53 protein-coding genes and 4 tRNA genes (1 of these 57 running past the window's edge) are annotated in these 54825 nt (G+C 71.9%); 34 read left to right on the forward strand and 23 right to left on the reverse strand.

Features of this window, described 5'->3' with window-relative positions; translation table 11 throughout:
• From ACFYV1_RS21475 to ACFYV1_RS21495, 5 genes are all read left to right on the forward strand, one after another.
• A protein-coding gene (locus ACFYV1_RS21475; RefSeq protein ID WP_389397302.1) for an acetyl/propionyl/methylcrotonyl-CoA carboxylase subunit alpha crosses the window boundary here: on the forward strand, positions 1-917 show its 3' portion. The gene continues 1069 nt to the left of window position 1, outside the view; 917 of the gene's 1986 nt are visible here — the last part of the coding sequence; its start codon lies beyond the left edge, outside the window; it ends in the stop codon at positions 915-917.
• The gene (locus ACFYV1_RS21480; RefSeq protein WP_389397112.1) at positions 914-1858 is read left to right on the forward strand and encodes a hydroxymethylglutaryl-CoA lyase; all 945 of its coding nucleotides are present in this window, start codon (positions 914-916) and stop codon (positions 1856-1858) included. The genes ACFYV1_RS21475 and ACFYV1_RS21480 overlap by 4 nt, the downstream gene beginning before the upstream one ends.
• Before the next feature lie 7 nt (positions 1859-1865).
• Positions 1866-3026, forward strand: coding sequence for an acyl-CoA dehydrogenase family protein (locus ACFYV1_RS21485; RefSeq protein ID WP_389397113.1), 1161 nt, complete (start codon positions 1866-1868; stop codon positions 3024-3026).
• A gap of 182 nt (positions 3027-3208) precedes the next feature.
• Positions 3209-4243 carry an ABC transporter substrate-binding protein gene (locus tag ACFYV1_RS21490; RefSeq protein ID WP_389397114.1) on the forward strand — a complete coding sequence of 345 codons (1035 nt, stop codon included), beginning with the start codon at positions 3209-3211 and terminating at the stop codon, positions 4241-4243.
• Between the two features lie 2 nt (positions 4244-4245).
• Complete coding sequence (locus ACFYV1_RS21495; RefSeq protein WP_389397115.1) at positions 4246-5097, forward strand: siderophore-interacting protein; 852 nt, start codon at positions 4246-4248, stop codon at positions 5095-5097.
• A 112-nt stretch (positions 5098-5209) separates the two neighbouring features.
• Here ACFYV1_RS21495 and ACFYV1_RS21500 read toward each other — a convergent pair whose 3' ends face one another.
• Positions 5210-6829: a beta-N-acetylhexosaminidase gene (locus tag ACFYV1_RS21500; protein ID WP_389397116.1), complete on the reverse strand. Its 1620-nt coding sequence runs from the start codon at positions 6827-6829 to the stop codon at positions 5210-5212.
• Between the two features lie 125 nt (positions 6830-6954).
• On the opposite strand from ACFYV1_RS21500, the gene ACFYV1_RS21505 reads away from it, so the two are divergent.
• The 3 genes from ACFYV1_RS21505 to glmS all read left to right on the forward strand — a co-directional run bounded on the left by ACFYV1_RS21505 (position 6955) and on the right by glmS (position 10096).
• Complete coding sequence (locus tag ACFYV1_RS21505; RefSeq protein ID WP_389397117.1) at positions 6955-7872, forward strand: DUF4429 domain-containing protein; 918 nt, start codon at positions 6955-6957, stop codon at positions 7870-7872.
• A gap of 88 nt (positions 7873-7960) precedes the next feature.
• Complete coding sequence (locus tag ACFYV1_RS21510; protein WP_389397303.1) at positions 7961-8227, forward strand: hypothetical protein; 267 nt, start codon at positions 7961-7963, stop codon at positions 8225-8227.
• 51 nt (positions 8228-8278) lie between these two features.
• Positions 8279-10096 (forward strand): glutamine--fructose-6-phosphate transaminase (isomerizing), encoded by a 1818-nt coding sequence (gene glmS / locus ACFYV1_RS21515; RefSeq protein WP_389397118.1) that lies wholly within the window; start codon positions 8279-8281, stop codon positions 10094-10096.
• Between the two features lie 135 nt (positions 10097-10231).
• On the opposite strand, the gene ACFYV1_RS21520 is transcribed toward glmS, so the two are convergent.
• Positions 10232-10807, reverse strand: coding sequence for an acetate uptake transporter (locus ACFYV1_RS21520; protein ID WP_389397119.1), 576 nt, complete (start codon positions 10805-10807; stop codon positions 10232-10234).
• Positions 10808-11070: 263 nt separating this feature from the next.
• Positions 11071-11592, reverse strand: coding sequence for a universal stress protein (locus ACFYV1_RS21525; RefSeq protein WP_389397120.1), 522 nt, complete (start codon positions 11590-11592; stop codon positions 11071-11073).
• Between the two features lie 372 nt (positions 11593-11964).
• Here ACFYV1_RS21525 and ACFYV1_RS21530 point away from each other — a divergent pair, with 372 nt between their 5' ends.
• From ACFYV1_RS21530 to ACFYV1_RS21545, 4 genes are all read left to right on the forward strand, one after another.
• A complete protein-coding gene (locus ACFYV1_RS21530; RefSeq protein ID WP_389397121.1) occupies positions 11965-12402 on the forward strand; it encodes a hypothetical protein in 438 nt (145 codons plus the stop codon).
• Positions 12403-12789: 387 nt separating this feature from the next.
• Positions 12790-14001: a helix-turn-helix domain-containing protein gene (locus tag ACFYV1_RS21535; protein WP_389397122.1), complete on the forward strand. Its 1212-nt coding sequence runs from the start codon at positions 12790-12792 to the stop codon at positions 13999-14001.
• Between the two features lie 273 nt (positions 14002-14274).
• A complete protein-coding gene (gene orn, locus ACFYV1_RS21540; protein WP_389397123.1) occupies positions 14275-14877 on the forward strand; it encodes an oligoribonuclease in 603 nt (200 codons plus the stop codon).
• Between the two features lie 120 nt (positions 14878-14997).
• A tRNA-His gene (locus tag ACFYV1_RS21545) sits at positions 14998-15070 on the forward strand.
• A gap of 122 nt (positions 15071-15192) precedes the next feature.
• Here ACFYV1_RS21545 and ACFYV1_RS21550 read toward each other — a convergent pair.
• Positions 15193-16239, reverse strand: a complete 1047-nt coding sequence (locus ACFYV1_RS21550; protein WP_389397124.1) for a LacI family DNA-binding transcriptional regulator — start codon at positions 16237-16239, stop codon at positions 15193-15195.
• 454 nt (positions 16240-16693) lie between these two features.
• On the opposite strand from ACFYV1_RS21550, the gene ACFYV1_RS21555 reads away from it, so the two are divergent.
• Entirely contained in the window at positions 16694-17227 is a 534-nt protein-coding gene (locus ACFYV1_RS21555) for a hypothetical protein (RefSeq protein ID WP_389397125.1), read from the forward strand.
• A 12-nt stretch (positions 17228-17239) separates the two neighbouring features.
• On the opposite strand, the gene ACFYV1_RS21560 is transcribed toward ACFYV1_RS21555, so the two are convergent.
• Complete coding sequence (locus ACFYV1_RS21560) at positions 17240-18103, reverse strand: spermidine synthase (RefSeq protein ID WP_389397126.1); 864 nt, start codon at positions 18101-18103, stop codon at positions 17240-17242.
• Positions 18104-18209: 106 nt separating this feature from the next.
• Positions 18210-18659 (reverse strand): hypothetical protein, encoded by a 450-nt coding sequence (locus ACFYV1_RS21565; protein WP_389397127.1) that lies wholly within the window; start codon positions 18657-18659, stop codon positions 18210-18212.
• Between the two features lie 240 nt (positions 18660-18899).
• Between ACFYV1_RS21565 and ACFYV1_RS21570 the strand changes: the two genes are divergently transcribed.
• Positions 18900-20333 carry a tetratricopeptide repeat protein gene (locus ACFYV1_RS21570; protein WP_389397128.1) on the forward strand — a complete coding sequence of 478 codons (1434 nt, stop codon included), beginning with the start codon at positions 18900-18902 and terminating at the stop codon, positions 20331-20333.
• 314 nt (positions 20334-20647) lie between these two features.
• Here ACFYV1_RS21570 and ACFYV1_RS21575 read toward each other — a convergent pair whose 3' ends face one another.
• Positions 20648-21244, reverse strand: coding sequence for a histidine phosphatase family protein (locus tag ACFYV1_RS21575; protein ID WP_389397129.1), 597 nt, complete (start codon positions 21242-21244; stop codon positions 20648-20650).
• A gap of 162 nt (positions 21245-21406) precedes the next feature.
• Between ACFYV1_RS21575 and ACFYV1_RS21580 the strand changes: the two genes are divergently transcribed.
• The 7 genes from ACFYV1_RS21580 to ACFYV1_RS21610 all read left to right on the forward strand — a co-directional run bounded on the left by ACFYV1_RS21580 (position 21407) and on the right by ACFYV1_RS21610 (position 27563).
• On the forward strand, positions 21407-22285 hold the full coding sequence (locus ACFYV1_RS21580) for a phosphatase PAP2 family protein (RefSeq protein ID WP_389397130.1): 879 nt from the start codon (positions 21407-21409) through the stop codon (positions 22283-22285).
• The gene (locus ACFYV1_RS21585) at positions 22215-23360 is read left to right on the forward strand and encodes a hypothetical protein (protein WP_389397131.1); all 1146 of its coding nucleotides are present in this window, start codon (positions 22215-22217) and stop codon (positions 23358-23360) included. The genes ACFYV1_RS21580 and ACFYV1_RS21585 overlap by 71 nt, the downstream gene beginning before the upstream one ends.
• Positions 23351-24940: a hypothetical protein gene (locus tag ACFYV1_RS21590; RefSeq protein WP_389397132.1), complete on the forward strand. Its 1590-nt coding sequence runs from the start codon at positions 23351-23353 to the stop codon at positions 24938-24940. The genes ACFYV1_RS21585 and ACFYV1_RS21590 overlap by 10 nt, the downstream gene beginning before the upstream one ends.
• Positions 24937-26274 (forward strand): AAA domain-containing protein, encoded by a 1338-nt coding sequence (locus ACFYV1_RS21595; RefSeq protein ID WP_389397133.1) that lies wholly within the window; start codon positions 24937-24939, stop codon positions 26272-26274. Before ACFYV1_RS21590 ends, ACFYV1_RS21595 begins: the two co-directional genes overlap by 4 nt.
• Before the next feature lie 73 nt (positions 26275-26347).
• Entirely contained in the window at positions 26348-26689 is a 342-nt protein-coding gene (locus ACFYV1_RS21600; RefSeq protein WP_389397134.1) for a hypothetical protein, read from the forward strand.
• Between the two features lie 192 nt (positions 26690-26881).
• Positions 26882-27499: a bifunctional DNA primase/polymerase gene (locus ACFYV1_RS21605; protein WP_389397135.1), complete on the forward strand. Its 618-nt coding sequence runs from the start codon at positions 26882-26884 to the stop codon at positions 27497-27499.
• Positions 27490-27563 (forward strand) — tRNA-Lys (locus ACFYV1_RS21610). Before ACFYV1_RS21605 ends, ACFYV1_RS21610 begins: the two co-directional genes overlap by 10 nt.
• 56 nt (positions 27564-27619) lie before the next feature.
• On the opposite strand, the gene ACFYV1_RS21615 is transcribed toward ACFYV1_RS21610, so the two are convergent.
• Positions 27620-28885, reverse strand: coding sequence for a M6 family metalloprotease domain-containing protein (locus ACFYV1_RS21615; RefSeq protein WP_389397304.1), 1266 nt, complete (start codon positions 28883-28885; stop codon positions 27620-27622).
• Positions 28886-29277: 392 nt separating this feature from the next.
• On the opposite strand from ACFYV1_RS21615, the gene ACFYV1_RS21620 reads away from it, so the two are divergent.
• Positions 29278-31110 carry a putative bifunctional diguanylate cyclase/phosphodiesterase gene (locus tag ACFYV1_RS21620; protein ID WP_389397136.1) on the forward strand — a complete coding sequence of 611 codons (1833 nt, stop codon included), beginning with the start codon at positions 29278-29280 and terminating at the stop codon, positions 31108-31110.
• Between the two features lie 437 nt (positions 31111-31547).
• On the opposite strand, the gene ACFYV1_RS21625 is transcribed toward ACFYV1_RS21620, so the two are convergent.
• The 3 genes from ACFYV1_RS21625 to ACFYV1_RS21635 form a co-directional block, all read right to left on the reverse strand.
• Positions 31548-32663: an LLM class flavin-dependent oxidoreductase gene (locus ACFYV1_RS21625; RefSeq protein ID WP_389397137.1), complete on the reverse strand. Its 1116-nt coding sequence runs from the start codon at positions 32661-32663 to the stop codon at positions 31548-31550.
• Positions 32664-32767: 104 nt separating this feature from the next.
• On the reverse strand, positions 32768-33508 hold the full coding sequence (locus ACFYV1_RS21630; protein ID WP_389397138.1) for a decarboxylase: 741 nt from the start codon (positions 33506-33508) through the stop codon (positions 32768-32770).
• Positions 33505-34314: a decarboxylase gene (locus ACFYV1_RS21635; protein ID WP_389397139.1), complete on the reverse strand. Its 810-nt coding sequence runs from the start codon at positions 34312-34314 to the stop codon at positions 33505-33507. Before ACFYV1_RS21635 ends, ACFYV1_RS21630 begins: the two co-directional genes overlap by 4 nt.
• A gap of 94 nt (positions 34315-34408) precedes the next feature.
• Between ACFYV1_RS21635 and ACFYV1_RS21640 the strand changes: the two genes are divergently transcribed.
• Both ACFYV1_RS21640 and ACFYV1_RS21645 read left to right on the forward strand, forming a co-directional pair.
• Positions 34409-35371: a D-2-hydroxyacid dehydrogenase gene (locus tag ACFYV1_RS21640; protein ID WP_389397140.1), complete on the forward strand. Its 963-nt coding sequence runs from the start codon at positions 34409-34411 to the stop codon at positions 35369-35371.
• Positions 35352-36734: an amidase gene (locus tag ACFYV1_RS21645; RefSeq protein WP_389397141.1), complete on the forward strand. Its 1383-nt coding sequence runs from the start codon at positions 35352-35354 to the stop codon at positions 36732-36734. The genes ACFYV1_RS21640 and ACFYV1_RS21645 overlap by 20 nt, the downstream gene beginning before the upstream one ends.
• Before the next feature lie 112 nt (positions 36735-36846).
• Here ACFYV1_RS21645 and ACFYV1_RS21650 read toward each other — a convergent pair whose 3' ends face one another.
• Positions 36847-37347 (reverse strand): DUF3830 family protein, encoded by a 501-nt coding sequence (locus ACFYV1_RS21650; protein WP_389397142.1) that lies wholly within the window; start codon positions 37345-37347, stop codon positions 36847-36849.
• A gap of 42 nt (positions 37348-37389) precedes the next feature.
• Between ACFYV1_RS21650 and ehuB the strand changes: the two genes are divergently transcribed.
• The 6 genes from ehuB (at position 37390) to ACFYV1_RS21680 (ending at position 41541) form a co-directional block, all read left to right on the forward strand.
• Positions 37390-38271: an ectoine/hydroxyectoine ABC transporter substrate-binding protein EhuB gene (gene ehuB / locus ACFYV1_RS21655; RefSeq protein WP_389397143.1), complete on the forward strand. Its 882-nt coding sequence runs from the start codon at positions 37390-37392 to the stop codon at positions 38269-38271.
• Positions 38268-39005, forward strand: coding sequence for an ectoine/hydroxyectoine ABC transporter permease subunit EhuC (gene ehuC, locus ACFYV1_RS21660; protein WP_389397144.1), 738 nt, complete (start codon positions 38268-38270; stop codon positions 39003-39005). Before ehuB ends, ehuC begins: the two co-directional genes overlap by 4 nt.
• Positions 39005-39658 carry an ectoine/hydroxyectoine ABC transporter permease subunit EhuD gene (gene ehuD / locus ACFYV1_RS21665; protein WP_389397145.1) on the forward strand — a complete coding sequence of 218 codons (654 nt, stop codon included), beginning with the start codon at positions 39005-39007 and terminating at the stop codon, positions 39656-39658. Before ehuC ends, ehuD begins: the two co-directional genes overlap by 1 nt.
• Complete coding sequence (gene ehuA, locus ACFYV1_RS21670) at positions 39648-40427, forward strand: ectoine/hydroxyectoine ABC transporter ATP-binding protein EhuA (protein WP_389397146.1); 780 nt, start codon at positions 39648-39650, stop codon at positions 40425-40427. Before ehuD ends, ehuA begins: the two co-directional genes overlap by 11 nt.
• Before the next feature lie 166 nt (positions 40428-40593).
• The gene (locus tag ACFYV1_RS21675) at positions 40594-41352 is read left to right on the forward strand and encodes an IclR family transcriptional regulator (protein WP_389397147.1); all 759 of its coding nucleotides are present in this window, start codon (positions 40594-40596) and stop codon (positions 41350-41352) included.
• Positions 41353-41467: 115 nt separating this feature from the next.
• Positions 41468-41541: transfer RNA gene (locus ACFYV1_RS21680), tRNA-Lys, on the forward strand.
• A gap of 120 nt (positions 41542-41661) precedes the next feature.
• On the opposite strand, the gene ACFYV1_RS21685 is transcribed toward ACFYV1_RS21680, so the two are convergent.
• The 3 genes from ACFYV1_RS21685 to ACFYV1_RS21695 all read right to left on the reverse strand — a co-directional run bounded on the left by ACFYV1_RS21685 (position 41662) and on the right by ACFYV1_RS21695 (position 44992).
• The gene (locus tag ACFYV1_RS21685) at positions 41662-42249 is read right to left on the reverse strand and encodes a lytic polysaccharide monooxygenase (RefSeq protein WP_389397148.1); all 588 of its coding nucleotides are present in this window, start codon (positions 42247-42249) and stop codon (positions 41662-41664) included.
• A 120-nt stretch (positions 42250-42369) separates the two neighbouring features.
• Positions 42370-43581, reverse strand: a complete 1212-nt coding sequence (locus ACFYV1_RS21690) for an SPFH domain-containing protein (RefSeq protein ID WP_389397149.1) — start codon at positions 43579-43581, stop codon at positions 42370-42372.
• Between the two features lie 124 nt (positions 43582-43705).
• Positions 43706-44992, reverse strand: coding sequence for a peptidoglycan-binding protein (locus ACFYV1_RS21695; protein WP_389397150.1), 1287 nt, complete (start codon positions 44990-44992; stop codon positions 43706-43708).
• Between the two features lie 207 nt (positions 44993-45199).
• Between ACFYV1_RS21695 and ACFYV1_RS21700 the strand changes: the two genes are divergently transcribed.
• Positions 45200-45273, forward strand: a tRNA-Lys gene (locus ACFYV1_RS21700).
• 94 nt (positions 45274-45367) lie between these two features.
• On the opposite strand, the gene ACFYV1_RS21705 is transcribed toward ACFYV1_RS21700, so the two are convergent.
• The 5 genes from ACFYV1_RS21705 to ACFYV1_RS21725 form a co-directional block, all read right to left on the reverse strand.
• Positions 45368-46060: a class F sortase gene (locus ACFYV1_RS21705; protein WP_389397151.1), complete on the reverse strand. Its 693-nt coding sequence runs from the start codon at positions 46058-46060 to the stop codon at positions 45368-45370.
• A gap of 1 nt (position 46061) precedes the next feature.
• Positions 46062-46763, reverse strand: coding sequence for a hypothetical protein (locus ACFYV1_RS21710; RefSeq protein WP_389397152.1), 702 nt, complete (start codon positions 46761-46763; stop codon positions 46062-46064).
• 93 nt (positions 46764-46856) lie between these two features.
• Positions 46857-47636, reverse strand: coding sequence for an HAD-IIA family hydrolase (locus ACFYV1_RS21715; protein WP_389397153.1), 780 nt, complete (start codon positions 47634-47636; stop codon positions 46857-46859).
• 227 nt (positions 47637-47863) lie between these two features.
• Positions 47864-48820 carry a hypothetical protein gene (locus ACFYV1_RS21720; RefSeq protein ID WP_389397154.1) on the reverse strand — a complete coding sequence of 319 codons (957 nt, stop codon included), beginning with the start codon at positions 48818-48820 and terminating at the stop codon, positions 47864-47866.
• Positions 48821-48948: 128 nt separating this feature from the next.
• Positions 48949-50106 carry an ROK family transcriptional regulator gene (locus tag ACFYV1_RS21725; RefSeq protein WP_389397155.1) on the reverse strand — a complete coding sequence of 386 codons (1158 nt, stop codon included), beginning with the start codon at positions 50104-50106 and terminating at the stop codon, positions 48949-48951.
• Positions 50107-50162: 56 nt separating this feature from the next.
• Between ACFYV1_RS21725 and ACFYV1_RS21730 the strand changes: the two genes are divergently transcribed.
• Both ACFYV1_RS21730 and ACFYV1_RS21735 read left to right on the forward strand, forming a co-directional pair.
• Positions 50163-51254, forward strand: coding sequence for a Gfo/Idh/MocA family oxidoreductase (locus ACFYV1_RS21730; RefSeq protein ID WP_389397156.1), 1092 nt, complete (start codon positions 50163-50165; stop codon positions 51252-51254).
• Entirely contained in the window at positions 51251-51742 is a 492-nt protein-coding gene (locus tag ACFYV1_RS21735) for a heme-degrading domain-containing protein (protein WP_389397157.1), read from the forward strand. Before ACFYV1_RS21730 ends, ACFYV1_RS21735 begins: the two co-directional genes overlap by 4 nt.
• A gap of 229 nt (positions 51743-51971) precedes the next feature.
• On the opposite strand, the gene ACFYV1_RS21740 is transcribed toward ACFYV1_RS21735, so the two are convergent.
• On the reverse strand, positions 51972-52832 hold the full coding sequence (locus ACFYV1_RS21740; protein ID WP_389397158.1) for a fumarylacetoacetate hydrolase family protein: 861 nt from the start codon (positions 52830-52832) through the stop codon (positions 51972-51974).
• A 185-nt stretch (positions 52833-53017) separates the two neighbouring features.
• Here ACFYV1_RS21740 and ACFYV1_RS21745 point away from each other — a divergent pair, with 185 nt between their 5' ends.
• Positions 53018-53353 (forward strand): YnfA family protein, encoded by a 336-nt coding sequence (locus ACFYV1_RS21745; protein WP_389397159.1) that lies wholly within the window; start codon positions 53018-53020, stop codon positions 53351-53353.
• Between the two features lie 280 nt (positions 53354-53633).
• Here ACFYV1_RS21745 and ACFYV1_RS21750 read toward each other — a convergent pair whose 3' ends face one another.
• Both ACFYV1_RS21750 and ACFYV1_RS21755 read right to left on the reverse strand, forming a co-directional pair.
• Positions 53634-54365, reverse strand: coding sequence for a YidC/Oxa1 family membrane protein insertase (locus ACFYV1_RS21750; RefSeq protein WP_389397160.1), 732 nt, complete (start codon positions 54363-54365; stop codon positions 53634-53636).
• A 121-nt stretch (positions 54366-54486) separates the two neighbouring features.
• Positions 54487-54804, reverse strand: a complete 318-nt coding sequence (locus ACFYV1_RS21755; protein ID WP_389397161.1) for a DUF6412 domain-containing protein — start codon at positions 54802-54804, stop codon at positions 54487-54489.
• Positions 54805-54825 lie beyond the last annotated feature (21 nt).

Genomic DNA, 54825 nt, shown 5'->3' on the forward strand with positions numbered 1-54825 from the left:
CCTCCGGAGGCACGGTCCTGCGGCTCCAGGAGCCGCAGGGCGACGGTGTGCGCACCGACTCCGGCCTCACCGAGGGCGCGGAGGTCGGCAGCCTGTACGACCCGATGCTGTCCAAGGTCATCGCCTACGGCCCCGACCGCCCGACCGCGCTGCGCAAGCTGCGCGCCGCCCTCGCGGACACGGTGACGCTCGGCGTCCCGACGAACGCCGGGTTCCTGCGCCGGCTGCTGGCCCACCCGGCGGTGGTGTCCGGCGAGATGGACACCGGTCTGGTGGAGCGCGAGGCGGACGACCTGGTGCCGGACGGCGTACCGGACGAGGTGTACGAAGCGGCGGCGGCCGTGCGGGCGCAGGCCCTGGCGCCCGCCGCCCACGGCTGGACCGACCCGTTCTCGGTGCCGAGCGGCTGGCGGATGGGCGGCGCACCCGTGCCGCTCGCCTTCCCGTTGCGGATTCCGGGGACGGAGCCGGTCACCCATACGGTGCGCGGGCAGTCGACGCCCCGGGTGGAGGCCCACACGGTCCGCGTGGAGATGCACGGCGTCACGCACACCTTCCACCGCGCCGGCGACTGGCTCGGCCGGGACGGCGACTCCTGGCACGTCACGGACCACGACCCGGTCGAGGCGTCGCTCGGCGGAGCCGCCCACTCCGGTGCGGACACCCTGGCCGCGCCGATGCCCGGCACGGTCACCGTCGTCAAGGTCGCCGTCGGCGACGTGGTGGCGGCGGGCCAGAGCCTGCTCGTGGTCGAGGCGATGAAGATGGAGCACGTCATCTCCGCCCCGCACGCAGGGACGGTCACCGAGCTCGACGTCACCGCGGGTTCGACCGTCGCCATGGACCAGGTGCTCGCCGTCGTCACTCCCGAGGAGACGGACGAGGCCGGCGGGACCGACGAGGAGGCCCGGCGATGACCGGCACGGAAGGCCTGCCCATGACGGTCCGCGCCAAGGGTCTTCCGGCGCGCGTCCGCATCCACGAGGTCGGCCCGCGCGACGGCCTGCAGAACGAGCAGTCCACCGTGCCGACGGAGGTCAAGGCGGAGTTCATCCGCCGCCTCGCCGGCGCCGGGCTGAGCACGGTCGAGGCGACCAGCTTCGTCCACCCCAAGTGGGTGCCCCAACTGGCGGACGCGGAACAGTTGTTCCCGCTCGTCAGTGATCTCACGGGGGTACGGCTGCCGGTCCTGGTCCCCAACGACCGGGGCCTGGACCGGGCCCTGGGCCTCGGGGCCCGTGAGGTGGCCGTGTTCGCCAGTGCCACCGAATCGTTCGCCAAGGCCAACCTCAACCGCACGGTCGACGAGGCCCTCACCATGTTCGCGCCCGTCGTGACCAGGGCCGTCGAGCACGGGCTGCGGGTCCGCGGCTATCTCAGCATGTGCTTCGGCGACCCGTGGGAGGGCGCGGTCCCCGTCGAGCAGGTCGTCCGTGTCGTCCGGCGCCTCGCCGACATGGGCTGCGACGAGCTGAGCCTCGGCGACACCATCGGCGTCGCCACGCCCGGCCATGTCGCCGCCCTGCTCACCGCGCTGAACGAGGCCGGGGTGCCGAGCGGCCGGCTGGCCGTGCACTTCCACGACACCTACGGCCAGGCACTCGCCAACACCCTCGCCGCGCTGCAGCACGGAGTGAGCGTCGTCGACTCCTCCGCCGGCGGCCTCGGCGGCTGCCCGTATGCGAAGAGCGCGACCGGAAACCTCGCCACCGAGGACCTCGTGTGGATGCTTCACGGCCTCGGCATAGAAACCGGGGTCGATCTCGGCCGGCTCACCGACACGAGCGTGTGGATGGCCGAGCAGCTGGGCCGCCCCAGCCCTTCCCGTACCGTCCGTGCCCTCTCCCACAAGGAGTGACCCCCTGATGTCCCTGGACCACCGGCTGTCGGCCGAACACGAGGAACTCCGCCGCACGGTCGAGCAGTTCGCGCACGACGTGATAGCGCCGAAGATCGGCGACTTCTACGAGCGGCACGAGTTCCCTTACGAGATCGTCCGCGAGATGGGCCGTATGGGCCTGTTCGGGCTGCCGTTCCCCGAGGAGTACGGCGGCATGGGCGGCGACTATCTCGCCCTCGGCATCGCCTTGGAGGAGCTGGCCCGCGTCGACTCGTCCGTGGCGATCACCCTGGAGGCGGGTGTCTCGCTCGGCGCGATGCCGATCCACCTGTTCGGCACCGACGAGCAGAAGCAGGAGTGGCTGCCCCGGCTGTGCTCCGGAGAGATCCTCGGGGCCTTCGGCCTCACCGAGCCGGACTGCGGTTCCGACGCCGGGGGCACGAAGACCACTGCCGTGCGCGACGGCGACGAGTGGGTCATCAACGGCTCCAAGTGCTTCATCACCAACTCGGGCACCGACATCACCGGTCTGGTCACCGTCACCGCGGTGACGGGCCGCAAGGCGGACGGACGGCCGGAGATCTCCGCCATCATCGTCCCGTCGGGCACCCCCGGCTTCACGGTCGCCGCCCCCTACTCCAAGGTCGGGTGGAACGCCTCCGACACCCGCGAGCTGTCGTTCGCCGACGTCCGCGTCCCGGCCGCCAACCTGCTCGGCGAGGAGGGCCGCGGGTACGCGCAGTTCCTGCGGATCCTCGACGAGGGCCGTATCGCCATCTCGGCGCTCGCGACGGGTCTCGCGCAGGGCTGCGTGGACGAGTCCGTGAAGTACGCCGGGGAGAGGCACGCGTTCGGGAAGCCGATCGGCGCGAACCAGGCCATCCAGTTCAAGATCGCGGACATGGAGATGAAGGCCCACATGGCCCGCGTCGGCTGGCGTGACGCGGCGTCGCGACTGGTGGCGGGTGAGCCGTTCAAGAAGGAGGCGGCGATCGCCAAGCTGTACTCGTCGACGGTCGCGGTGGACAACGCCCGTGAGGCGACCCAGATCCACGGCGGATACGGCTTCATGAACGAGTACCCGGTGGCCCGGATGTGGCGGGACTCCAAGATCCTGGAGATCGGCGAGGGCACGAGCGAGGTTCAGCGGATGCTGATCGCAAGGGAGTTGGGCCTCAGCTACTGATCGGGCGGAACACACGGCGCGCGGCACCCTCCGGGGGCCGCGCGCCGTCGCGTGTGCAAGGTCACGTCCGGCCCGGACAACGCGAACGAGGGCACCCCCTGGACTTGTTCTGAGGTTAGGCTAACCTACCTTCGAAACCTGCCAGTGGCCGAAACGGCACCTGTACGAAAGCGGACACCACCATGCCCAACGCCCGAGCTTCTCATTTCACCCGCCGCGGTCTGCTCTCCGCCGGCGGCGCCCTCGGGCTCGGCGTGGCGCTCGCCGCCTGCGGCCGGGAAAGCAAGAACGACAAGACCGGCGAGGCGGGCAAGGCCGCCCCGGAGACCGGCCCCTGGTCCTTCAAGGACGACCGCGGCCAGACGGCGGAGTCGAAGTCCGCGCCCAAGAACATCGTCGCCTTCACCGGCACCGCCGCCGCCCTGTTCGACTACGGCATCGAGGTCAAGGGCGTCTTCGGCCCGACCAGGACGGCCGACGGCAAGCCCGACGTCCAGGCCGGCGACATGGACATCAGCAAGCTCGAGATCCTGGGCAACGTCTGGGGCGAGTTCAGCGTCGAGAAGTACGCGGCCCTCGCACCGGAGCTGCTGGTGACGGACATGTGGGAGAAGAACGCCCTCTGGTACGTGCCGGACCAGTCCAAGGACAAGATCCTGGGGCTGGCCCCGAGCGTCGCCCTCTGGGCCGCCCAGATCAACATGCCGGGCGCGCTCCAGCGCCGCGCGGACCTCGCGGAGTCCCTGGGCGCCGACATGAAGTCCCAGAACGTCACGGACGCCAAGGCCCGTTTCGAGAAGGCCGCGGAGCGTCTGCGCCAGGCCGCCAAGGCCAAGCCGAACCTGAAGGTCCTCATCGGCTCCGGCAGCCAGGACCTCTTCTACGTCTCCGTACCGAAGATGTCCGCGGACACGCTCTACTTCCAGGAGCTCGGCGTGAAGTTCGTCGAGCCCGAGCCGAACGCCCAGGGCTTCTTCGAGGAGCTCAGCTGGGAGAACGCCGCCAAGTACGAGGCCGACATCATCATGCTCGACAACCGCACCGGCACCCTGCAGCCCGAGACCCTCGAGGCCAAGCCCACCTGGGCCGGGCTCCCGGCGGTGAAGGCCGGTCAGGTCGTCCCGCGCGTCACCGAGCCGATCTACTCGTACGACAAGTGCGCGCCGATCCTCGAGGATCTCGCCAAGGCCATCGAGACCTCCAAGAAGGTCTCCTGACGATGACGACCGCGGCCGAACCCGCCCCGTTCCGCTTCTTCGACCTGCGGGTGGCGCGGACGAGGCGGCTCGGCCCGTCGCTCGTCCGCATCACCTTCACCGGGCAGGACGAAGACGGCATCGAGGACCTCGCGGCCGGCGGCCGCGACCAGTCCCTGTCACTGTTCCTGCCGCACCCCGGCCAGGACGCGCCGGTGGTCCCCGTCGACGCGGGCGACCTCTCCGCGGTGCTCGGCGCCTACCGGGCGCTGCCCGGCGACGTGCGTGCCGTGATGCGCTCCTACACGGTGCGGGAGCAGCGCGCCGAGGCGGGCGAGGTGGACATCGACTTCGCCGTCCACGAGGACGGCGGGCCGGCCTGCCGCTGGGCCCTGGCCGCCGAACCCGGTCACAGGGTGACAGTGCTCGGCCCGGCCGTCGCCGACAACACCGGCGTGCGCTGCCGACCGCCGCAGGACACCGACTGGGTGCTGATCTGGGCGGACGAGACGGCTCTGCCGGCCGCCGCGGCCATCCTGGAGTGGCTGCCGGCCGGCCGGAAGGCCAAGGTCTGGTTCGAGGTCCCCCGCGCCGGGGACAGGCTGCCGCTCGAGAGCGACGCCGATGCCGACGTCACCTGGCTCGTCCGCGAGGAGAACGCGCCCTCCGCCGTGGAAGCCGTCGCCGCCGCGAAGCTGCCCGAGGGCGTCCCGTACGCGTGGATCGCGGGCGAGTCGGGAAGCGTCAGGGCACTGCGGCGCCACCTGGTGAACGACCGCGGGTTCGACCGCCGGAAGGTCACCTTCGTCGGCTACTGGAAGCGCGGCCTGAGCGAGGACGGTCTGCGCGAGGAGGCGGCCGAAGAGGCCGTCTAGCGCTGTGACCGGCGAGGACGGCACGGTGTCGGCCGGCGCCGGTGTCGGCCCGCGCGTAAACGGCCGGTGCCCGGCGGGAGCGACCTCTCCCGCCGGGCACCGGTTTCTCAGATCACTGTGCGGGCCACGGCACCTGCGGCGAGCGGTAGTAGTCGATCCCGAGGGCCGACAGCCGCGGCCCCTGCGCGGCGAGCCGCACCTTGTACGCGTCCCAGTCGTGCGTGGACGCCGGGGACCAGCCCAGCTCGGCGACGCCGGGCAGCCGCGGGAACGCCATCTGGTCGATGTGCGCGTTCGTGGAGATGGTCTCCGTCCACAGCGGCGCCTCGACACCCTTGATGGCCTCGGCAGGGGCGCCCGGCAGGTAGTTCCCCGGGTCCCAGTCGTAGGACCGCTGGACCTCCACGTAGCCGGCCCAGGCGAGACCCAGCTTGGTCTCCTTGTTGTACTTCATGTCGAGGTAGACCCGGTCGGCCGGCGAGAGAACCAGTCCCGTGCCGTTCCTCGCGGCCGCCGCGACCTGTTCCTTCTCCGCCGGGTTGGTGCGGTCGAGGCCCCAGTACTGGGCCAGGGCGCCCTTCTGCGGCGTCGCGCCGGTCAGCTGGTGCCAGCCGATGACGGTCTTGCCGTACTTGGCGACGATCGGCTGCACCCGGTCCATGAACGCCACGTAGTCCTCGTGGCTGGTGGAGTGGGCCTCGTCGCCACCGATGTGGATGTACTTGCCCGGGGTGAGGGCGGCAAGCTCACGGATCACGTCGTCCGCGAAGTCGTACGTCACCGGCTTGGGCACGCACAGCGAGCTGAAGCCGACGGCCGTGCCCGTGTAGAGCGGCGGGGCCACGCCGTCGCAGTTGAGTTCGGCGTACGAGGCGAGGGCGGCGTTGGTGTGGCCCGGCATGTCGATCTCCGGCACCACCTCGAGGTAGCGGGAGGCGGCGTACCGCAGGATCTCCCGGTACTGGTCCTTCGTGTAGAAGCCGCCGGGGCCGCCGCCGACCTGCGTGGAACCTCCGTAGGTGGTCAGCCGGGGCCACGAGTCGATGGCGAGGCGCCAGCCCTGGTCGTCGGAGAGGTGCAGATGCAGTTTGTTGATCTTGTACACGGCCAGATGGTCGATGTAGCGCTTGACCTGCTCGACGGTGAGGAAGTGCCGTGAGACGTCAAGCATCGCGCCGCGGTAGGCGTAACGCGGGCTGTCGGTGATCGTGCCGCCCGCCACCTGCCACGGACCGCTCTGCCGTGTGTCCTTCTCGACGGAGGCGGGCAGCAGCTGCCGCAGCGTCTGAATGCCGTGGAAGAGGCCCGCGGGCCGTCGGGCGGTGATGGTGACACCGCCGGGAGCGGACTGCAGGCGGTAGCCCTCGTCACCCAGGGCGCTCTCCCCCGCCCGCAGCCGGAGCCGGATCGACTGGGCCCCGGGCCGGGTGGTGACGGGCAGGGCGTAGCCGGTCGAGGGGCGCAGCACCTCGGCGAGGCGCTCCCCGACGGCGCGCGCCTCGGGCGAGGCGTCCGTCTGGATGCGGGCCTTGGAGGTCAGGGTGTAGGGCGCGCCGCCCGGTAGTACGGAGGCGGGCGCGGGGACGATCTGGCCGAGCGGGCGGGCCGTGGGGGTGGATTCGGCGCCGGCGGACGTGGCCGCCTGGCTGGATGCTGTGGCGCCGGAGAGGGCCGCCGCCGTGACGAGCAGCAGCGAACCGAGAAGACGGGGAAGCGGTCTGGACTGACTCACAGGCTGGGGTCCCTTCGACGGGTCTCGTCTGTGGCAGAGCGCCGGGCTCACCATGCGTACCGCGCGCCTCAACTACGGTCAAGGTGTAGACCACTTACTCGTTCCGCCGGTGAAAGAATCCCCTCATGGCGGAAATCATCCAGAAGGACGGGACATGGACGTTCGACGGGGACACGATCCGTGTCGTGCCGGGCAACGACAGGAGCGTGAGTCCGCTGCGCCGTGCCCTCGGCGAAACGACGCTTCCGCTCGAGGCCTTGGCGGGCGTCTCGTTCGAGTCCGGCAGGAAGGCGGGCCGTCTGCGGTTGCGGCTGCGTGACGGCGCGGATCCCCTGCTGCAGATTACCGGAGGCAGGCTGGACGACGCCTCCTCGCCGTACCGGCTGGCCGTGGAACCGGACCGCTTCGGGGTGGCTGAGTACTTCGTGGACGAGGTGCGTCGCGCACTGCTGCTGGAGCAGACGGGGTCCGGACCCCTGGCTGCCTACGCGCTGCCGGGACCGCCGATACCGATCACGGTCGGAGCAGGCGACGGCACGGTCACGTTCGACGGCGAGCGGATCCGCCTGGAGTGGAACTGGAAGGCGTCCGAGTCGAAGCAGGCGGGCGGTGCGCGCACGCTGGCGCTGGCGGACGTGAAGGCGGTGGAGTGGCTACCCGCCGCCGGGCTGGAGAACGGGTACCTGCGCTTCCGCACGGCCGCGGCGCCCGCCCAGAGCCCGCCGAAGCACGACCCGCACGCGGTGGAGCTGTGGGGCTTCCGCAAGGACCCGCTGATGGCCCTGGTCGCGGCGGCCGTCGTGGCGCGTATGCCGCATCCCTACGCCGCCGGCCCGGCACCGGCGGCCGCCCGGCCCGCGGAGCTGCCCGCGGCCCGCGTCGCAGGGACCGCCACCACCCCGGCCCCCGCCCCCGCTCCCGGTGGGGACGATCACGATGCGCTGCTTCGCCGTCTGCGTGAGCTGGGCGAGCTGCGTCAGGCGGGAGTACTGACGGAGGACGAGTTCAGCATCGCGAAACAGGCCGTCCTGAAGCGGATGTGAGCTATCTCCTGCCCGGATTCGGGCAGGATTCTTGCGGTGAGGGGTGCACGACCTCCAATATCTACGGGTGCTCGAACCTCGCCAGTCAGTGCGCCCACCGCACGACGACCTTGTCGAACACCTGGTGCGCAGCACCGCGCTCCAGCGCGGCGAAGCGGCCCGGGTGGTGCTCGACGTGCTGGCGTACTTCGACGAGACGACCGAGGAATTCGTCCGCCGCCGCCACCGTGAACTGCAGTCCGGTGGTGCGGTGAACGCCGAGATCTTCGAGCGGATCGCGGCCGAACTGCCGCACCGCGCCGTGGCGCCGCCGGAGCTCTCGCTCCGCCAGTTGCGCCGCATGGTCTACGGCTGACAGCCCTCACGGGCCGGGCACACATCTGATCCATGGAGGGGTAGAAACTTTATGTGCGGAATTGTCGGATACATCGGCAAGCGTGATGTCGCTCCACTGCTGCTGGAAGGCCTGCAGCGGCTGGAGTACCGGGGATACGACTCGGCGGGCGTGGTGATCAACAGCCCGAAGTCGGCCGCCCTGAAGATGGTGAAGGCCAAGGGTCGCGTCCGTGACCTGGAGGCCCGCGTCCCCAAGCGCTTCGCCGGCACCACCGGCATCGCCCACACCCGCTGGGCCACGCACGGTGCCCCCAGCGACGTGAACTCGCACCCGCACCTGGACCCCGACAACAAGGTCGCCGTCGTCCACAACGGCATCGTCGACAACGCGGCCGAACTGCGCGCCAAGCTCGAGGCCGACGGCGTCGTCTTCGCCTCCGAGACGGACACCGAGGTGATCACCCACCTGATCGCCCGCTCCCAGGCCACCACCCTGGAGGAGAAGGTCCGCGAGGCCGTCAAGCTGATCGAGGGCACGTACGGCATCGCCGTCATGCACGCCGACTTCGCCGACCGCATCGTGGTGGCCCGCAACGGCTCCCCCGTCGTCCTCGGCATCGGCGAGAAGGAGATGTTCGTCGCCTCCGACGTCGCCGCCCTGATCGCCCACACCCGCCAGGTCGTCACCCTCGACGACGGCGAGATGGCCACCCTCAAAGCCGACGACTTCCGCACCTACACGACCTCCGGCGCGACCACCACCGCCACCCCGGAGACCGTGGAGTGGGAGGCCGCCTCCTACGACATGGGCGGCCACGACACGTACATGCACAAGGAGATCTCCGAGCAGCCCGACGCCGTCGACCGCGTCCTGCGCGGCCGCATCGACGACCGGTTCTCCACCGTCCACCTCGGCGGCCTCAACCTGGACGCCCGCGAGGCCCGCACCATCCGCCGGATCAAGATCCTCGGCTGCGGCACCTCGTACCACGCCGGTCTCATCGGCGCCGGGCTCATCGAGTCCATGGCCCGTATCCCGGCCGACGCCGAGCCCGCCTCGGAGTTCCGCTACCGCAACCCGGTCGTGGACCCCGACACCCTCTACATCGCCGTCTCCCAGTCCGGTGAGACCTACGACGTGCTGGCCGCCGTCCAGGAGCTCAAGCGCAAGGGCGCCCGCGTCCTCGGCGTCGTCAACGTCGTCGGCTCGGCGATCGCCCGCGAGGCCGACGGCGGCATGTACGTCCACGCCGGCCCCGAGGTCTGCGTCGTCTCCACCAAGTGCTTCACCAACACGGTCACCGCCTTCGCGCTGCTCGCCCTGCACCTGGGCCGCATCCGCGACCTGTCCGTGACCGACGGCAAGCGGATCATCGAGGGCCTGCGCAGGCTGCCCGCGCAGATCAGCGAGATCCTCGAGACCGAGGACGAGATCAAGAAGATCGCCGCAGAGTACGCCGGCGCCCAGTCGATGATGTTCATCGGCCGCGTGCGGGGCTATCCGGTGGCGCTGGAGGCCTCCCTGAAGCTCAAGGAGATCTCCTACATCCACGCCGAGGCGTACCCCGCCTCCGAGCTGAAGCACGGCCCGCTCGCCCTCATCGAGCCCGCCCTGCCGACGATCGCGATCGTCCCCGACGACGACCTGCTGGAGAAGAACCGCGCCGCCCTCGAGGAGATCAAGGCCCGCAGCGGCCGCATCCTCGCCGTCGCGCACCAGCCGCAGGCGAAGGCCGACCACACCATCGTCGTGCCCAAGAACGAGGACGAGCTGGACCCGATCCTCATGGGCATCCCGCTCCAGCTCCTCGCCTACCACACGGCACTGGCCATGGGCCGCGACATCGACAAGCCGCGCAACCTGGCCAAGTCCGTCACGGTCGAGTAGGCACGGCCCCCGGATCCGTCGAGAACCGCCCCCTTGATGCGCGCCACCTGCGCACAAGGGGGCGGTCCCCTTTCACATGGCCGGCGCGCAACCCTTCACGCCGGCCTCTGAGCTGCCGTGAGACCCCGGCGGGCCTCAGCCGGTGGCCGTCACCCCCCGGCGGCCGGCAGCGCGCCCGGTGAAGGTCGGCCACTTGGCGAGCGCTGCCGTCGCGCCGTACCAGGCCACCAGGCCCGCGACCGCGCCGACCCAGCCGCCGGCCTTGGCCAGCCCGTCGTTCCCCGCGAAGGCGGCCACCGCACCCAGCAGCAGCGCGAGGGTGAGCAACGCGTACACCCCCTGACCGAGCACACCGCTGCCCGAGGCCGCGGCGGTCAGCGTCAGCGCCAGCAGCGCCCACAGCAGCAGGAAGAGCCCTGCCGCCTCGGCCGAGGTCTCACCGCCGACAGCGGTGCCCCAGGTGAACCAGAACGCGCCCAGTCCGGCGAACGCCGTACCGGATCCGCCGTTTCCCGCCCGGAACTCGAGCAGACCGACGATGAAGAGCGCCACTCCGCCGACCCAGGTCGCGAGCGCGGCCGAGTCGGCCGCCGTCACGTTGTCGATCACGCCGGTGTTGCCGACGCCGAACGCCAACAGGGTCAGTCCGAGGGCGAGATGGCCGAGAGTCGAAGTAGAACCAGCGCTTCCCGCAGAGACGTCGTTGTCCACGGCGGGCTCCCTTCCTGTCCTGTGCAGTTGTGCTGCAGGCACTGCTGTCCTGCTGTCCCAGGACCGTTATGTACCCTTCACAAGCGCACAATCCACCTGCTACGGGTGAGTAGATTTCCCTGCACGCCTGCGCGGAAAGGAAGTTGGCGGTCGCTGACGCCGCCTCAGACGTCACTCCGGCCCGGGTGCACGCGGTGCGTCCCGCGCGAATCGTCCGTCGGGATCAGGCCGGGCTGGGCATCACGAGGATCCGAGCGAGAGTTTCAGGGGACGACGACCACCGGGCGCTGAGCGCGCTTCGCGAGCCGCCCCGCGACCGAGCCGAACAGCCGGCCGACGATGCCGTGCGTGGATCCGACCACGATCGCGTCGGCCGAGTACTCACGGCCGACCTCTTCCAGCTCATGGCAGATGTCGCCGCCGCGCTCGACCAGGATCCACGGGACCTCCGCGAGGTAGTCCGCACAGGCCAGCTCGAGGCCGAGGACCTCGGTGCGGTGGTCGGGCACGTCCACGAAGACGGGCGGCTCGCAGCCTGCCCAGACGGTGGTCGGCAGCCGGTTGGCCACATGGACGATGATCAGGCCGGAACCGATCCGTCTCGCCATACCGATGGCATAGGCGAGCGCTCGCTCGCTGGAGGTCGATCCGTCGAAACCGACGACGACTCCGTGCCGGAAGGCGGGATCGCATGAATGGCGTGCTTCTTCCACCGCCCGCAGGTCCGACAAGGGATCGGCTACCTGCTTGCGGTCCGCGGGTTCGGGGATTTCGTGACCGGCCATCGGTGTCTCGGCGAAAGAGGTCCTCTTGAGAGGGATCGACTCAGGAAGGTACGTCGTCGGCTGGAGTGACGGGGGAGCTGTGTCCGGGAATCATCTTCCCAACCCCATACCCCCAAGGGTACGGCGGCACTCCTCTCCTGCCCAGGGCGTGCTGCCCCCGTGTGCGACGTTCCAGGGAGCATGCCCGAGCGCGCGCAGGATCGCAATGCCGCTTGGCCACTACAGCCGTCTGCGCGCCAACGGTGACCGGATGACTCCGGTCCTCGTTGGCCAGCCGGACGCACCCCCGCGGCCATCCGCCGGAGGGCGCACCGGAGGCCGGTCGCCGACCGGGCCGGCCCAGAGATCACCACGCCGCCCCCAGGAGCATCCGTGCCCGCACGATCGTCCCCCCGCCCCTCCGCCCACTCCGGCCGATCCGGCCACTCGGCCCACTCCGGCCGATCCGGTCACTCGGCCCGCTCCGGTCCCCGGCCCTCCGGCCGGTCCGCGACCCGGCTCACCACCCGGCCCTCCGGGCGGTCCTCCGACTCCGCGGGCGACGTCATCCGCTGGGGCGCCTTCAGCTGCCTGCTGGTACCGGTCGTACTGGTCGTGTACGGGACATCCGTCGGTGGCGCGGCCGCCGCGGCCCTCGGTCTCGCCGCCGTGACCGCCGCCTGCCGGGCCCTGCTGCGCCGCTCCGAGCGGACCGCGGCCCGCGACCGGGAGGCCGAGGGCGGAGCGACGGCCGGAGGGCATCGTTCCGGTACTGTCCCGGGGGCCCGGCACGGCGCACGGCGGGGAACGAGCGGCCTGTCCGGCGACTGACGGTTTTCCGTGCTCGCACCCGTATGTTTTCAGCCAACTTCTCGACACAGGGCCAACCTTGTCGAAATGGCCTGCGAACCCCCTTGCCACCAGGGAAGAAAGGGCCACAGGCACCGCTCGCACCCTACGGGGACGGGCCATGCCGGTGACGCGCACTTCCCTGTGGGCCCCCTGAGTGGAACGCTTCGTGATCGAATGCATCGCGCCAAGTTGCCATGTCGACATAGCGGGGCATCCCGAACTTGTCACGCCGGCGCCACGGGACGCAGTAGATTCGATCATGAGTATCGACGGCCGGGGGACTCGTGCAGAACCGAGGGGAAACGTGCAGGAGCGAAAGGCCCGAAAAGAACGGGGAGACGCGCACTTCGAGGGGGGTTTAGCGTCATGAGTCAGGACTCCGCCGCACCGGAGACGGCACGGAAGCTGTCCGGGCGCCGACGCAGGGAAGTCGTCGCCGTGCTGCTGTTCAGCGGCGGCCCTATATTCGAAAGTTCCATCCCGCTCTCGGTGTTCGGAATTGACCGTCAGGACGCCGGAGTTCCTCGCTACCGCCTGCTCGTGTGCGGTGGTGAGGACGGACCGCTGCGCACCACCGGCGGTCTGGAGCTGACCACGCCTTACGGCCTGGAGGCGATCAGCAGGGCGGGCACCGTCGTGGTGCCGGCCTGGCGCTCGATCACGTCGCCGCCACCGCCCGAGGCGCTCGACGCACTGCGCCGGGCACATGAAGAGGGCGCCCGCATCGTCGGCCTGTGCACCGGGGCGTTCGTCCTGGCCGCGGCCGGCCTGCTCGACGGGCGTCCGGCCACCACCCACTGGATGTACGCGCCGACCCTGGCGAAGCGCTACCCGTCCGTGCACGTGGATCCGCGTGAGCTGTTCGTCGACGACGGCGATGTGCTCACGTCCGCGGGCACGGCGGCCGGAATCGACCTCTGCCTCCACATAGTGCGCACTGACCACGGCACGGAAGCAGCCGGAGCTCTCGCCCGCAGGCTCGTCGTCCCGCCCCGCCGCAGCGGCGGTCAGGAGCGCTATCTCGACAGGTCTTTACCAGAGGAAATCGGCTCGGACCCGTTGGCCGAGGTCGTCTCCTGGGCGCTGGAACACCTCCACGAGCAGTTCGACGTGGAGACGCTGGCCGCGCGTGCGTACATGAGCAGGCGCACCTTCGACCGGCGGTTCCGCTCCCTCACGGGGTCGGCCCCGCTCCAGTGGCTGATCACCCAGCGGGTGCTGCAGGCACAGCGGCTGCTGGAGACCTCCGACTACTCGGTCGACGAGGTCGCGGGCCGCTGCGGCTTCCGGTCGCCGGTGGCCCTGCGCGGCCACTTCCGGCGGCAGCTCGGCTCGTCCCCGGCTGCGTACCGGGCCGCGTACCGGGCCCGTAGGCCCCAGGCGGAGCCGGACCGGGCGTCGATGGTGGATGCCGTGGTTCCCGCGCAGACGGGGCCGGGCGGCAGACGCGGTCCGGTGGGACCTGCCGGTCCCTCCGTGATGGCTTCGGCCGCCGCCGAGCTGGGCAAGCCGGTTCCGGAGGCGTACGTGGCAGGTCACGGCCGGGCGAGCCTGCCCGGCCAGCGAAGCGCGCCGTAACCGGCGTCCGCGAAGAGCACGGTCCGGCCCGGCCGGGACAGCGCCTGCGAAGGATGCCGTCCCGGCCGGGCCGTACTCGTGCGGCGCTCGCGGCGTACCCGTGCGGCACTCGGGCCCCGCTCGGGCCGTGCCAGTGCCGTGCCGATGCCGTGCACGTGCGGTACTCGGACCGGCCTCCGCCCCGGACCCGGGCGGCCTTCGTACCCGGAGCCGGGGCGGACGAGTTGCACGAGGCCGGGAACGCGGCACCGGCACCCCCGTAAGGTAGGTCGCATGAACGATCGCATGGTGTGGATCGACTGCGAGATGACCGGGCTCTCGCTGACGGACGACGCACTCATCGAGGTGGCCGCACTGGTCACCGACTCGGAACTGAACGTACTCGGCGACGGGGTGGACATCGTGATCCGCCCGCCGGACGGGGCGCTCGAGACGATGCCCGAAGTGGTGCGCCAGATGCACACCGCCTCCGGCCTCCTCGACGTGCTGGCGGGCGGCACGACCCTCGCGGACGCCGAGGAGCAGGTCCTCGCCTACGTCCGGCAGCACGTCAAGGAGCCCGGCAAGGCCCCGCTGTGCGGCAACTCGGTCGGCACCGACCGCGGCTTCCTGCTGCGTGACATGCCGACGCTCGAGGGCTACCTCCACTACCGGATCGTGGACGTCTCCTCGATCAAGGAGCTGGCCCGCCGGTGGTTCCCGCGGGCGTACTTCAACAGCCCGGAGAAGAACGGCAACCACCGGGCGCTGGCCGACATCCGCGAGTCGATCGCCGAGCTCCGCTACTACCGCGAGGCGGTCTTCGTCCCGCAGCCGGGCCCCGACTCGGAGACGGCGAAGGGCATCGCGGCCAAGCACGTGCTGCCCGCCGTGTAGAACCGGCGGCCGGTACCCACGGAAAACCCCCCGCGACCACCCGCCGGAAACCCTGGCGCGAGCACCCTCCCGGACCCTGTACACTTTTTCTCGGCCGGTCGGGAAAAAGGACCGGTCGTGGTGGGTATAGCTCAGCTGGTAGAGCACCTGGTTGTGGTCCAGGATGTCGCGGGTTCGAGTCCCGTTACTCACCCTGATCAAGAGCCCCGGTCCGCGGACCGGGGCTCTTGTCGTACCAGGGTCGTATGCCGGGGCTCTTGTCGTATGCCGGCTCTTCCCGGCGGATCGTCCCCCGCCCTCCCGGGCGGGCGGTCGTCAGGACGAGTCCCGCACCACCAGCTCCGTGGGGAGCACGATCTGCGGGCGCTCCGGTGACGGCTGCGCGATCTCCTGCAGCAGCACCCGGGCCATGGTGCGGCCCATCTCCTCCGTCGGCTGGCGGACGCTGGTGAGCGCCGGGTCCATGTGCCGTGCCACCGCCGAGTCGTCGAAGCCGACGAGTGCCACGTCGTCCGGGATCCGGCGGCCCGACTCGCGCAGCACATGTCTGGCGCCGGACGCCATGACGTCGGACGCGGCGAACACCGCGTCGAGGTCGGGACGGTGTTCGAGCAGGGTGCGCATCGCGGCACGGCCGCCCTGCTCGCTGAAGTCGGCCACGGCGGTCAGCCGTGGGTCGGTGCCGAGCCCCGCTCCGGCGACGGCGGCACGGTAGCCGTCCAGTCGGCGCTGTGCGCCGTAGACGTCCAGCGGGCCGGCGATCGTCGCGATGGTGCGGCGCCCGCGGGCCGTCAGATGGTCGACGGCCTGCCGCGCTCCCTCGAAGTTGTCGGAGTCCACCGCGGCGAGTGTCTCGTCCGCCGAGCGGCGACCGCTGATCACCACCGGGATGGACAGCTGCTCCAGCAGGTCGGGCAGCGGGTCGCCCGCGTGCATCGAGACCAGGAGTACGCCGTCGACACGGTGCGCGGCCAGGTACTGGGCGAGCGTCTTCCGCTCGCGGTCGCCTCCCGCGAGCGTGAGAAGCAGCTGCATCTCGGTGTCGGCGAGGGCCGCTCCGACACCGCGCACCATCTCGGAGAAGTACGGCTCCGTGAAGAAACGGTCCTCCGGCTCGGGGACGACGAGCGCTATCGCGTCCGTACGGTTCCCGGCGAGGGCGCGGGCGGCGCGGTTGGGTACGTAGCCCAGCTCCGCGACGGCGGCCTCGACCAGCGCCCGGGTCTCCTCGCTGACCCGCGGCGAGCCGTTGATCACGCGTGAGACCGTGCCGCGTCCGACTCCCGCGCGCGCGGCCACCTCTTCCAGGGTGGGCAGGCCGGTGGCCCGCCCCCCGTTCCCCGTGCGGATGGTCCGAGACATCGTGTCCGCCTCCCCAGACTGCCCAGGCGGAGAACATAACGTGTCAGCTGCCTTGACACCCCGGTTCCGAAGCGACGAACCCGACGAATTTGAGACTGGGAGCGCTCCCATGCCCTCCTGTCGCGTGTCGCCGGGAATCCGCAGGTCACCGCCCTGCCGTGGGCCCCCACCGACGTGCTAAAAGTACGGTTCCCGAACAAAAACGGCCAGGGGCCACCGGCAGCGGACCGGGCGAGCGGCAGCGGGCTCCCCGAGTCGCCCCGCCCGGCGAAGGAGGACGCGATGCGCAGGACGGCAGTCCTCGCGGTCGTCGCCGCGCTCTGCGCCGGGCTGCTCACCGGCTGCGCCGAGGACGGCAAGGAAGCGGACGGCAGGGCACGGACGACCATCACCGTCGGGGTCTTCGGAGCCTTCGGTCTCAAGGAGGCGGGCCTGTACGACGAGTACGTGCACCATGGCCCCGATGCATCGAGGGCTCGTACATGCCATGGCGTGGTCGCTGTCCACCGGCGCGGCGGTGACGCTGTCGTGGTGGGGCGTCCACACGGTCATGGCCGGAACCGCGTACGACCGGCCGCGCGCACTGCCCATCACCGCGCAGCACTCGACGACCGAGGCGGCGAAGCCGCAGGCCTCGTCGACGGCCCGTCCGCCGAGCCCGTCCCCCTCGCCGAGCAGGCGCCCGGCCACCACGCCCCCGCCGGCGTCCCCGAGCAGAACCGGCCCTCCCCCGGACTCCCCCTCGCCGTCGGCCACTTCGGGCCCGGGGAACGTGAAGGGCTACAACGTCGAGGGCGGCCGGGTCGTCTTTGACATCGGCGACCACTCCGCGGAACTGGTCTCCGCGACGCCGGCGTCCGGCTGGCAGATGCAGGTGTGGAAGCAGCCGACGTGGATCCGGGTCACGTTCACACGGGACGGGCACGAGGTGTCGGTGTTCTGCACCTGGAACGGGCGTCCGCCGATGGTCCAGTTCGACGAGCGCTGACGCGTCCGGGCCTCAGCGGAACACGGCCGGCGGCGGTACGGGCGACGGTTTGGCGCTCGCGTCCGTCACGGGAGCGGCCCCGCCCGTGAAGTCGGCCAGTGCCCGCCCGTGTTCGACACGGCCGGCGTACGGATCGCTCGCGACGCGGCGGGTGAGTTCGACGACCGGCAGCGCGAGGTCCGACGCGAGCAGCACGGCGTTGCCGAAGCGGCGGCCGCGCAGCACGGTCGGGTCCGCGGCCAGCGCCAGCTCGGGGAAGACGGCGGCGACCGTGGCGATCTGCGCCCTGAGGTGCGCGAGCGGCGGCCCGTCGGCGATGTTCGCGGCGTAGCAGCCGCCCGGCCTCATCGCCCTGCGCACCTCCGCCACGAACTCCGTGCTGGTCAGATGGGCGGGGGTGCGGGCACCGCTGAACACGTCCGCGATCACCAGGTCCGCCCAGCCGTCGGGCACCTTGGCGAGCCCTGCCCGCGCGTCGACCGACCTCACCCGTATCCGGGCGCCGGGGTCCAGCGGGAGCTGGGTGCGTACGAGTTGGACGAGCGCCGCGTCCACTTCGACGACCTGCTGGGTGGAGCGGGGGCGGGTCGCGGCGACGTACCGGGCCAGGGTGAACGCCCCGCCGCCGAGGTGCACGACCTGAAGGGGGCGTCCCGCAGGGGCCGCGAGATCCACGGCGTGACCCAGTCTGCGCTGGTACTCGAAGGAGAGGTGGGCGGGATCGTCGAGATCCACGTGCGACTGCGGGGCGCCGTCGATGAGCAGCGTCCATCCGCGAGGGCGGTCCCGGTCGGGCATGAGCTCGGCGAGTCCGCCGTCCACTGCCGCGACGAAGGGCTCAGCCCCACCGCCACCACGTCGCCTGCTCTTCGCCACGCGACCATTATCGCCCGGCGGCGGACGGCCTGCGTCCGGGCACGACCGGGATGCCTCCGGGCACAGCCGGGTACGTACGGTCACCGGAAGTGTCCGGACGGCGGCCTCAGCGGCAGTTGTCCGCGGCCTCGATCAGCCGGGCCGCCTCGCCCAGTGCCTCACGCAGCACGGCCGGGTCCGTGACCGAATCGGAGTCGTCGCCGGGCGGCAGAAGCCATCCGGACCCGGTGACCGGTGGTTCCGCCGGGACACGGAGGCCGCGTCCCGAGGTCTGCGTGCACGCGCTGCCCGGCACGTCCCAGGCGTCGGCGGTACCCGGCGGGACGAGAAACCCGAGGGTGTCGCACGCCCCGTCGTGGAGCACCGGTCCCACCGCCGGCGCGGCGGAACGGCGCAGGATGTCGACCGCCTCGAGCCCCTGCCGGGCGGGAACGGTCACCAGATCGCAGGGCCGCGCGGGCCCGGCCGGCACCACCATGTCGCGAGCGGGCGGTGCACTGCTGTCCGGGCTGGGCCTGTGCCCGGCCGTGGTCGAGGGCGTCGCACTGGTCTCCATGCCGACCTCCAACAAGGGGATCCCCTCCTCGCTCGAGTGGAGACACGTGACGCGGCTCCGTACGGTTCAACGCCCGCGCGCGTCAAGGGCTACGGCGGCACGCCGCCGCAAAGGATGGCAGTTCATGGCAGATCACCGGAGAGATGCCCCTTTTGTGGTCAATCCCCGGGTGAAAGGCCTGTCACAGCGGGTACGTTCTTGCCCCGCCGGAACACGGCCGCACCAAGAGAGGCCACGGCCATGGCGTCATCGTCACAGGCATCACGGGCAGTTCGCGCCCCCGTACCCAACCTGGCTTTCCGCCGGCTGCGCGGACACCGCTCGCCGGGCGAGTTCGCGACGGCCGTGCGCCGGGCCGCCCGCGAGATCGGCGAGCAGGTCTCCTGCGACGCCCGCTACATCGGCCGGGTGGAGGCGGGCGAGATCCGCTGCCCGAACTACGCCTACGAGCGGGTGTTCCTGCACATGTTCCCCGGCCTCGCGCTCACCGATCTGGGCTTCACGGCCCGGGAGCGCGTACGCGGTCGGGGACGGGGGTCCGGCGCGCCGGACCGGGACGGTTCCGCGTCGCCGCCGGGCGAGGCGGAAAGCCCGGCCGGCCAGAACCGACATCATCCCTGCCGCCCCTTCCCCATGGTCGGCAGCGCAAGTGACAGCGACGAGGAGAGCGACGTGCTGCGTCGCGCATTCATGACGAGCGGCTCCGCCACGATGGCGGCCGCATCCCTGGGGCTCGTACCCGGATCCGTACCCGACCTGCGGAGAGTCGGCGAGACAGAGGTCCACGCCGTCGAGGAGGCCGTACGCCGCATCCGCCTCCTCGACGACCGGCACGGCGCCGACGGCCTCTACAGCCGCGCCGCCCAGCCGCTGCGGGCCGCCTACGCACTGCTCGACGCGGGCGCGACTGCACGCGGGTCCACGGCCCGGAGACTGCACGCGGGCGCCGGTGAACTCGCCATCTCGGTGGGCTGGCTGGCCCACGACTCCGGCCGCTTCGAGGACGCGCGCTCGCACTACGCGGAGGCGCTGGCGACCGCGCGCGTGGCGGGCGACGCGGCCCTGGAGGCCCACGCTTTCTGCAACACGTCGTTCCTGGCCAGGGACGCGGGACGACACCGCGAGGCCGTGCGCACCGCGCAGGCGGGCCAGCAGGCCGGCCGGCTGATCGCCTCGCCGCGGCTGCTGTCGCTGCTCGCGCTGCGTGAGGCGGGCGGCTGGGCGGGACTCGGCGACCGCGCCAACTGCGAGCAGTCGCTGGCGAGAGCACACGAGCACTTCGGGCGCGGAGCGTCCGGGGCGGACCCCGAGTGGATGTCGTTCTTCGCCGAACCCGAACTCGAGGCGCTCCAGGCGCAGTGCTGGGCGGCGCTCGGCGAGTGGTCCCGCGCGGCCCGCCACGCACAGCGCGCGGCGTCCCTCCAGGACCGCCGCTTCACCCGCAACCTCGCGCTCTACCGCGCGGAACTGGCCGCCGACCTGGCACGGGCGGGAGCTCCCGACGAGGCGGCGGCAGCGGGTGAGCAGGTGCTCGACCTGCTGGGCGAGGTCCGGTCCTCCCGCATCCAGTCGATGCTCGCGGACACGGCGAAGGTACTGCTCCCGCACAGCGGGGTGCCGGGGGTGGCGACGTTCCTCCGCCGCCGGGCGTCGTCGGCGACGGCCGAGGCCTGACGCGGTCCGCGGCGGGCGGCGCCGCCGCGCGGGGCGTTTCCCCTCCCCGCCCTCCTTCCTGTGACCTGGCGGCCATGGGAGGGAGCCCCATCCCGAACCGGGGCCGACCCCGGACCCCGGCGCCCGCCCCGCGGGCGGCGTACCGCGCTTCGCGCGGTGGCCTCAATCGCCGGCCGGGCTCCAAGCAGCCGCACGGGCGTTTGCGGCGCGGGGGTACGGGGGCAGAGCCCCCGCGCGGCGGAGCCGCACATCGGTACAGCGGGAAGGGGCGGGCAGCGGTACGGGCACGCCGCAGGCGCCAACCGCCCCCACCGTCACCCCTCCTGATGCCCCGTGTCGTTCCACCGCTCGATCGCCGGCTCCCCGTACGCCCACCCCAGCACCGACAAGCTCGTCGGATCCAGCCGGACGCGCGCCCCGAAGGAGATGTCCTCGCCCAGCCACCGCGCCCCGAGCGAGCGGAGGATGTGGCCGTGGGCGAAGACCAGCACGTCGCGGTCGGCCGAGCGCGCCCACTCGACGACCTCGTCCGCGCGGGCGGAGACGTCCGCGAGGCTCTCGCCGTCACGCGCGCCGTCGCGCCACAGCAGCCAGCCCGGCCGGACCGCCTGGATCTCGGGCGGCGTCATCCCCTCGTACGCCCCGTAGTCCCATTCCATCAGCGCGTCCCAGGGCCGTGCCCGGTCCCCGAAGCCCGCGAGCGCGCAGGTCTCGCTCGCCCGGATCAGCGGACTGGTGCGGACCTCCACCCCCTCGAGACCCGACCACGGCGCGCGGTGCAGCCGCTCACCGAGCAGCTTCGCGCCGCGCCGGCCTTCCTCGAGCAGGGGGATGTCCGTCCTGCCGGTGTGTTTGCCGAGCAGTGACCATTCGGTCTGGCCGTGCCGGGCGAGCAGGATCCGCGGTGCCATGAGTGGTTCCCCTGAAGTTCACGATCGGATGTCGTCCCATCATCCCGCACCTGAACGGGAGGCAACCTCCGCAACGATCCCGGCGTCCCCCTCCGAGTACGGATGCCGACGATCACGAACATCCGCGGCCGAACCCGACGACGAAGACGGAGGCAGCGCCCGATGCCGCAGACCGCACCTCACCGGCGGCCCCGCTGGTGGACCGAGCTGCTGCTGATCACCGCCGTCTACGCCGCGTACTGCGCCGGCCGGCTCCTCGCCCGCGGCGACGTCTTCACCGCGGTCGACCACGGCCTCGCGATACTCCGGGCCGAGAAGGCACTCCTGCTCGACGCCGAGCATCCGCTGAACCGTCTCTTCACCGATGTCCCCGCCCTCGGCATACCCGCCGACTTCGTCTACGCGTCCCTGCACTACCTGGTCACCCCGGCCCTGCTGCTGTGGCTGTTCCACCGCCGGCCACGTGGCTACCGCGCGGCCCGTACCTGGCTGATGCTCTCCACCCTCCTCGGCCTGGTCGGCTTCACGCTGATGCCCACCTGCCCGCCCCGCCTCCTGGACGCGTCCTACGGTTTCGTCGACACGATGGCGCAGTACAGCTCGTACGGCTGGTGGGGCGCGGAGGCGAGCGCGCCGCGCGGGCTCGGCGGGATGACCAACCAGTACGCGGCGATGCCGAGCCTGCACGTGGGCTGGGCCCTGTGGTGCGGTGTGGTGCTGTGGCGGCACGGCCGTACGCCGCTGACGCGGATCCTGGCCGTCGCCTATCCGCTGCTCACCACGGTCGTGGTGCTGGGCACCGCGAACCACTACTTCCTGGACGCCGTCGCCGGTGCCGCCGTGATGGGCGTCGGCGCGCTGCTGACCGGCCCCGCGACGCGCCTCGCGGACCGGGTGCGCGACCGGTTCGGGCCCGCCCGGACCGCCTCGGGGACCACCGTTGTCGGTGGCGGATGCGAGACTTCCGCGGGTGAGCGAATCCCTGGACAGCGGACCCTCCCCGCAGGCGCCGACGACAGCACTCCGGCAGCGGCTCGCTGAGCTGCGCGGGCCTGCCGCGCAGCCCCATCCGCTGGATGCCCGCGCCCTGGCGGCCCTCGCCGCCAATCCCGGGTGCAGGCGCCGGGCGCTGCTGGACGGCGCGGGGGTGGACAAGGCGGCACTGGCCTCCGCGCTCGGTTCGCCGGGGACGTTCGGACAGTCGCAGTTCGCTTTCATGCGGGGCAATGCCTTCGAGGCGCGGGTGAAGGCCGACGGGGGCAAGGAGCTGCTGCGGCTGCTCGGCCTGGACGACCCGGCCGGCGCCCTGGTGCCGGACCTGACCGCGGCAGGGCCCGAGGGCCGGGCCGCGCGTACGGCGCTGGCGCTGCGCGAGGCGACGGCGGCGGACGCGTGGACGCTGCTCGATCACCCCCTGCTGGCCCTGGACGTGGCGGGCTCTCCCGCCTATCTGGAACCGGACGCGGTGGTCGTGGGTCCCGACGGCCGGTGGACGGTCGTGGAGATCAAGTCGTTCCCGATGGTCGACGCGTCGGCGGACGCGTCGAAGGTCGGCGCGGCCGCCCGGCAGGCCGCGGTCTACGTACTGGCGCTGGAGCGGATCGCCGCCGTCACGGACGGCGCGCAGGTCGCGCACGGCATTCTGCTCGTCTGCCCCAAGGACTTCTCCAACCTGCCGACCGCCTCCGCGGTGGACGTGCGCAAACAGTTGTCCGTGACCCGCCGTCAGCTGGCGAGGCTCACCCGTGTCGAGGACATCGCCGCCGCGCTGCCGGAGGGGGTCACCTTCGACCTCGAGAGCTGCTCGGCCGACGAGCTGACCGCCGCGGTCGAGTCGGTCCCGCACGCGTACGCCCCCGAGTGCCTGGCCGCCTGCGAGCTCGCGTTCCACTGCCGTGACCGTGCCCGGCAGGCCGGAGCGGTGGAGACTCTGGGCCGGCCCGTCCGCGGGGAGCTCGGCGGTCTCACGACCGTCGGCGACGTGCTGGCGGCGGCACGCGGCGAGGCGGGCGACCCCGCCGACCCGGCGGTCGCGGCGCTCCGTCGGGCCGCGGCGCTTCGGGCGGAAGCCCTGGAGAGCGCGGCCGTGGGACGGGGGTCGGTCGTATGTCGCTGATCGGGACACTCGCCCGGCTGGAGGCCGTGGAGACGGGCCGGGCGCAGCCGCTGGCGACGGTCCGCCACCGGCACGTCTCTGAGCGCCCGCTGGTGTTCGTGCCGCTGACCACCGCCGGTGAGGCGGGGGCTCCGCTCGGCGCGCTGGTGGGGACGGACCCCGAGGAGCCGCGGCTGCTGGTCGTGGCGCAGCCGCGCGACCGTGACCTGCGGTCGGCGTTCCTCGCCGAGCTGGCCGGCGTGGTCCTGCCGTATCTGGACGGCTTCGGGGACGACGTCGAGCTCGTCGAGCGCAAGGAGACCGACGCGGAGACCGGCAAGAAGGTCACCGTCGAGGTGGAACTGTGCGCGGACGCGCCCCAGTTGATCGTGCCGAGCCGTGCGGGCGTGGATTTCGTACGGCTGCTGGGGCGTTCGATGCGGTTCCGGCGCACGGCCGAACAGGACCCGGACACGCCGTATCCGGCGCCGCCGCGGGTCCCGCTGCTGGGCCGCTGGCTCACGCACTACGGCGAGCGCGCCCGCGTCCCCGGTTCCTCGCTGCTGCTCGCCGCGACGGATCTGCTGAACCGCCACTGGGCGACCGGCCAGTCCTCCCTGGAGGACCAGCATCTGGGCGCGCTGCTGGCCTGGATCGACGCGTCGGACGGAGAGCCGGGGGCGGCCGCGGCGCTGCGCGCGGAGCTGGGCCGGGACCGCGAGGGCATGCTGATCTGCCCGCCGGCCGGTCCTGCGACCGATCCCGTGTTCGACAACCGGCGGCTCGCGCCCGCGATGGAGCGCTACGACCGCGCCCGGCAGTTGCTCGCGACGGCCGAGGAAGGGGCGAGCGCCGACGAACGGCTTGGCGAGCTGCACCGTGCGGAGCAGGAGGTCCGACGCCTTCTCGCGGACCAGATGCGGCCCACTTGGCGCGCGGTGTGGCGTGCCGTGGAGCTCGTGCGCGAACTGCCGGAGGGCTCACGGGTGGAGGACCGCTGGACCCGCGACCGCTGGTCGTTCACCGCGCACCGCGACCGGGTCCGGGCGGGCGAACCGCCCCAGCCGCGGCGTGACGACGCCGTGACCGCGGCGCAGAAGCTCGCCGCCCGCGAGACGGCGCAGGCGCAGTTGGAGGCGCAGGAGTCGCTGGACGATCCGCTGGTGCTGGCGGGTCGCCGGCTGTCGGGCGAGGCGTTCGTGTCGGAGGTGCTCGACGTGGAGATGAGCTGGTCCGAGTCGAAGAGGCCGAGCCCTCGTCCGCTGCTGACGGTCCGCACGGACGACCGCCCGCACCTCGACGAGCGCGCCAAGGTGTACCGCTCGCTGGACGGCAGACCGCAGACGGCGGAGTTCGTACGGTACGAGGAGGACGGGACGCTCGTGCTGCGGGTCACCGACCGGATGGGCCGCGCCAAGGACCCGGCGGAGGGGTCCGTACCGGTCAAGGGCGACCGGATCGCCTGGACCCTGTTCGAGCACGACCAGCGGGGCGGGCCGAAGCTGCCGGACCCGGAGGAGACTCCGTGGACGCACGGCGGGCCCCCGCGGTCCGACGTCGCCGAGATCCCCGACCTCGTCACCCCGGAGGACCTGCTGTGACGTTCGACCCCGGCGCGGCGGCGGCCGCCGCCACCGCCGGCATTCTGCGCGACACGCTCCACGGCTTCGCCAGGGGCGTCGTCGTGGACTCACCGCCCGGCGCGGGCAAGTCCACCCTCGTCGTGCGCGCCGCGCTCGAACTGGCCGCCGCCGGCCGCCCCTTGATGGTGGTCGCGCAGACCAACGCGCAGGTCGACGACCTGGTTCTGCGGCTCGCGGAGAAGGAGCCCGAGCTTCCCGTGGGGCGTCTGCACTCGAACGACTCCGATCCGTACGACAAGGCTCTCGACGACCTGGACAACGTCCGCAAGTCCGCGAAGGCCGGGGACCTCGCCGGTCTGGACGTCGTCATCTCCACGGCCGCGAAGTGGGCGCATGTGCAGGGCGTCGAGCCCTGGCGGCACGCCATCGTGGACGAGGCGTACCAGATGCGCTCCGACGCGCTGCTCGCCGTCGCCGGCCTGTTCGAACGGGCGCTGTTCGTCGGCGACCCGGGCCAGCTCGACCCGTTCTCGATCGTCGGTTCCGAGCAGTGGGCCGGCCTGTCGTACGACCCGTCCGCCAGCGCGGTGTCCACCCTGCTGGCACACAACCCGGACCTGCCGCAGCACCGGCTGCCCGTCTCCTGGCGGCTGCCGGCGTCCGCGGCGCCGCTGGTGTCCGACGCCTTCTACCCGTACACGCCGTTCCGCAGCGGCACGAACACGGGCGACCGGCGGCTCGGTTTCGGTGTGCCTTCCGACGGCTCCGGGCCCGACCGGGTCCTCGACGTGGCCGCCGAGTCGGGCTGGGGCCTGCTGGAGCTGCCCGCGCGCCACACTCCCCGTACCGACCCGGAGGCGGTGCGGGCGGTGGCCCTGGTGGTCCGGCGGCTGCTGGACCGCGGGGGCGCGGCGGTCTCCGAACGGTCCCCCGAGCCGGTGCCGCTGACCGCCGACCGGATCGCCGTAGGCACCGCCCACCGCGACCAGGCGGCGGCGGTGCGGGCCGCGCTGGCGGAGCTGGGCGTGACCGGTGTGACGGTCGACACGGCCAACCGTCTCCAGGGCCGGGAGTACGACGTCACCGTGGTGCTGCATCCCCTGTCCGGCCGACCGGACGCGACGGCGTTCCACCTGGAGACCGGCCGCCTGTGCGTCCTCGCGTCGCGGCACCGGCACGCGTGCGTCGTCGTGTGCCGCGAGGGTGTGGGCGACCTGCTGGACGAGCATCCGTCGACGGAGCCGGTGCAGCTGGGCGTGACCGTGAAGTTCCCCGACGGCTGGGAGGCGAACCACGCGGTGCTGGCGCATCTGTCGGAGCACCGCGTTCCGTGGCGCCCGGGAACGGCCTGAGGCGGTCTTGCGCGGCGCGGGACAATGGATGGCGGTCCGGAGCGCGGGCCGTGACGCGAGGAGGAGTACGCACATGGCGGAACCGGAGCGGACGACCGAGCGGAGGGTGCGGCCTGCCCCGCTGCTCTTCGAACCGTCGGAGGCCGCCTCCGACCCCGACCACTTCTTCGGCCTGGAGTCCATGACGGACCCGCGGGAGTTGCTGGACCGCGCTACGGAACTGGCACTGGCCTTCCGGGCGGCGACGGACCGCGCGGTCGAGTTCCAGGCCGTCGCGGCCGCCCAGCTCGCGGACCCCCGCCGCTTCGACCGCCTGACGCCCGCGGACATCGCGGAACGGGCGGGCTGGACGGAGGACTACGCCCGCAAGATGATCGACTTCGGCACCGACCTCCTCCGCGGCGCGGTCTCTTAGCCGGGGTGCCGGTGGCGCCTGACCCGAGGACCGACCCATACGTTCCAGGCTCCTCCGGACGGGCCCTGCTTCCGGCCGGTCAACAGCAGAACGCATATGCCGGTGGCGGAAGATACTCCTCTCCGCCCCGTCCTGTCCTCGTTTCGCCCAACCAACTGAAATTGCAGTATCACCCCGGGTAAGCATGAGGACATGACCGCATGGCTTCGCGACCTGTCCCCGCTGCCCTACGCCGCGCTCGACGACCCGGACCACCTGGCGGCCCGCGTGACACTCCCCGGTGCGGGCTGGCTCGTCTCCGCCGAGGCGCACCCGCGTTCGGCGCTCGCCCAGTGGGAGGCCCGGCCGACCGCGCCCGCCGTGCTGCCGTGCGGCACGGTGTTCGATGTCGTGAACGTGCCCGCGATCTTCGGGCGGCGCATGCTCGACGAGCTGTGGTCGGAGGGCCCCGGCTCGGGGCCGGTGGCCATGCACCGTAGCCGGATGATGCTGTTCGCCGCGCCCGGCACCGCGCAGCGGCTGCCGTCGCTGCTCGACTGGGAGGAGTGGGGCGAGGCCGTACCGCCGCTGCTCTGCCACGGCTCGGGTGACGCGGTGACCGTACCGCCCCTGACCCCGGCGGACAGCGCCTGCGACCCGCGCTGGCTGGTGGCCCCCGACACCCGGCAGCCGTGGCTCCCCGGCCCCGAGGTCCTGCTCTGGGCGTGCGTACGGGCGGTGCGCGCGAAGGCCTCCGCAGGGGACCGGGTATCGATTTTTCCTCCCGCCGATCAGGGTGCTAAGGTCTACGACGTCAGCAGGCGCCGCTAGCTCAGTTGGTTAGAGCAGCTGACTCTTAATCAGCGGGTCCGGGGTTCGAGTCCCTGGCGGCGCACAGACTGAAGAAGGTCCCTCGCGAAAGCGGGGGACCTTCTTCGTGTCGGCACGGCCCTACACGGTGGTGATCTTCACCGTCCATGCCCCCGACCGCGTCCGTTCCGTGACCTCCACCCGCGCCCGCCCTCCCGGCGGCCCCGGCAGGGTGAACGTCTCACCGACCCGCAGGGGCGCGTCCGCGAGCGGCGGGTAGACCGACTGCTCCCAGCAGGCGTCGGTCCGCGGGTGCGTGTCGACGACCTCGACGGGACCGCCGCCCGACGCCGTCTCGGCCCGCACGTGGTAGAGCAGGACGCCTTCCGTGCAGGTGTACGCGTCGTTGCCGGTGGCCGCGCGGGCCTCGACGGCGAGCACGCTGTCGGGCCCTGTCCGTACGACCGCCAGCCGGGTGCCGACGCGCCCGCCGCCCACGGGGGCGGCCGCGACGGGTTCGAGGGTCACCAGGTCGCCGCCGGGCTCCGCGGTGACGCACCGCACCTCGGCCCGGCCCAGCCAGCCCAGCTTCCATTTGTGCCAGGCGAACAGATCGGGGGCCAGTCCGAACTGGCTGCCCATGACGTCCCAGTCCCCCACATGGGTGTCCCAGTCGCCGTGGCCGTCCACCGGCCGGTGGTAGAGGTCCGGCAGGTCGAAGACGTGGCCGGTCTCGTGCGCGAGCACGTTGCGGTCCGGCGGGTGGCGTTCGAAGACGGTGACGACACGGCGGATGTCGGTGCCGTCGGCGCGCAGCGGCCGGTCGAAGTTGACGACCTTGGTCGCGTCGGAGTCGACGCCCGGGGCATCGGGGTCGGCGACGAGGTAGACGATGTCGTAGTCGGAGAAATCGACCTCGGCGTCGGCCACGGCGACGGCGTCGCGCAGGTAGGCGGCGCGCCGCTCGGGTTCCCAGTCGCGCTGTATCCCGTAGGCGACGGACGGCCGGGGCATCGGCAGCCAGTCGGCCAGCGGGTGGGCGCGGAGGGCGAACTGGCCGTAGGAGGCGCGCCGGAAGAAGTCGCTGGTGGCGGGGAAGTGGTCGGCGGCGAGTTGCTGCGGCGAGTTCAGCGGCACGGAGTCCGGGAACGACAGGAAGACCATGACGGCGTCGAGGTCGGTGGCCGGCCGGGTGTAGGCGGCGTTCCAGGTGTCGAGTCCCAACGAGTGGTGGGCGGCGGTCCGGGGCAGTGCGCAGGGGCCGCCCGCCGTCTCGGCGACCGCGGGGCCGGCCACGAGGGAGGTCGCCGCGAAGGCCATGAGAGAGGTGAGGGCGGCCGCGGCACTCCGCAGACGCGCTCTTTCCACTCTCTCGGGTGTTCCCTCGGGCGACTGCTGACCCTCCACGTAGACCTCCGGCTCCGGATTGCGGGGATGCGTCACCCACCCTGTGATGTTTTCAGGTGGTATGCCCTGTTCCGGTGCCCCACTCGGGTGACCGACCCGACACCCGCCCGACGCCGGGCCGAGACCCGGCGACACTCCGATGGCTCACGGAAAGTCACAATCGGTCAGGGGTCGGCAGAGCCCGGTTCAGAGCCGTGCAGAAACGATCGACCGTTGCCCCGGGAGGCCCTGTCGCATGATGGTCACGCTGGAACGGCCTCCTCCGCAGCCTCTATGATCGGCACACTTTCCCCGAGTTCTTGCTGGATTTCTTCGCCGACTGCCTTGGCGGGCCATCCCCCGACCACATTTGTACGAGCCTGTACGACACAACTGCACTGCGGGAGTGAGCGGTGAGCGGAACCTTCGAAGGACAAGGGCCCGCGGGCGTCGCAGTCCCCGGAAGCATCCGACCGTCGGTCACGGAGCGTCACACCTTCGGTCGGAGCTCCACCGAGCTGCGCGACTACCGGGCCGCCTTCAACGCGGCGCAGCTGGCCATGGCCGTGATCGACCACGAGGGCAGGGTGGCGAGCGCCAACGAAGCGCTGGCCTCGCTGCTGGGCACCCGTCCCGCCGAGCTGCGCGACCAGTACGCGGCCGACCTCATCGACCTCGCCTCCGATGCCCGGACCTGGCACGCCTACGGCGAGGTGCTGCGCGGCCGGCGCTCACGATTCCGCTGCACCCGCCGCCTCAAACACCCGGACGGCCGAGCCCTGTGGGCCGAGATCACCGTCACGCCGGTGCCCGACAGCGGCAGCGTGCTCCTGTCGGTCTCGGACATCAGCGACCGGCGTGAGCTGCGCGCCCGGCTGCGGCACCTTCAGATGCACGACCCCGTGACCCGGCTGCCCAACCGGACGCTGTTCTTCGAACGGCTCACCGCCGCACTCGAGTCCTCGCCGTACGACCGGGGCTCCACCGGCCGCATCGGCCTGTGCTACCTGGATCTCGACGGGTTCAAGGCCGTCAACGACACCCTCGGACACCGGATCGGCGACCGGCTGCTGGCCGCCGTCGCGACCCGGCTGACCGAGTGCGCGGGACCGGGTGGCGGCGGACGCGGCGGCGGGCACCTCGTCGCCAGGCTCGGCGGCGACGAGTTCGCGATCCTCGTCGAGGACTCCACCGGCACCGAGCAGGTCGCCGACCTCGCCAGGTCCGTACTGTCAGCGCTCCAGCAGCCGTTCGACCTGGCCGGCCGGCGGCTGTCGGTGTCCGCCTCGATCGGCGTGGTCGAGCGCGCGGTGACGGGCACCAGCGCCACCGGCCTGATGCAGGCCGCGGACACGACGCTGTACTGGGCGAAGGAGGACGGCAAGTCCCGCTGGACCCTCTTCGACCCGGAGCGCAACGCGCACCGGATGACCCGGCAGGCGCTCTCCTCGATGCTGCGTCCGGCCGTGGAACGCGGCGAGTTCACGCTCGAGTACCAGCCGCTGGTGGGTATGGCCGACGGGGTGACGCGGGGTGTGGAGGCGCTGGTGCGCTGGAACCACCCGCAGTTCGGAACGCTCACGCCGAATCGGTTCGTCGGCATCGCGGAGGAGGACGGCTCGATCGTGCAGCTCGGGCAGTGGGTGCTGCGTACGGCCTGCCGTCAGGCCCGGCAGTGGCAGCTCGACCACCCCGACGTGCCGCCGCTCTTCGTCAGCGTCAACGTCGCCGTACGGCAGGTCTGGGACTCCGACCTGGTCGCCGACGTCGCGGAGATCCTGGCGGAGACGGGGCTGGCCCCTCACCTCCTGCAGCTGGAACTGACCGAGTCCGCGGTGATGGGCTCGGCGGGGCGCCCGCTGCAGGCGCTGCAGCAGCTCAGCGACATGGGTGTGCACATCGCCATCGACGACTTCGGGACCGGTTACTCGAACCTCGCGTACCTGAGCCGGCTGCCGGTATCCGTACTGAAGCTCGACGGAACGTTTGTCCGCGGCTTCCAGGACGAGGCGCACGCCAACCCCGCGGACGAGACGATCGTCCAGGCCCTGGTCGAACTGGCCCACCGGCTGGGCCTGACGGTCACCGCCGAGTGCGTGGAGACCTCCGGCCAGGCGTCCCGGCTGCGACGGATCGGCTGCGACACGGGGCAGGGCTGGCTGTACTCACGGGCGGTGAGCCCGGACCGCATCGCGGAGATGCTGGGCGCGGGACCGCCGCGTGCCCGCGCGGGCACGTCGGGCTGACGCCGCGCCTTCCCTGACCGGGCTCCGCCCGGGCCCGGTGTCGCCCTGCGGGCCACGCCGTCGCGCATCGCCCTGATGGGCGGCGCACCGCGCTTCGCGCGGTCTCCTCGGTCTTCCCCCTGAGGCCTGGCCGTGAGTGGGCGCACGTCCCACGCCGCCAGGCGTAGGGCGAGCCCTCCAACCGGGAGCCGGCATTGCCGCCGCGAGGCACATCCAGCCCCGCCGACCCTAAAACGCCGGGATCCGGGTGGAGGCGCTTCCCACGCCGCCAGGCGTAGGGGGCAGGGCCCCGGAAACACCGCGCGCAGCGCGGTGAACGGGTCCGGGCGGAGCCCGGTTGCGGGATGGCGGTACCTCCATGGCCGCGAGGCCATGGAGGAGGGCGGGTAGGGGAACGGCCCGCCGCAGGCGCCACCCGCGGGCGCCCCCGCACCCGCTTACGCCGCCGTACCCCCCGGCAACCCGTACACGTCCGCGATCAACCCGTAGCTCCGCAGCCGCGCCTCCCCACCGTGCGCGTTGGCCGTGATCATCAGTTCATCCGCGCCCGTGCGCTTCTGCAGGTCGTCGAGCCCCGCGCGGACCGCGTCCGGCGTGCCGTGCACCACGTTCCCCAGCCAGCTGTCGACGAACTCACGTTCCATCGGGCTGAAGTCGTGCGCCTCCGCCTCCTCCGGCGTCGGGATCAGCCCCGGCCGGCCCGTCCTCAGCCGCACCATGGACAGTGCGCCGGTGAGGACCTGGCGGCGGGCCTCGCGTTCCTCGTCCGCCGCGAGCGCCGAGACGCCGATCAGGGCGTAGGGCGCGTCGAGGACCGCGGAGGGCCGGAAGGACTCGCGGTACAGGTCGAGCGCCGGAATCGTGTTCTGGGCCGAGAAGTGGTGCGCGAAGGCGAACGGCAGGCCGAGTACGCCCGCCAGCCGCGCGCTGAAGCCGGAGGAGCCGAGCAGCCAGACCGGCGGCCGGCCGGGCGACTGGACGCCGCCGGGCGAGGTGGCCTGCACCGGGCCGGGTACGGCGTGGATGCGGGCGTACGGGTGCCCGTCCGGGAAGTCGTCGTCGAGGAAGCGGGTCAGCTCCGCGAGTTGCTGCGGGAAGTCGTCGGCACCCTCGTTCAGCCGCTCGGTGCGGCGCAGCGCGGCCGCCGTGGCCCCGTCCGTGCCGGGCGCCCGTCCGAGGCCGAGGTCGACGCGGCCCGGGGCGAGCGCCTCCAGGGTGCCGAACTGTTCGGCGATCACCAGCGGCGCGTGGTTGGGCAGCATGACGCCGCCGGAGCCGAGGCGGATGCGCTCGGTGTGGGCGGCGAGATGGGCGAGGATCACGGCCGGGGACGAGGAGGCGACGCCGGGCATGGAGTGGTGCTCGGCGACCCAGTGCCGGTGGTAGCCGCGGCGCTCGGCGAGGCGGGCGATGTCCACGCTGGTGCGCAGTGCATCGGTGGCGGTGCGCCCGCTGCCGACGGTGACGAGGTCGAGCACGGACAGGGGTACGGGGGCGGTGCCCGCCGTCGTACCCCGGATCTCGTCCCTTGCGTCCACTGCGTCTGCGTTCACCGGTGGGGCCCTCCTGGGTCTGTCGTGCGTGTCGCGTGCGTGTCGCGTGCGTTCCGCGTGTCCCGACCCGTAACAGGAGGCTTTCTCCGTTTATTCCGCGGCGCTCAGTCCACGAGGTCCGCCACATGGTCCGGTCGCGCGAAGAGCCTGCCCAGCCCGTCCCCCCAGGCACGGCGGTCCGCCAGCCTCAGCCCCTCCCACACGGTCACCTGGTTGGCGGTCAGCACCGGCTTGCCCAGTACGGTCTCCAGCTCGGTCAGGTGCGCGGCGGTGTGCAGGGCGGTGTCCGGCATCAGCAGCACGTCGGCGTCCGGATGATCGGCGGAGCGCGCCAGTTCGAGCACCTCTTCGCGGCCCCAGGTGGCGACCTCCGCCGCCGTCAGGATGCCCGCGTCCCGGCCGGAGACGACCACGGCGCCGGACTTCTCGAGGAAGCCCGCGAAGTGTTCCGTGACATCGGCGGGATAGGTCGCGGCGATCGCGACCTTCGGCGCACCCAGGTGACGTACGGCGTGAACGAAGGCGAACGAGGTGCTCGACGCGGGCATGCCCGCCGCCCTGGCCAGCTCCCGCACCTGCGCGTGGGCGCCTTCCCACCCGAAGACGAAGCTTCCGCTGGTGCACGCCCACACCACCGACTCGGCGCCCTCGAGACGCAGCGCCTCGACACCGGCGGCGAGCCGCTCCGGTGAGCCCATCGTCAGCAGCGCGTCGACGCGGTGCGCGTCCTCCCCGATGTCGGTGTGGACGATGGGCAGCCTGATGTCGCTGTCGAGCAGTACCTCGAGCCGTGGGTAGTCGTCCTCCGCGGAATGTCCCGGGTAGAGAAGTCCGACCGTCGTCATGTCCAGCCTTCCTGTTCTTCGGGCTGTGTCTCCGGCGGCGCCTCCGGCAGCGGCAGCGGCCGCGCCAGCGCCTCCGGCTCCATCAGAAGTGCCTGGTAGGGACCGACGGCCCGGACGCCGAGCGTGCGCAGCGCGGCCCACATCGTCACCTGGTTGGCGGAGAGCACCGGCATCCTCAGCTCCGCCTCCAGCTGCGGGATCGCGTCGTACGTCGGCAGGTTGGTGCAGCTGATGAACAGCGCGTCCGCCGCGCCGACCACCGCCTGTCGTGCCATGTCGACCACCGCCCGGTACGGGACCTTCCAGATGTGCCGGGTCAGGCCCAGAAAGGCGCGGCCCGTCACCGTCACTCCAGCTTCTCCCAGATACTCCTCCAGTGAGCGGGTGACCGACTCCGTGTACGGGGTGAGCAGGGCGATGCGGTGCGCGCCGAGCTCCTCGAGCGCCTGCAGCAGCGCTCCGGAGGTGGTGAGGGAGGGCACTTCACCCGCGGAGTTCATCACCTCGCACATGGCGCGTTCCCCGGCGATGCCGCCGACAAAACTGCCCGAGGCGCAGGCGTAGGCGACGACCTCGGGTTCGGACGCCCCCAGCGCCCGTACCGCCTCGCGCAGTGTCTCGTGCTCGCTCACCAGACGGGCCAGGTCGAGGGAGACCCCGACCGGCACGAAAGGGGTGCGCGTGAGTCGCAGCGAGACGTCGTCGGGCACCCAGCGCCACAGCTCACGATCCAGAGCGAAATCGAACGGGGCGACCACGCCGACGCCATGCTGCGGCTGCGGTCCACCGAGAAAGGAGACGTCCATGCTGGCCCCCTTGGTGTCTTGTTGACGACGGTAGGTTCGGGTGCGAGCGTGGTCAATCCGTACAAGTCAGACGTCAGGAAGCGATTTCCGACCGATGTCCGAAGCGAAACTTCTCGTACTGGCCGCGGACCCTCCGCCGCGGCTCGGCAGGCTGACCGGACAGGTCCGTGTGACATACGCGGACGAGGACACGCTCGCCGACCAACTGCCTTTCGCGGACGCCTTGTTGGTGTGGGACTTCACTTCCGACGCGGTCCGCCGGGCCTGGCCGGGAGAGGGAGCGCGGCCAAGCTGGGTGCACACCCCGAGCGCCGGCGTGGACCGGCTGCTCTGTCCGGAACTGGCCGAATCCGACACCGTCGTCACGAACGCCCGCGGGATCTTCGAGGCGCCGATCGCCGAGTACGTGGCGGCGCTGGTCCTGGCCATGGCCAAGGATCTGCCCGGCACGCTCGAGCTCCAGCGGCAGCGGCGCTGGCGTCACCGCGAGGGGCTGACGGTCGCCGGCACACGGGCCGTGGTGGTCGGCGCGGGCCCCATCGGCCGGGCGGTGACCCGCACCCTCCGGACGCTCGGGATCGCCACCGCCGTCGTCGGCCGGACACCGCGCACCGGCATCCACGGCGCTCGCGACCTCGATCCGCTCCTGGCCCGTGCGGACTGGGTGGTGTGCGCGGCGCCGCTCACCGAGGACACCCGGGGCATGTTCGACGCACGGCGGTTCGGCCTGATGCAGCCGTCCGCGCGCTTCGTCAACGTGGGCCGCGGGCCGCTCGTCGTCGAGTCGGACCTCGCGGCCGCGCTCGACAAGCGGTGGATCTCGGGAGCGGCCCTCGACGTGTTCGAGCACGAGCCGCTCGCCCCCGACAGCCCGCTCTGGGACGTGCCCGGCCTGATCGTCTCCCCGCACATGAGCGGCGACACGGTCGGCTGGCGCGACCGGCTGGGCGAGCAGTTCGTCGAGATGTACGAGGTGTGGGCGGCCGGAAAGCCGCTGCCGAACGTGGTGGACAAGAAACGTGGGTACGTCCCCATGCATGACGAATCGCCTGACTGACCTCACCGCACGTCAACTGCTGGCCGGCTACGAGAGGGGCGACTTCTCCCCCGTCGACGCGACCCGCGAGACGCTGGAACGGATCGAGGCCGTCGAACCGCTGGTCAACGCCTTCGTCCGGGTCGACGCGGAGGAGGCCCTGGCCCGGGCGGAGGCCTCGGCCCGGCGATGGCACAAAAGGGAGCCGAAGGGGCTGCTCGACGGGGTGCCCGTCACGGTGAAGGACCTCCTCCTCCAGCGCGGCGGCCCCACGCTGCGCGGTTCGAGGACGGTCCGCGAGGACGGCCCCTGGGAGGAGGACGCGCCGTCGGTGGCCAGGCTGCGGGCGCACAACGCGGTGTTCCTCGGCAAGACGACAACACCCGAGTTCGGCTGGAAGGGCGTGACCGACTCGCCGCGGCACGGGGTGACCCGCAATCCCCACGACCCCTCGCGCACGGCGGGGGGCTCCAGCGGCGGGAGCGCCGCGGCCGTCGCGCTGGGCGCCGGCGCGCTGTCGCTCGGGACGGACGGCGGGGGCTCGGTGCGGATCCCGGCCTCCTTCTGCGGGATCTTCGCGCTGAAACCCACGTACGGGCGGGTGCCGATGTACCCGTCGAGCCCGTTCGGGACGCTCGCGCACGTCGGGCCGATGACACGGGACGCGGCGGACGCGGCACTGATGCTCGACGTGATCAGCGGCGACGACTGGCGCGACTGGTCGCACCTGGGGCCGGCGAGCGAGGTACGGGCGGGGCTCGCCGACGGCGTGAAGGGGCTGCGGATCGCGTACTCGCCGTCGCTCGGCGGGCAGGTGGCGGTCGATCCGGAGGTCGCGACGGCGGTACGGCGGGCGGTGGGCGCGCTGGCGGAGGCCGGCGCCTACGTCGAGGAGGCCGACCCGGACCTCACCGACCCGGTCGACGCGTTCCACACCCTGTGGTTCAGCGGTGCGGCCCGGCTGGTGCAGCACCTCGGCACGGACCAGCGGGAGCTGCTCGACCCCGGGCTGCGGGAGATCGTCGAGGCCGGGGCACGGTACTCCGCGCTGGACTATCTGGCGGCGGTGGACGCGAGGATGGCACTCGGCCGGCGGATGGGCCGCTTCCACACGACGTACGACCTGCTGGTCACGCCGACACTGCCGATCACGGCGTTCGAGGCGGGGGCAGAGGTGCCGGCGGGGTCGCCGCACCACCGCTGGACGGGATGGACCCCGTTCACGTACCCGTTCAACCTGACCCAGCAGCCCGCGGCGACGGTGCCGTGCGGGGTGGACCGGGCGGGGCTGCCGATCGGTGTGCAACTGGTGGGGGCGCGGCATGCGGACGGGGTGGTGCTGCGGGGCGCGGAGGCGTTGTACGCGGCGGGGGTGGCGCGGTAGCGGGGTGACCGGAGGGCGGCACGCCGAACCGAGGCCGGGCGGGGCGGATCCGCCACGCCCGGCCTCGGTTCGGTCCGTCGTGGGCGCACCCGCACACCCGGCGCGAGGGACGTCAGGCCCGGCGGAACGAGAGCGTCTCCCCTGCCGCACCCGTGCGCCACAGGTCCTGGCACGCGTCGGCCATCGCGCCGAGCCCCTCCACCACCTCGCCCCAGACGATGCCGGGCACCCACCCCGTGTCCCCGTTCAGGAGCAGGTTGTTCCGTTCGTAGAACAGGGCGAGGTCGACGACAGTCCTGCGCCCCTGGTGCGCGGCACCGGACTCGTAGCCGTACGAATCCGTGCCCAACTGCACGTCCGTGAAGGTGAAATAGCACAGATCACCCGGAATGGGGGTTACTGTCGGGTTCTCCAGTGGGGGTTCCTGCTCGGCGAAGGGCGGCAGCAGTGCATAGATCTCATTACGCGCATACTTCGCGTGGTACACATCTCCGGCGAGTGGCAGTGCGTCCCACACGGCAGCGCAGGTCAGCGGCGCTTTGTCGAAGAGCAGACGGGCGGTGCACTCCACTTTGCGCTTGCTCAAGGCAACGGTCAGGTATCGGTCGGCCATTTGGTACGCATACCCCGCGGACGCACGGGTAGCCGCGCGGCCATGGCTCGTACAAGAGAACCAGGATCGATCGGCAGACGCGCCCTGCTGCTCGGCACGGCAGCTGCCGGCGCGTTGACCGTCGCGGGTGCGGCGGGGTGCAGCCGGGTGTCGTCCGGCGACGCGCTGGCCCGGCTGAAGTCCCAGGGCACCGTGCGCCTCGGCATCGCGGGCGAGGTGCCGTACGGCTATGTGGATGCGCAGGGCGAGTTCACGGGCGAGGCCCCTGAACTGGCCCGGGTCATCTTCAAGCGGCTCGGCGTCGACAGTGTCCAGCCGGTGGCGACGGACTTCGCCTCCCTCATCCCGGGTCTGAACTCGCAGCAGTTCGACGTGGTCTCGGCCGGGATGTACATCAACAAGGAGCGGTGCCAGCAGGTCATCTTCTCCGACCCCGAGTACCAGATGCTCGACTCGTTCATCGTCCGCAAGGGCAATCCCAAGAACCTGCGCAGCTACGAGGACGTGGTCCGGGCAAAGGCGAGACTCTCCACCGGAACGGGCTACGCGGAGATCGGTTACGCGATCGCCGCCGGCATCCCGGAGAACGAGATCGTCATCCTGCAGGACCAGGTGGCCGGACTGAACGCCGTCGAGTCCGGACGAGTCGACGTCTTCGCCGGCACCGCGCTCACGACCCGTGAAGTGGTGCGCAAGAGCACGAAGGCCGAGGCGACCGAGCCGTTCGCGGCCGTCGTCGACGGCGAGAAGCAGGTCGACGGCGGCGGCTTCGCCTTCCGCCCCACCGACACCGAACTGCGCGACGCGTTCAACGTCGAGATCCACAAGATGAAGAAGAGCGGTGAGCTCTTCCGCATCCTGAAGCCGTTCGGCTTCACGAAGGACGAGATGACCACCCTCACTGCCGAGGAGCTGTGCCGATGACAGCCGGACTCTGGCAGAACTGGGTGCTCCCCGGCATTTGGATCACCATCCAACTGCTCGTCTACAGCGCCGTCGTGGCCGCCGTCGTCGCCTTCGCCGTCGGCATGGCCCGCACCCACCGCTCGCGGCTGGTCCGCTTCCTTGCGGGCTTCTACACCGAGATCTTCCGCGGCACCTCGGCGCTGGTGCTGATGTTCTGGCTGTTCTTCGTCGTGCCACCGCTCATGGGCTGGCAGCTGGTCCCGATGTACGCGGCCGTGCTCGCGCTCGGCCTGTCCTACGGTGCGTACGGCGCGGAGATCGTGCGCGGCGCGCTGAACTCGGTGCCCCTCGCTCAGCGCGAGGCGGGCACAGCGCTCAGCTTCACGCCCTGGCAGCGGATGCGCCTGATCATGCTGCCGCAGGCGGTGCCCGAGATGATGCCGTCGTTCTGCAATCTGCTGATCGAGCTGCTGAAGGGCACCGCCCTGGTGTCACTGCTCGGCGTGGGTGACGTCTCCTTCGCCGCGTACCTCGTGCGGCTGGCCACCCAGGAGAGCGCCCAGATCTACACCATCAGTCTGGTGATCTACGCCGTGCTCGCCCTCTTGGTGACGCGTTCCATGAAGGCGCTGGAGCGGAAGACGAAGCGGAACGTCGGCATCGATCCGGGACCCGGACTCTTCGGCGGGCTCTTCCGCCGGCGCGCCCAGGACAAGGTCGCCGGTACCACCGTGCCGGGAGGTGCGTCCTGATGAGCTCCTTCGACTGGTCCGCGGTGTCGGACTTCATGCCCGAGTTCTGGGACGGCGTGCTGGTCACGCTGCAGGTCCTGGTGCTCGGCTCGCTGATCTCGTTCTCGCTCGGTCTGGTGTGGGCGATCGCGTTCCGCGCGCCGACCCGGTTCGTGCGGTGGCCGGTGAACGTCTTCACCGAGTTCATCCGCACCACCCCGCTGCTGGTGCAGCTGTTCTTCTTCTTCTTCGTCCTGCCGGAATGGGGCATCCAGTTCTCCGCGCTGACCACCGGCACGGTCGCGATCGGGCTCCACTACTCGACGTACACCGCACAGGTCTACCGGGCCGGAATCGAAGCCGTGCCGAAGGGACAGTGGGAGGCGGCCACGGCGCTGAGCCTGCCGCCGCACCGCACCTGGATGGCGGTGATCCTGCCGCAGGCCTTCCGCCGTGTGATGCCGGCCCTCGGCAACTACGTCATCGCGATGCTGAAGGACACGCCGATCCTGCTCGCGATCGGTGTGCTGGAGATGCTCAACCAGGCGCGCCAGTTCGGTGGCGAGACCTTCCAGTACACCGAGCCGCTGACCGTGGTCGGCGTCGCCTTCATCCTCATCGCCTACCCGGCTTCCCTTCTCGTACGAGCCCTGGAGCGCCGCCTTGTCCGCTGACACCCCTGCCGGCACCGCCGCCGGCGCCACGCCCGACGCACTGATCCGGTTCGACAACGTCACGAAGAGATTCGGCGACAACACGGTCCTGGACAATCTCTGCTTCTCGGTCCGCCCGGGCAAGCACGTCACCCTGATCGGCCCGTCCGGTTCGGGCAAGACGACGATCCTCCGGCTGCTGATGACCCTGGAGCGCCCCGACGAGGGCACCATCACGGTCAGCGGGAACAAGCTCTTCCCGGCCGGCGAGAAGGAGCGCCGCGAGGCGCGCAAGCAGATCGGCATGGTCTTCCAGCAGTTCAACCTGTTCCCGAACATGACGGTCCTGCGCAACCTGACCGAGGCGCCCGTGCGGGTCCTCGGCATGTCGCGGGACGAGGCGGAGGCACGCGCCAAGGATCTGCTCGAGATGGTGGGGCTGGCCGACCGCTGCGACGCGAAGCCGACACAGCTGTCCGGCGGTCAGCAGCAGCGGGTGGCGATCGCCCGTGCGCTCGCCATGCGGCCGCAGGTGCTGCTGCTGGACGAGGTGACCTCCGCGCTCGACCCCGAGCTGGTCGCCGGCGTGCTCGACCTGCTGCGCGACATCGCGCGCACCACGGACATCACGATGCTCTGTGTGACGCACGAGATGAATTTCGCCCGTGACATCTCGGACGACGTGCTGATGTTCGACGCCGGCAAGGTGATCGAGTCGGGGCCGCCGGAGAAAATCTTCTCGGATCCGGAGCACGAACGTACTCGCGAGTTCCTCGGTGCGGTGCTCTGACCTCTCACTCCACCGGTTAAAGATTCCTCTGGCATATGCCAAGGTGATGCGCCCCAGCTTACGCGCTGGGGCGCATCGTCATTTACGCCAACAGCCGCCCCTCAAACGGCCCTTGACCGGTATCGTGGTACTGAAGCATGCGGTAACAACCTGCTAGGGGGAAACCGTGGCGCTGAAGCCCGAGCCGACCGCGCCGTTCCACTCGGTGCAATACGTCTTGCGTGTCCTCGAGACGATCTCCAAGCACGGTGGCGGAGTCACCGACGTCCAGATCGCACGGGAGACCGGCCTGCCGACCGGCCATCTCGCCCCCATGCTGTCCATGCTCCGCCGCGAGGGGTACGTCGAGCAGGTCTCCGACGGCGCGTATGTGATAGGCGACTCGCTGGTCCTGCTCGGCTCGGGCGCCACCCGCAAGGAGGCACTCGCGGCCAAGCTGCAGGACACCCTCACCGAGCTGCGCGACTCGGTCGGCGCCGCCGTCTACATCAGCCGTTACATCGACGGCGAGGTCAAGATCACCCAGTTCGCCGACGGCCCGCGCACTCCGAAGGTCAACGAGTGGGTGGACTTCCGCTCCGCGGCCCATGCGAGCGCGGTCGGCAAGTGCCTGCTCACCCAGCTCGACGTGAACGGCCGCCGCGACCACCTCGCCCGCCACAGGATCGCCCGTCTGACGTCACGCACGATCACCAGCGAGCGACTGCTCTTCTCCAAGCTGGACAGCCAGCCGCCGACCGTCCCCGTTCTGGACCTCCAGGAGTACGCGGTGGGCACGGTCTGCGCCGCCGTGCCGCTGACGGCCGGCTCAGCGGTGGGCTGCCTCGCGCTCTCCCTCCCGATCGAGCACGCCCACCGGCTCCGCTCGGCCGCCGACACCCTGAACCGCCGGGCCGCCCCGGTGGTGCTCTCGCTCGCGATCTAGGTCCCGTCTCCCCGGCCGGTCCGGGGCCCGCGCGGCGTTCTCTGCGCCTGGTTCGGAGCACCCCTCCGGACCAGGTACTATTTATGAGTCAGCCGCCGAGCGGCAGACGAAAGAGGCGCCGCTAGCTCAGTTGGTTAGAGCAGCTGACTCTTAATCAGCGGGTCCGGGGTTCGAGTCCCTGGCGGCGCACAACCAAACCCTGTGGGGCATCACGGTCATCCGTGATGCCCCACAGGGCTTTGTGTGGTGCGTCTCACTCCGCGGCGGCCCCAGGCGGAAGGGGGCGCCGCGGAAGTGACCGGCCCGAGGTCAGAACTGGACGTCGGAGCAGGCGTAGAACGCGTTGGCCGTGTCGTGCACCGTCCACACCGCCAGGATCATGTGGCGGCCCGACCGCTGGGGAAGGTTGCCGGAGTGGGACAGCGTGGCCGGCGGCTGCTGACCGCCGTACGGGATGGTCAGGAAGGGCTGTGACTCCAGCGCCGCCCTGGTCAGCGGCTGGCTGGGGTTCCAGCCGGCCTTGGTGATGAAGTACTTGAAGTCGGTGGTGCGGTGCCTGGCCGTGAACTGCCAGCGGAAGCTGTAGTTCTGGCCGGAGCTGACCTTGGTGGTGGGCCATGTTCCGCCACGCGGGTCGTCGAGTTCGGCGAACTGGCCGTTGCCGCCCGCGCAGATCCTTCCGTCGGCGGGGCCCGCGGCCGGGAAGCCCTTCGGGCCCTCGACACTCTGCGGCTCCCACTGGATCTGGCCGCAGTTGCTCACCGTCTTGTTGGCACAGAGCTTCTGGCGGCTGATCGGCGAGTCTGTGTAGCCGTGGCTGCTCGCGCTGCCGGTGGCGAGCAGGGTCGCCCCCGTAACGGCGAGGCCGACCACGGCCGCGCCCATCTTTTTTCGCATGCTGGCTCCTGTGAGAACGTGGGGGAGTTCCGAGGCACTTGCTGCACGCGTGCGGTACTGCGTCTTCCGGTCTAGACCAAGTTCCAATGTATTGACACCCGTTGACGTTGTCCAGACCAATCACGGAGCCTCGACGGCACCGGCCCGACCCGTGTAGAAGGCAACCGTGAGGTCCTTCACCAGCGCCTTGCGCTCGTAGTCGTCCAGCTCGACCAGCCCGCGCGCCGTCAGCCTGCCCACCGTCTCCTCCACCGCGTCCACCACCGAGGTCAGCACGGTGTCCCGGTGCTTGGCGTCGATCGCCGCGACCCGCCTGCGCCGCATCGCCTCCGCCACCTCCGGCGCGTACTCGATGGCCACGGGCTGCGCGGAGAAGACCTCGATCCCGACGGCGGCGCACTCGGCCGACAGCGCCTTCGTCAGCCTTTCCCCGACCGCTTCCGCGTTGCGCAGCGTCGGCACGGAGGGGAGGAAGGCGTCGGCGGGCAGCTGGGAGAGGACCCGCACGGTGGCCGCCTCCACCTGCTCCCCCAGGTACGCCTCGTGGTCCGCGACGCCAAGTGCCGCGCGCACCGTGTCCTTGATCCGCCACACCACCAGCACCACCACGCGCAGCGGCGTGCCCTCCGCGTCCACCGCGGCCATCGGCTCGCTGCGCCAGTGCCGCAGCCGTACGTCGACCCGCCGGCGCAGCACCAGCGGGCTCACCCACACCAGCCCCGTACGCCGCACCGTGCCCCGGTAGTCACCGCAGAGCGTGAGCACCCACGCCCGGCCGACCTGTCCGCGGCCGAGCCCGCCGAGGGCGAACAGCGCAAGGACCACCCCGAGCGTGAGCAGGCACCACAGCCAGATCCCGATGCCCTGGTACGGCGGCGGGGTCAGCCCGAACATCTCAGCGAGCGCGCCGGGCACCGCCCCGGTCCCCCAGAGGACGGCGCCGATCCCGGCGAGCGAACAGCCACCGGCGACCAGTGCGGTCCAGCCGGGCAGCACCGGCCCCGGGCGCTCGGCGAGCCCGTGGTCGGCGGGCGGCACGGGCCGGGTCCCGGCGGCGCCCTTCCCGGTGGCCGACCGTTCCGGACCCTGCGTGGCCGGCCCTGCCGGGCCGGGCTTCCGCGAGGCGGCCGGCTCGGACTGCCCGACCTTCGGCTGCTCCCCCGTGCCCTGGCGCCGGGACACGACGGACGGCCGCAGGGCGTGCGGCCGGTCGTCGTCCCGGAACAGCAGGTGCACCGGGATCTCGGTCGTCGTCTCGCTTGCGATGACGAAGTTGCGCCGCGGGCTCTCGGACGGCACGGTGCCCTCCGGCTCCGACGTCGTGGTGTTCATGCCTGCCGCCTTCAGCTCGTCGCTCTGCTCTGTCGTCGTGCGTGTCGGGGTGCGCTGTCCGCTTCTCGGTTCGGGCCTTGGCTTCTTGGTCCAGGTCCGGCGCCGTCGGCCGCGGACCCGGTGTTCAGGAGAAGAGCCGCCTCCAGGTCTCCGGCCCCGGATAGCCGTCGGCCGCCGCGCCGCGCCAGCCCTGGGCCCGCTGGAACGCCTCGACGTTGCGCCGGTCCGCCTCGCGCCAGCGCGGGCCGGGCCCGACGGTGTAGTGCTTGCCGTAGCCGCGTTCGACCAGCCGTCTGCCGAGCCGGGTGATGTGCTCGCCGGTCCGGCCGGGACGGAAGTGGGCCCGCCCGGGGAAGGCCGGCACCGCGGCGCCGGGCCCGTTCGAGACCGCCGGTTTCGCGGCAGGGATGTCCTTGCCCTGCTTCTTCACCAGCAGCCGCCAGGTGTGCGGGCCGGGCAGGCCGTCCGCCTCCTTGCCCCGCCAGCCCTGGGCGCGCTGGAATGCCTGGGTGGCACGGCGGTCGGCATCCGTCCACCGGGGGCCGGGGCCCTCCCGGTAGAAGCGTTCGCCGCCGCGCGCGACGAGCATCCGGCCGAGCCGGGTGACCGACGCGGTGTTCGCTCCCGGACCGAACTCCGCCCCGCCGGGGAAGGGCACGGTCGCGCTCTCGCCGCCGCCCGTGCCGGTGACGAGGCCCTTGTACCGGTAGGCGACGTACGAGGCGGAGTTGTTCCAGTAGGCCATGGGGGTTGCCTGTTTACGGGTGTGCGGCTTGGTCTGCTCGTAGGCGGTGTAATACGTGTGCGTGATGTCGGTCCAGCCACCGAAGATCGTGACGTGCGAACCGCCCGTCGGGTCGGCGGGATTGTGGAAGAGCAGGATGTCGCCCGCCTGCAGGTCGTCGCGACTGATCCGGTCGCCGAACTGCGCGAGGCTGCCGGTCCACTCGTTCTTCGAGAGGTTCCAGGCCATGGACACGTAGCCGGAGCAGTCCTGGCGGTATCCGTCGGACCAGTACTTCGACATGCTGTACGGAACCTTGGCGCTCACCCAGCCCTTGGCGCGGCCGATGATGTCGGCCCGGGTCGCGGCGCGCAGCGGTGTCTGCGCGGAGGTCGACTCTCCCGTCGAACCGTGCAGGGGCGAGGCCGGGCCCTGTTCCGTCGGGGGGCCGGGCTCCGCGAACGCGGCGCCGGTCCGGTCGGGGGGAGGCACGGTGCTTTTCGCCCAGGCGCCCTGCCCCGTGGCGCCGAGGACGACTCCGGCTGTGGTGACCAGCACGAGCGCCCTGCGGCAACCCCGTGTGGAGGGGTGGTCGCCGGTGGCGAGCGCGCGGCGCCGGTGCGAGCAGCCCGCGCAGTCGCAGTCGGCGGCGGGCTCGAACTCCTCGAAGGTCGGTACGGCGGTCATGTCTGCCCCCTCCGCGCTCATCAAGATCTTCTGACGATGTTTCACGGGCGTCAGTGTCCCAGCGGTATGGATATAACGCATTTTGACGTATTAAAGGTAAAAAGCGATGACCTGAAGGCCTCGTGGCGCGTCACCGGCGCGGCGCGGCAAAGGGCGGTCCGGCGCGGAGCACCCCTGGTGTTCGGGTAAAGTTCTCCAGGTCAGCAGGCGCCGCTAGCTCAGTTGGTTAGAGCAGCTGACTCTTAATCAGCGGGTCCGGGGTTCGAGTCCCTGGCGGCGCACGCGGAACCGAGGCCCCTCGCCACAGGCGAGGGGCCTCGGTCGTATCGCCGGATTCTCGTGGACGCACTGTGACGGCGGCCTGCGAACCGGGCCTCAGGCAGCGGAGACGTCCGTCAGATACGCGTAGACGACGACGTTCGCCGTGTAGGTGCCGCTCGCCCGGTCGAAGGTGCCGCCGCAGGTGATCAGCCGCAGTTCGGCCCGGCCGGGCTGCCGGGGGCCGTAGACCTTCTGCGGGTCGAACCGGTCGCGGCCGAAGACCTGGACGTCCTCGATGGTGAACTCGGCGACGGAACCGTCGGCTCGGGTCACCTCGATCTTCTCGCCCGGCCGGGCGGTGCTCAGCCCGTAGAACACCGCCGGTTCCGTCTCGGTGTCGACGTGTCCGACCATCAGTGCCGCTCCGGGCTCCCCCGGTTTCGTGCCGCCGCCGTACCAGCCGACGGTCTGCGGCGTCTCCAACGGCGGCGGGTCGACCGCTCCTTCGGCGTCGAGACCCCGTGCGACGACGGGCGCGTCCACGCCGCCGGCGGCGAGCGCCACGTTGCGGGGTCGCGCGGCGTCGAGCGGATGGTGCGCGGGCGGCATCGGAATGCCGGGCGGGCGGCCCACCGCGGCGATGTCGCCGGTGGTCGGCGCGGAGCTGCCGCGGGCTCCCGGCGCCTCGCTCCCCCACAGCCACAGCCCGAGAACCAGCACCGCCCAGGCCACTCCGGTCACCAGCCGGCCGTTGCCGGGGGTCGGGGCAGAGCCGGCGGGACGATCCGTACGGTCGGCGCCGGACATGTCAGTCGGTGCCCGTACGGCGCCGTCGCCGGGCGCTGCGCAACGCCGCCGCGACGGCGGCCGCACCCGCGAGCAGCAGGCCGATCACGGTCTGGGAGGTACTGGGGCCGGCGTCATGGGCGTCGACGGTCGAGACCGGGGCGGCGAGAACGGCGGTGCCGCCGCCTCCTGCCTTCACCGGGGCGACCGGCGATTCGTGCGGCCGGGGCGGCGGAGTCGGACGGGAGTCACCGGGGCGGGTCGGCTCGTCGTGGCGGTGGGTCTTCGACGGTGCCGGCTCGAAGGGCCGGTGCGACGGATCCGGCTTCGAAGGGTCCGGCTTCGAAGGGTCCGAGGGGTGCGGCTCGTGCGCGCGACGGTCGATCTTGACGGTGCCCGCCCCCGGGTGGTCGCGGAGATCGCACCGGACCCGGAGGTCGTACGTACCCGGCTTCACGTCCCGTCTGACGAGCGCCGCCCCCGCGAGCCAGCCGTCGTGTTTTTTCGCCGACAGCTCGGCGTCCGCGACGAACACCTCCGACATGGCGGTACCGGATCCGTCCCGGCAGCCCACGACCCGGATCTCGACCGTGCCGCCGGGGGCGCTCGCGGCCGGCGTCACCGTGGCCTTCACGGAGCTGCCGGCGAATGCGGCGGTGGCGGGCGCCATGACCAGCACGGCGGCCACCCCTGCCACACGGAAAGCTATGGAACCAGTACGCATCGTGAACCTCCTGATACCGCAAGAGTCACGCGCGTGGGTCGTTTCCGCATCCGCAGGGCGGGCCGCCGATTCGCCGCGACGCCGCTGAGCTGCTCAGATCCGGTCGACGAGGTCCGCGATCGAGTTCACGACCGTGGACGGCCGGAACGGGTAGCGGTCGACGAGAGCCGGCGTCGTGGAGCCGGTGAGCACCAGGAACGTCTCCATCCCGGCCTCGAGTCCGGCGAGCACATCGGTGTCCATCCGGTCGCCGATCATGGCACTGGTCTCGGAGTGCGCGCCGATGGTGTTCAGGCCCGTGCGCATCATCAGCGGGTTGGGCTTGCCCGCGAAGTACGGGTCCTTGCCGGTCGCCTTGGTGATCAGCGCCGCCACGGAGCCGGTCGCGGGCAGCGGGCCCTCGGCGGACGGGCCGGTGTTGTCCGGGTTGGTGCAGATGAACCGGGCACCGGCGTTGATCAGCCGGATCGCCTTGGTCAGCGACTCGAAGCTGTAGGTGCGGGTCTCGCCGAGGACCACGTAGTCGGGGTCGTGGTCGGTGAGGACGTAGCCGATGTCGTGCAGGGCGGTGGTCAGCCCGGCCTCGCCGATGACGTAGGCGGTGCCGCCGGGCCGCTGGTCGTCGAGGAACTGGGCGGTGGCGAGCGCCGAGGTCCAGATGTTCTCCACCGGCACGTCCAGGCCCATGCGGGCGAGGCGTGCGTGCAGGTCGCGGGCCGTGTAGATGGAGTTGTTGGTGAGGACCAGGAACGGCCTCCCGGTCTCCCGCAGTTTCCTGATGAACGCGTCGGCGCCGGGAATCGGGACGCCCTCGTGGATGAGGACACCGTCCATGTCGGTGAGCCAGGATTCGATCGGCTTGCGTTCTGCCATCAGACGGACTCCTGCCGTACGGGTCGTGCGTGCTGGGCGCCGCGACTGCGCTGTGGCGACGCCCCCAGCGTAATCAGGAAGTCTCGATCTTGACCCCACCGTTCGCCGACCGGACGGCCGCCGTGCCCGGACTTCAACGCGCCGACGCGGGCGGGGGTGTTCCCGTCGACGCTCCGGCGGTCCCGCGCGCGAAGACGTCGATGCCCGCCGTCGTCGTCGGGGGACGCTCAGCGGCGGCCGGGTCCGGGGCGCAGGCGCCGGGCGACGAACACGAGGAGTCCGGCGCTCATCACGATGACGGCGGCACCGACGCCGATGCGGGCGAGTGCGCCGGAGCCGGTGGTGGCGAGCTGCTCGGAGGAGCTCGGCCGGGGCTGTTCCGCGGGCTCGGTCGCGGCCGGCGACTCGGCGGCGGGCGACTCGGCGGCCGGGGTCGAGCGGGCGGGGGTCGAACGTGCGGGGGTGGGCGCGTCGGGCTCCGCACCGCCGCCCGCCACGACGGCGAAGCGGTAGTCGCCCGACTCCCCGACCCAGTCGCCGTCGTCGCCGTCCCGCTGAACGACGGCGGCGTTGACGGTGATCGTGTTCGCTGCCGTGCCGGCGGCGATCGAGAGCCGCGTCCGTACGGTGACGGTTTCGCCGGCGGGTACGACGAAGCCCTGGAAACCGTCGTCGAAGGCGCCGACGAGCTCGTCCCGCGTGGTCGCCTCGAGTGTGACCGGGCGCCAGCGGTCCGCCCGCTCGTCGTGGAACTCCAGCGTGACGCGGTCCGCGGCGAAACCCCGCTCCCGGGCGGTGAGGACGAGCACGGGATGGATCCGGTCGCAGTTCTCGCGGGTGCCGTTCCGCAGGTCGATCGACCAGGAGTGGAAGCCCGAGCCGGCCCGGACGGTGTCGGGGCCGCCGTGGACACGGGTCGTGATGGGGAAGTCCGGGTCGGACGGCTTGCCGCAGGTGGGCGCGCGGTCGGCGGGGCGGTCCGCGGGCCTGTCGCCCGGCCGGTCCTCCACGGGCAGCGCCCGCGCGACGTCCGACGCGACGGGAACGGGTCCGTGGGAGGAGGTACGGGCGGTCACCGCGGCGGCCGCGGTCTCGGCCGAGGCCGCGGCCGCCGAGCCGCTGATCACCGCGGGAACGATCAGCGCCGCGGAGGTGGTGAGGGCGAGGGCGTTGCGCGTTCGCATGAGGGGCCTTTGCTTGCTCGCGTACTGCCGGATCGCCCGGGCCGTGGCCCGGGACGTCGCCATGTGTGCCCGGCAGCGCCCGCACCGCCGGACCCGTACGGCCGATCAGCGGCGCAACGCCCCTCGTGTCAGCGTATTTCCGCGATCTCGTGACTGGTTTCCGGCTCGGCCGGGGACGCGGCCGAGCCGGAAACGGCCTCCGCCCGGCCGAACACCGGCGCGAGTACGAGCTGCGCGGCGCCGTCGGCGACGGTGTGGTCGCCGCCCTCCGCCGCGGCCACCGGGACGGTGGTGCGCGCGGCGAGCACCGCGGCCACTCCGCGTACGAACTCGTCCTGTGCGGTGGCGATCACGCGGCCGCCGAGAAGCACCCGGTCCATGTCGAGCAGGGCGACGAGGTTGGTGGCGCCGGTCCCGAGCACTCGGGCGGCCTCCGCGATGTCGCCCCGTTCGACGGCGGCCAGGCAGAGAGCCTCTATGCAGCCGCGCTTGCCGCAGGTGCATTCGGGGCCGTCGAGCTGGACGACCTGGTGGCCGAACTCACCGGCTCCGGTGCGCGCGCCGCGGTACAGCGCGCCGCCGAGGACGAGTCCGGCACCGAGGCCCGTGCCGAGATGGAGGTAGGCGAAGGACCCGCCGGAGCCGCCGAGGGCGAGGCCGAGAGCGGCGGCGTTGGTGTCCTTGTCGAGGACGACGGGCAGCCCGAGGCGCGCGGCGAGCGTGTCCCGCAGCGGAAAGCCCTCCCACTGGGGGTATCCGGTGACGCGTTGGGTCACGCCGTTGAAGTGGTCGAGCGGTCCGGGCATGGCGACCCCGACGCCCAGCACACGCAGTCCGCCGCCGACGGCCTCCGAGGCCGGCCCGGTCAGCAGGCTCTCGACCTCCGTCGCCGCCAGGCTCAAGACGGCCTCGGCGCCGGCGCCGAGATCGAGCGGGACCGTCCGGGTGTCGACACGGGCGCCGGACAGGTCGAGGAGGACCACCGTCAGCTCGTCACGGTCCAGGTGGAGACCGATGGCGTGGCCCGCGGACGGCACCAGTGCGAGTACCGTCCTTGGTTTTCCACCGGTCGACGCCCGGCGGCCGGCCTCCTCGACGAGGCCCTCCTCCCTCAGCCGGGCGACAATCTTGCTGACGGCCTGCGGCGTGAGCGCGGCGGCCTCGGCCAGTTCGAGCCTGCTTATGCCGCCGTCGCCGGCCGTGCGCAGAAGGTCGAGGACGAGCGCCGCATTGTGGCTGCGCAGCGCGGGCAGATTGGCTCCCACTCCCGCCATGCTCCCGTTCATCTCTCCATTGTCCCCCGCGCTTGCACTTTCGCAACAGCGTTGTTTAAGTGGAGGGCATGACTGGTACCGGCTCCCCCCTCCGCGTCGCGCTCATCGGCTACGGCCTCGCGGGCTCCGTATTCCACGCCCCGCTGATCGGCGCCACGGAGGGCCTCGTCCTCGACACGGTCGTCACCTCCAGCCCGGAGCGGCAGGAGCAGGCCCGCAACGAGTTCCCCGGGGTCCGCGTCGAGACGTCCCCCGACCGGCTGTGGGCCCGTGCCGACGAGCTCGACCTCGTCGTGATCGCCTCTCCGAACAAGACACACGTCCCGCTCGCCCGCGCCGCCCTCGAGGCCGGCCTCGCGGTCGTCGTCGACAAGCCGATCGCCGGCACCGCCGCGGAGGCCCGCGCGCTGGCCGCCCTCGCCGCCGAGCGCGGTCTCGTGCTGTCCGTGTTCCAGAACCGCCGCTGGGACAACGACTTCCTGACCCTGCGGAAACTGATCGACGACGGCGCACTCGGCGACGTGCAGCGGTTCGAGTCCCGCTTCGAGCGCTGGCGTCCGCAGCTCAAGGGAGGCTGGCGCGAGTCCGGCGACCCGGCGGAGATCGGCGGCCTGCTGTACGACCTGGGCAGCCATGTCGTCGACCAGGCGCTCACCCTCTTCGGTCCCGCGGCGCGCGTGTACGCGGAGTCGGACGTACGCCGGGAAGGCGCTCGGGCCGACGACGACACGTTCATCGCGATCACCCATGCGAACGGTGTCCGCTCGCATCTGCACGTCAGCGCGACGACGGCACAGCTCGGCCCGCGATTCCGGGTTCTGGGCTCCACAGGCGGGTACGTGAAGTACGGCCTGGACCCGCAGGAGGACGCGCTGCGCGCGGGCCGCCGCCCCGTGACCGGGGAGGAGTGGGGCGTGGAGCCGGAATCGATGTGGGGCCGGGTCGGTGAGGGAGAGTCGCCGCTGACCGGCGGAGGCGTTCCCGTACGGACCGTGCCGGGCGACTACCCGGCGTACTACGCGGCGGTCGCCGCCGCGGTGCGCGAGGGGACCGCTCCGCCGGTCACCGCGGAGGAGGCCGCCGCCGCGCTGGACGTACTGGAGGCCGCCCGCCGTTCCGCCCGTGAAGGGATCACCGTCACCGTGGAGGTCACCGCATGAACACGATGGACACGATGAAACCGGTCCCCCACCTCACCGTCGACGAGATCGTCGAGCAGGAGCGCCGGCTCACGCTGCGCCGCTTCACCCACTCCGACGCGTGGGCGCTGGGCAGCATGCTGGTGGAGATGGCGCATCTGCGCGAGGCGCCGGTCGCCATCGACATCCGCCGGGGCGCACAGCAGTTGTTCCACGCCGCGCTGCCGGGTTCGAGCGCCGACAACGACTCGTGGATCGACCGCAAGCGCCGGGTGGTCGAGCGGTACGGCGAGAGCTCGTACCTCGTCGGGGCGCGGCACCGCGCCAAGGGCACGACGTTCGAGGAGTCCTCGCGTCTGGACCCGGACCGGTACGCGGCGCACGGCGGCTCGTTCCCGATCACTGTCGCCGGGGTCGGCGTCGTGGGCGCCGTCACCGTCTCCGGACTGCCGCAGGCGGAGGACCACGCGATGGTGGTCGAGGCGCTGGAACGCTTCCTCGCCACCTGAGCCGACCACGTCGGCGCCCGGGCGAGTCGGGGGCACTCCGGCGGCCGGCCTCGCGGTATGTCGGCCGCGCCGCGGGCGGGCGGGCGGGCGGCCCAGTGAGCGGTCACGCCCCGGTGCCGGTCACGCCCCAGTGCCGGTCACTCCCCGCCCCGGGGCAGCACACAGCCCGGGCGGGGCCGGGCGGGGCCGGTCAAGCCCCACGCGGCCCCGGAAGCCGCGCGCTCGCGCGCTACGCGTCCTTGAGCTGCTGACGCTGGCGGCCGAGACCGTCGATCTCGAGCTCGACCACGTCACCGGCGCGCAGGAACGGCTTCGGCTCGGGCTGCCCGAGCGCGACGCCCGCCGGAGTGCCGGTGTTGACGACATCTCCGGGGTAGAGCGTCATGAACCGGCTGACGTACCGGACGACGTCCGCGACCGGGAAGATCTGGTCCGCGGTGCTGCCGTTCTGCTTGAGCTCCCCGTTGACCCAGAGCCGCAGCCCGAGAGCCTGCGGGTCCGGCACCTCGTCGGCGGTCACGAGCCACGGCCCGAGCGGGTTGAACGTCTCGCAGTTCTTTCCCTTGTCCCAGGTGCCGCCGCGCTCGATCTGGAACTCGCGCTCCGACACGTCGTGGGCGACCGCGTACCCGGCGACGTACGACAGCGGGTCCTCGTCCGCCTCGATGTAGCGGGCCGTGCGTCCGATCACCACCGCGAGCTCGACCTCCCAGTCGGTCTTGCGGCTGCCGCGCGGTACGAGCACGGTGTCGTCCGGCCCGACGACGGTGTCGGCGGCCTTGAAGAAGACGACGGGCTCGGCCGGGGTCTTCGCCCCGGTCTCCGCGGCGTGGTCGTGGTAGTTCAGCCCGATGCACACGACCTTTCCGATCCGGCCCACCGGCGGTCCGACGCGGAGCCCGGACGGGTCCAGCACCGGCAGATCGCCGGCGTGGGCCGCGGCCCTGATCCGGTCGAGGGCGGCGGCGTCGGCGAGCAGCGCTCCGTCGATGTCCGTGACGAGTCCGGACAGGTCGCGCAGCGTCGTCCCGTCCTCGTCGAGCAGCGCGGGGCGTTCGGCGCCTGCCGTTCCGACACGCAGCAACTTCATGGTCAGTCTCTCCTCTGGTCGAGTGCGAGCCCGGCCCGACCCGACAGGTGCGGCCATCGGAGGATCGGAGGATTGGCTGATCCTCCAAGACCTCCGACCACTCCACAAGACCCTGTTCACAACCTGGACCTTTACGGGCGGGTAGCAGGCAGCCCGCGCGATCCCGCCGCGTAAGGTCCGGTGCCATGTCCGTCGCACGCTCCGTCGCCCTGTTCCTCGTCGCCGCCGTCTTCGAGATCGGCGGCGCCTGGCTGGTGTGGCAGGGGCTGCGCGAACACCGGGGGTGGGTCTGGATCGGCGCGGGTGTGATCGCGCTGGGCCTGTACGGGGTGGTCGCGACCTTCCAGAGCGACGCGAACTTCGGCCGCATCCTGGCCGCTTACGGCGGTGTCTTCGTCGCCGGGTCCATCGCCTGGGGGATGGTCGCGGACGGCTACCGGCCCGACCGTTACGACATCACCGGCGCGCTGATCTGCCTCGCGGGGATGGCCGTGATCATGTACGCGCCGCGCGGCCACTGACGGACGCCGTCCGGGCGGCGGCCACCGACGGCCGCGCCCGGGGCCGGGGCCGGCGTGGCGGCCGAGGTCGTCCGCTGAGAGGCGCGGCCACCAGGGCCCGCCGACGACCACGGCGACCGCGGCCACGGCCCCGGTCGAGCGCACCGTCCGGCCTCCGCCCGTGCGAAGCGCACCGTCCGGCATCCACGGCCCGCGTCGAAACACACCTCCGGCATCCACGTGTTGAGCACACCTCCGGCATCCACGGCCTCTCCGGCGGCCCGCCCCAGAGCACGCGGGCTCACATCTGCGCCGCCAACGGCACCGGCGTGTCCCGGTAGAGGAACACCCGCTCCACCGCGGCCCATGTGGTGGAGGTGACGACGTACAGCGCGGCGGCCAGCGGCACGACGGCGACGGTGGCGAGCGTGAGGAACGACAGCAGCGGCATGACCTTGGCCATCGCCCCCATGCCGGGGAGCTGCTCCCCGGCGGCCGGCGCCGCGGCCATCTGCTGCTTGGTGCGCCGGTAGTTGAAGGTGGCCACGGCGGCGACGAGGGCGAAGAGCGCCAGGTAGACGAGCCCGGCGCCGCCGATCACCCCGCCGTCCGCCAGGGCGTCGGTCCAGCGGCCGCCGAGGGGTGCGTCGAAGAGCGAGTGCACAAGCAGCCCGTTCGGCTCGCCACCGATCTCGGCGTTCGAGAACAGGTGGTACATCACGAAGAACGCCGGCAACTGGAGCAGGCTCGGCAGACAGCCGGCCAGTGGCGACACCTTCTCCTGCGCGTACAGCTCCAGGGTGGCCTTCTGCAGCCGTTCCGGATTCTTGCCGTGCTTGGTGCGCAGCTCGGCGAGCTGCGGCGCGAGGCGGGTCCGGGCCTTCTGGCCCCGGGCGGCGGCTCGGGAGAGGGGGTGGACGGCGAGCCGTACGAGCGCGGTGAAGACGACGATCGCGCCGGCGGTCGCGGACGCGGCGAACAACGGCTGGAGCAGGTCGGCGAGCTGCTCGACCAGGGTGGCGAAAACGGACATGGGTGAGCCCTCCGGGGGTCTCGTCGTGCCGGGAAACGAAGACATGACGGCATGACGACCCACGAGGGGACCGCGCGGCCGGCGACGCCGGCAGCGGTGGCAGCGGTGGCAGCGGTGGTGCCTAGAGGGCCGTCAGGAGGGGACGGCCGGGCGCTCGGGGCCTGCGACGCCCGCGGGCGTCGGGGTCGCGCTGCGGCAGGAAGGCAGTGCGTTTCTCGCGGTCGCGCAGGGCTGTCCGTACGCGGGTGCGTGGCACGGCGGGTGCGCAACGCGCGCTGACGAGCGCGCAGATGACGAGCGCGGAACCGGCGGCAGCGGTGGCGGTCGCGGCGAGCGCGAGCGTGGCGAAGACGCTGCCGCCGTCGACGAGGAGGATCTCGACGAGAAGAAGGAGCAGCAGCGCGGCGGGCCGGAGCAGCCGTGCCGTACGACCGGTCATGCGCCCTCCCCCTCGGCTCGT

This window comes from Streptomyces sp. NPDC003023 (assembly GCF_042888225.1).
Lineage (GTDB): Bacteria > Actinomycetota > Actinomycetes > Streptomycetales > Streptomycetaceae > Streptomyces.

Bases quoted from the DNA above. Each gene is read 5' to 3' on its own strand.
- ACFYV1_RS21480 (WP_389397112.1), top strand. From the start codon at position 914: ATGACCGGCACGGAAGGCCTGCCCATGACGGTCCGCGCCAAGGGTCTT.
- ACFYV1_RS21485 (WP_389397113.1), top strand. From the start codon at position 1,866: ATGTCCCTGGACCACCGGCTGTCGGCCGAACACGAGGAACTCCGCCGC.
- ACFYV1_RS21490 (WP_389397114.1), top strand. From the start codon at position 3,209: ATGCCCAACGCCCGAGCTTCTCATTTCACCCGCCGCGGTCTGCTCTCC.
- ACFYV1_RS21495 (WP_389397115.1), top strand. From the start codon at position 4,246: ATGACGACCGCGGCCGAACCCGCCCCGTTCCGCTTCTTCGACCTGCGG.
- ACFYV1_RS21505 (WP_389397117.1), top strand. From the start codon at position 6,955: ATGGCGGAAATCATCCAGAAGGACGGGACATGGACGTTCGACGGGGAC.
- glmS (WP_389397118.1), top strand. From the start codon at position 8,279: ATGTGCGGAATTGTCGGATACATCGGCAAGCGTGATGTCGCTCCACTG.
- ACFYV1_RS21525 (WP_389397120.1), bottom strand. From the start codon at position 11,592: ATGGCCGGTCACGAAATCCCCGAACCCGCGGACCGCAAGCAGGTAGCC.
- ACFYV1_RS21535 (WP_389397122.1), top strand. From the start codon at position 12,790: ATGAGTCAGGACTCCGCCGCACCGGAGACGGCACGGAAGCTGTCCGGG.
- orn (WP_389397123.1), top strand. From the start codon at position 14,275: ATGAACGATCGCATGGTGTGGATCGACTGCGAGATGACCGGGCTCTCG.
- ACFYV1_RS21550 (WP_389397124.1), bottom strand. From the start codon at position 16,239: ATGTCTCGGACCATCCGCACGGGGAACGGGGGGCGGGCCACCGGCCTG.
- ACFYV1_RS21555 (WP_389397125.1), top strand. From the start codon at position 16,694: ATGGCCCCGATGCATCGAGGGCTCGTACATGCCATGGCGTGGTCGCTG.
- ACFYV1_RS21565 (WP_389397127.1), bottom strand. From the start codon at position 18,659: ATGGAGACCAGTGCGACGCCCTCGACCACGGCCGGGCACAGGCCCAGC.
- ACFYV1_RS21570 (WP_389397128.1), top strand. From the start codon at position 18,900: ATGGCGTCATCGTCACAGGCATCACGGGCAGTTCGCGCCCCCGTACCC.
- ACFYV1_RS21575 (WP_389397129.1), bottom strand. From the start codon at position 21,244: ATGGCACCGCGGATCCTGCTCGCCCGGCACGGCCAGACCGAATGGTCA.
- ACFYV1_RS21580 (WP_389397130.1), top strand. From the start codon at position 21,407: ATGCCGCAGACCGCACCTCACCGGCGGCCCCGCTGGTGGACCGAGCTG.
- ACFYV1_RS21590 (WP_389397132.1), top strand. From the start codon at position 23,351: ATGTCGCTGATCGGGACACTCGCCCGGCTGGAGGCCGTGGAGACGGGC.
- ACFYV1_RS21600 (WP_389397134.1), top strand. From the start codon at position 26,348: ATGGCGGAACCGGAGCGGACGACCGAGCGGAGGGTGCGGCCTGCCCCG.
- ACFYV1_RS21605 (WP_389397135.1), top strand. From the start codon at position 26,882: ATGACCGCATGGCTTCGCGACCTGTCCCCGCTGCCCTACGCCGCGCTC.
- ACFYV1_RS21630 (WP_389397138.1), bottom strand. From the start codon at position 33,508: ATGACGACGGTCGGACTTCTCTACCCGGGACATTCCGCGGAGGACGAC.
- ACFYV1_RS21635 (WP_389397139.1), bottom strand. From the start codon at position 34,314: ATGGACGTCTCCTTTCTCGGTGGACCGCAGCCGCAGCATGGCGTCGGC.
- ACFYV1_RS21640 (WP_389397140.1), top strand. From the start codon at position 34,409: ATGTCCGAAGCGAAACTTCTCGTACTGGCCGCGGACCCTCCGCCGCGG.
- ACFYV1_RS21645 (WP_389397141.1), top strand. From the start codon at position 35,352: ATGACGAATCGCCTGACTGACCTCACCGCACGTCAACTGCTGGCCGGC.
- ACFYV1_RS21650 (WP_389397142.1), bottom strand. From the start codon at position 37,347: ATGGCCGACCGATACCTGACCGTTGCCTTGAGCAAGCGCAAAGTGGAG.
- ehuB (WP_389397143.1), top strand. From the start codon at position 37,390: ATGGCTCGTACAAGAGAACCAGGATCGATCGGCAGACGCGCCCTGCTG.
- ehuC (WP_389397144.1), top strand. From the start codon at position 38,268: ATGACAGCCGGACTCTGGCAGAACTGGGTGCTCCCCGGCATTTGGATC.
- ehuD (WP_389397145.1), top strand. From the start codon at position 39,005: ATGAGCTCCTTCGACTGGTCCGCGGTGTCGGACTTCATGCCCGAGTTC.
- ACFYV1_RS21685 (WP_389397148.1), bottom strand. From the start codon at position 42,249: ATGCGAAAAAAGATGGGCGCGGCCGTGGTCGGCCTCGCCGTTACGGGG.
- ACFYV1_RS21690 (WP_389397149.1), bottom strand. From the start codon at position 43,581: ATGAACACCACGACGTCGGAGCCGGAGGGCACCGTGCCGTCCGAGAGC.
- ACFYV1_RS21695 (WP_389397150.1), bottom strand. From the start codon at position 44,992: ATGACCGCCGTACCGACCTTCGAGGAGTTCGAGCCCGCCGCCGACTGC.
- ACFYV1_RS21705 (WP_389397151.1), bottom strand. From the start codon at position 46,060: ATGTCCGGCGCCGACCGTACGGATCGTCCCGCCGGCTCTGCCCCGACC.
- ACFYV1_RS21710 (WP_389397152.1), bottom strand. From the start codon at position 46,763: ATGCGTACTGGTTCCATAGCTTTCCGTGTGGCAGGGGTGGCCGCCGTG.
- ACFYV1_RS21715 (WP_389397153.1), bottom strand. From the start codon at position 47,636: ATGGCAGAACGCAAGCCGATCGAATCCTGGCTCACCGACATGGACGGT.
- ACFYV1_RS21720 (WP_389397154.1), bottom strand. From the start codon at position 48,820: ATGCGAACGCGCAACGCCCTCGCCCTCACCACCTCCGCGGCGCTGATC.
- ACFYV1_RS21725 (WP_389397155.1), bottom strand. From the start codon at position 50,106: ATGAACGGGAGCATGGCGGGAGTGGGAGCCAATCTGCCCGCGCTGCGC.
- ACFYV1_RS21730 (WP_389397156.1), top strand. From the start codon at position 50,163: ATGACTGGTACCGGCTCCCCCCTCCGCGTCGCGCTCATCGGCTACGGC.
- ACFYV1_RS21735 (WP_389397157.1), top strand. From the start codon at position 51,251: ATGAACACGATGGACACGATGAAACCGGTCCCCCACCTCACCGTCGAC.
- ACFYV1_RS21740 (WP_389397158.1), bottom strand. From the start codon at position 52,832: ATGAAGTTGCTGCGTGTCGGAACGGCAGGCGCCGAACGCCCCGCGCTG.
- ACFYV1_RS21745 (WP_389397159.1), top strand. From the start codon at position 53,018: ATGTCCGTCGCACGCTCCGTCGCCCTGTTCCTCGTCGCCGCCGTCTTC.
- ACFYV1_RS21750 (WP_389397160.1), bottom strand. From the start codon at position 54,365: ATGTCCGTTTTCGCCACCCTGGTCGAGCAGCTCGCCGACCTGCTCCAG.
- ACFYV1_RS21755 (WP_389397161.1), bottom strand. From the start codon at position 54,804: ATGACCGGTCGTACGGCACGGCTGCTCCGGCCCGCCGCGCTGCTGCTC.